The sequence below is a fragment of the Marinomonas sp. MED121 genome (assembly GCF_000153025.1).
Classification (GTDB): Bacteria; Pseudomonadota; Gammaproteobacteria; order Pseudomonadales; family Marinomonadaceae; genus Marinomonas.
Genome location: NZ_CH672432.1, coordinates 521,813 through 579,483, shown reverse-complemented (window position 1 = coordinate 579,483; position 57,671 = coordinate 521,813). Strand labels below are relative to the sequence as shown.

55 protein-coding genes (2 of these 55 running past the window's edge) are annotated in these 57,671 nt (G+C 40.0%); 38 read left to right on the top strand and 17 right to left on the bottom strand.

Annotated features, from left to right (window positions below; genetic code table 11):
- Nucleotides 1-915 carry the 3' portion of a 23S rRNA pseudouridine(2604) synthase RluF gene (gene rluF / locus MED121_RS17980; protein ID WP_009835179.1) on the top strand. The gene continues 216 nt to the left of window position 1, outside the view, so the window shows 915 of its 1,131 coding nt (coding positions 217-1,131); its start codon lies beyond the left edge, outside the window; its stop codon occupies nucleotides 913-915.
- A gap of 14 nt (nucleotides 916-929) precedes the next feature.
- Here rluF and MED121_RS17975 read toward each other — a convergent pair whose 3' ends face one another.
- Nucleotides 930-2,693, bottom strand: coding sequence for a SulP family inorganic anion transporter (locus MED121_RS17975; RefSeq protein WP_009835178.1), 1,764 nt, complete (start codon nucleotides 2,691-2,693; stop codon nucleotides 930-932).
- 123 nt (nucleotides 2,694-2,816) lie between these two features.
- Between MED121_RS17975 and MED121_RS17970 the strand changes: the two genes are divergently transcribed.
- The 11 genes from MED121_RS17970 (at nucleotide 2,817) to MED121_RS17915 (ending at nucleotide 12,755) form a co-directional block, all read left to right on the top strand.
- Complete coding sequence (locus MED121_RS17970; protein WP_009835177.1) at nucleotides 2,817-3,653, top strand: LysR family transcriptional regulator; 837 nt, start codon at nucleotides 2,817-2,819, stop codon at nucleotides 3,651-3,653.
- Between the two features lie 504 nt (nucleotides 3,654-4,157).
- Nucleotides 4,158-4,973: a toll/interleukin-1 receptor domain-containing protein gene (locus MED121_RS17965; protein ID WP_009835176.1), complete on the top strand. Its 816-nt coding sequence runs from the start codon at nucleotides 4,158-4,160 to the stop codon at nucleotides 4,971-4,973.
- Between the two features lie 159 nt (nucleotides 4,974-5,132).
- Nucleotides 5,133-5,870, top strand: coding sequence for a DUF6602 domain-containing protein (locus MED121_RS17960; RefSeq protein WP_207382836.1), 738 nt, complete (start codon nucleotides 5,133-5,135; stop codon nucleotides 5,868-5,870).
- A 242-nt stretch (nucleotides 5,871-6,112) separates the two neighbouring features.
- The gene (locus MED121_RS17955) at nucleotides 6,113-7,090 is read left to right on the top strand and encodes a transposase (RefSeq protein WP_036181015.1); all 978 of its coding nucleotides are present in this window, start codon (nucleotides 6,113-6,115) and stop codon (nucleotides 7,088-7,090) included.
- Between the two features lie 311 nt (nucleotides 7,091-7,401).
- Nucleotides 7,402-8,040, top strand: coding sequence for a DUF998 domain-containing protein (locus MED121_RS17950; RefSeq protein WP_009835172.1), 639 nt, complete (start codon nucleotides 7,402-7,404; stop codon nucleotides 8,038-8,040).
- Between the two features lie 243 nt (nucleotides 8,041-8,283).
- Nucleotides 8,284-8,820: an N-acetyltransferase gene (locus MED121_RS17945; RefSeq protein WP_009835171.1), complete on the top strand. Its 537-nt coding sequence runs from the start codon at nucleotides 8,284-8,286 to the stop codon at nucleotides 8,818-8,820.
- A 285-nt stretch (nucleotides 8,821-9,105) separates the two neighbouring features.
- A complete protein-coding gene (locus MED121_RS17940; protein ID WP_009835170.1) occupies nucleotides 9,106-9,837 on the top strand; it encodes a helix-turn-helix domain-containing protein in 732 nt (243 codons plus the stop codon).
- Nucleotides 9,838-9,887: 50 nt separating this feature from the next.
- Nucleotides 9,888-11,002, top strand: a protein-coding gene (locus MED121_RS17930; RefSeq protein WP_085987748.1) for an IS3 family transposase whose coding sequence is annotated in 2 segments (ribosomal slippage) — nucleotides 9,888-10,140 and nucleotides 10,140-11,002 — 1,116 coding nt in all. Because the reading frame shifts where the segments join, the coding sequence is not laid out codon by codon here.
- Between the two features lie 624 nt (nucleotides 11,003-11,626).
- Nucleotides 11,627-11,995 (top strand): VOC family protein, encoded by a 369-nt coding sequence (locus MED121_RS17925; RefSeq protein WP_036181159.1) that lies wholly within the window; start codon nucleotides 11,627-11,629, stop codon nucleotides 11,993-11,995.
- A gap of 215 nt (nucleotides 11,996-12,210) precedes the next feature.
- Nucleotides 12,211-12,468: a type II toxin-antitoxin system Phd/YefM family antitoxin gene (locus MED121_RS17920; protein ID WP_009835167.1), complete on the top strand. Its 258-nt coding sequence runs from the start codon at nucleotides 12,211-12,213 to the stop codon at nucleotides 12,466-12,468.
- Entirely contained in the window at nucleotides 12,456-12,755 is a 300-nt protein-coding gene (locus tag MED121_RS17915) for a type II toxin-antitoxin system RelE/ParE family toxin (RefSeq protein WP_009835166.1), read from the top strand. Before MED121_RS17920 ends, MED121_RS17915 begins: the two co-directional genes overlap by 13 nt.
- A gap of 125 nt (nucleotides 12,756-12,880) precedes the next feature.
- Here the strand turns inward: MED121_RS17915 and rarD are convergent, their stop codons facing one another.
- Nucleotides 12,881-13,789, bottom strand: coding sequence for an EamA family transporter RarD (gene rarD, locus MED121_RS17910; RefSeq protein ID WP_009835165.1), 909 nt, complete (start codon nucleotides 13,787-13,789; stop codon nucleotides 12,881-12,883).
- A gap of 312 nt (nucleotides 13,790-14,101) precedes the next feature.
- Here rarD and MED121_RS17905 point away from each other — a divergent pair, with 312 nt between their 5' ends.
- Nucleotides 14,102-14,509: a GFA family protein gene (locus MED121_RS17905; RefSeq protein WP_009835164.1), complete on the top strand. Its 408-nt coding sequence runs from the start codon at nucleotides 14,102-14,104 to the stop codon at nucleotides 14,507-14,509.
- Nucleotides 14,510-14,543: 34 nt separating this feature from the next.
- Here MED121_RS17905 and MED121_RS17900 read toward each other — a convergent pair whose 3' ends face one another.
- Both MED121_RS17900 and MED121_RS17895 read right to left on the bottom strand, forming a co-directional pair.
- The gene (locus tag MED121_RS17900) at nucleotides 14,544-15,725 is read right to left on the bottom strand and encodes an alpha/beta fold hydrolase (RefSeq protein ID WP_009835163.1); all 1,182 of its coding nucleotides are present in this window, start codon (nucleotides 15,723-15,725) and stop codon (nucleotides 14,544-14,546) included.
- A gap of 257 nt (nucleotides 15,726-15,982) precedes the next feature.
- On the bottom strand, nucleotides 15,983-16,504 hold the full coding sequence (locus MED121_RS17895; protein ID WP_009835162.1) for a nucleoside deaminase: 522 nt from the start codon (nucleotides 16,502-16,504) through the stop codon (nucleotides 15,983-15,985).
- Between the two features lie 170 nt (nucleotides 16,505-16,674).
- On the opposite strand from MED121_RS17895, the gene MED121_RS17890 reads away from it, so the two are divergent.
- The 5 genes from MED121_RS17890 (at nucleotide 16,675) to MED121_RS17870 (ending at nucleotide 21,761) form a co-directional block, all read left to right on the top strand.
- Nucleotides 16,675-17,610: a LysR family transcriptional regulator gene (locus MED121_RS17890; RefSeq protein WP_347372387.1), complete on the top strand. Its 936-nt coding sequence runs from the start codon at nucleotides 16,675-16,677 to the stop codon at nucleotides 17,608-17,610.
- A 137-nt stretch (nucleotides 17,611-17,747) separates the two neighbouring features.
- Complete coding sequence (locus MED121_RS17885; RefSeq protein WP_009835159.1) at nucleotides 17,748-18,536, top strand: GNAT family N-acetyltransferase; 789 nt, start codon at nucleotides 17,748-17,750, stop codon at nucleotides 18,534-18,536.
- Nucleotides 18,537-18,635: 99 nt separating this feature from the next.
- Nucleotides 18,636-19,685 carry a hypothetical protein gene (locus MED121_RS17880; RefSeq protein WP_009835158.1) on the top strand — a complete coding sequence of 350 codons (1,050 nt, stop codon included), beginning with the start codon at nucleotides 18,636-18,638 and terminating at the stop codon, nucleotides 19,683-19,685.
- A 100-nt stretch (nucleotides 19,686-19,785) separates the two neighbouring features.
- Nucleotides 19,786-20,307 (top strand): GNAT family N-acetyltransferase, encoded by a 522-nt coding sequence (locus tag MED121_RS17875; protein ID WP_009835157.1) that lies wholly within the window; start codon nucleotides 19,786-19,788, stop codon nucleotides 20,305-20,307.
- A gap of 452 nt (nucleotides 20,308-20,759) precedes the next feature.
- Nucleotides 20,760-21,761, top strand: a complete 1,002-nt coding sequence (locus tag MED121_RS17870) for an SPASM domain-containing protein (RefSeq protein ID WP_009835156.1) — start codon at nucleotides 20,760-20,762, stop codon at nucleotides 21,759-21,761.
- Nucleotides 21,762-21,794: 33 nt separating this feature from the next.
- Here MED121_RS17870 and MED121_RS17865 read toward each other — a convergent pair whose 3' ends face one another.
- The gene (locus MED121_RS17865; protein WP_009835155.1) at nucleotides 21,795-22,469 is read right to left on the bottom strand and encodes a pirin family protein; all 675 of its coding nucleotides are present in this window, start codon (nucleotides 22,467-22,469) and stop codon (nucleotides 21,795-21,797) included.
- Between the two features lie 415 nt (nucleotides 22,470-22,884).
- Here MED121_RS17865 and MED121_RS17860 point away from each other — a divergent pair, with 415 nt between their 5' ends.
- A complete protein-coding gene (locus MED121_RS17860) occupies nucleotides 22,885-23,214 on the top strand; it encodes a gamma-glutamylcyclotransferase family protein (protein ID WP_009835154.1) in 330 nt (109 codons plus the stop codon).
- 60 nt (nucleotides 23,215-23,274) lie between these two features.
- On the opposite strand, the gene MED121_RS17855 is transcribed toward MED121_RS17860, so the two are convergent.
- Entirely contained in the window at nucleotides 23,275-23,748 is a 474-nt protein-coding gene (locus MED121_RS17855; RefSeq protein WP_083789413.1) for a helix-turn-helix domain-containing protein, read from the bottom strand.
- Nucleotides 23,749-24,096: 348 nt separating this feature from the next.
- Here MED121_RS17855 and MED121_RS17850 point away from each other — a divergent pair, with 348 nt between their 5' ends.
- The 3 genes from MED121_RS17850 to MED121_RS17840 all read left to right on the top strand — a co-directional run bounded on the left by MED121_RS17850 (nucleotide 24,097) and on the right by MED121_RS17840 (nucleotide 26,046).
- On the top strand, nucleotides 24,097-24,390 hold the full coding sequence (locus MED121_RS17850) for a putative quinol monooxygenase (RefSeq protein ID WP_009835152.1): 294 nt from the start codon (nucleotides 24,097-24,099) through the stop codon (nucleotides 24,388-24,390).
- A 54-nt stretch (nucleotides 24,391-24,444) separates the two neighbouring features.
- On the top strand, nucleotides 24,445-25,014 hold the full coding sequence (locus tag MED121_RS17845) for a hypothetical protein (protein ID WP_009835151.1): 570 nt from the start codon (nucleotides 24,445-24,447) through the stop codon (nucleotides 25,012-25,014).
- A 108-nt stretch (nucleotides 25,015-25,122) separates the two neighbouring features.
- Nucleotides 25,123-26,046 carry a hypothetical protein gene (locus MED121_RS17840; RefSeq protein ID WP_009835150.1) on the top strand — a complete coding sequence of 308 codons (924 nt, stop codon included), beginning with the start codon at nucleotides 25,123-25,125 and terminating at the stop codon, nucleotides 26,044-26,046.
- A 799-nt stretch (nucleotides 26,047-26,845) separates the two neighbouring features.
- On the opposite strand, the gene MED121_RS17830 is transcribed toward MED121_RS17840, so the two are convergent.
- The gene (locus tag MED121_RS17830) at nucleotides 26,846-27,160 is read right to left on the bottom strand and encodes a type II toxin-antitoxin system RelE/ParE family toxin (protein ID WP_009835148.1); all 315 of its coding nucleotides are present in this window, start codon (nucleotides 27,158-27,160) and stop codon (nucleotides 26,846-26,848) included.
- Nucleotides 27,161-27,182: 22 nt separating this feature from the next.
- Complete coding sequence (locus MED121_RS17825; RefSeq protein WP_009835147.1) at nucleotides 27,183-27,425, bottom strand: type II toxin-antitoxin system Phd/YefM family antitoxin; 243 nt, start codon at nucleotides 27,423-27,425, stop codon at nucleotides 27,183-27,185.
- Nucleotides 27,426-27,653: 228 nt separating this feature from the next.
- Between MED121_RS17825 and MED121_RS17820 the strand changes: the two genes are divergently transcribed.
- Nucleotides 27,654-28,262, top strand: a complete 609-nt coding sequence (locus MED121_RS17820; protein WP_009835146.1) for an RraA family protein — start codon at nucleotides 27,654-27,656, stop codon at nucleotides 28,260-28,262.
- Nucleotides 28,263-28,514: 252 nt separating this feature from the next.
- Nucleotides 28,515-29,912: a DUF945 family protein gene (locus MED121_RS17815; protein WP_009835145.1), complete on the top strand. Its 1,398-nt coding sequence runs from the start codon at nucleotides 28,515-28,517 to the stop codon at nucleotides 29,910-29,912.
- Between the two features lie 159 nt (nucleotides 29,913-30,071).
- Here MED121_RS17815 and MED121_RS17810 read toward each other — a convergent pair whose 3' ends face one another.
- Entirely contained in the window at nucleotides 30,072-30,509 is a 438-nt protein-coding gene (locus MED121_RS17810; RefSeq protein ID WP_009835144.1) for a Spy/CpxP family protein refolding chaperone, read from the bottom strand.
- A 173-nt stretch (nucleotides 30,510-30,682) separates the two neighbouring features.
- Between MED121_RS17810 and MED121_RS17805 the strand changes: the two genes are divergently transcribed.
- Together MED121_RS17805 and MED121_RS23860 are read left to right on the top strand one after the other, a co-directional pair.
- Complete coding sequence (locus tag MED121_RS17805; protein WP_036181011.1) at nucleotides 30,683-31,408, top strand: response regulator transcription factor; 726 nt, start codon at nucleotides 30,683-30,685, stop codon at nucleotides 31,406-31,408.
- Nucleotides 31,405-32,721, top strand: a complete 1,317-nt coding sequence (locus tag MED121_RS23860) for a HAMP domain-containing sensor histidine kinase (RefSeq protein ID WP_009835142.1) — start codon at nucleotides 31,405-31,407, stop codon at nucleotides 32,719-32,721. Before MED121_RS17805 ends, MED121_RS23860 begins: the two co-directional genes overlap by 4 nt.
- A gap of 85 nt (nucleotides 32,722-32,806) precedes the next feature.
- Here the strand turns inward: MED121_RS23860 and MED121_RS23855 are convergent, their stop codons facing one another.
- Both MED121_RS23855 and MED121_RS17790 read right to left on the bottom strand, forming a co-directional pair.
- Nucleotides 32,807-34,492, bottom strand: coding sequence for a diguanylate cyclase (locus tag MED121_RS23855; protein WP_009835141.1), 1,686 nt, complete (start codon nucleotides 34,490-34,492; stop codon nucleotides 32,807-32,809).
- Nucleotides 34,485-36,008, bottom strand: a complete 1,524-nt coding sequence (locus tag MED121_RS17790) for an extracellular solute-binding protein (protein WP_009835140.1) — start codon at nucleotides 36,006-36,008, stop codon at nucleotides 34,485-34,487. The genes MED121_RS23855 and MED121_RS17790 overlap by 8 nt, the downstream gene beginning before the upstream one ends.
- A 496-nt stretch (nucleotides 36,009-36,504) precedes the next feature.
- Here MED121_RS17790 and MED121_RS17785 point away from each other — a divergent pair, with 496 nt between their 5' ends.
- Nucleotides 36,505-37,761 carry a DUF3391 domain-containing protein gene (locus tag MED121_RS17785; RefSeq protein WP_009835139.1) on the top strand — a complete coding sequence of 419 codons (1,257 nt, stop codon included), beginning with the start codon at nucleotides 36,505-36,507 and terminating at the stop codon, nucleotides 37,759-37,761.
- 2 nt (nucleotides 37,762-37,763) lie between these two features.
- Here the strand turns inward: MED121_RS17785 and MED121_RS17780 are convergent, their stop codons facing one another.
- Nucleotides 37,764-39,008 carry an iron-containing alcohol dehydrogenase gene (locus MED121_RS17780; protein ID WP_009835138.1) on the bottom strand — a complete coding sequence of 415 codons (1,245 nt, stop codon included), beginning with the start codon at nucleotides 39,006-39,008 and terminating at the stop codon, nucleotides 37,764-37,766.
- Nucleotides 39,009-39,342: 334 nt separating this feature from the next.
- Between MED121_RS17780 and MED121_RS17775 the strand changes: the two genes are divergently transcribed.
- The 5 genes from MED121_RS17775 to prpF all read left to right on the top strand — a co-directional run bounded on the left by MED121_RS17775 (nucleotide 39,343) and on the right by prpF (nucleotide 46,333).
- Entirely contained in the window at nucleotides 39,343-40,035 is a 693-nt protein-coding gene (locus MED121_RS17775; RefSeq protein WP_009835137.1) for a GntR family transcriptional regulator, read from the top strand.
- Nucleotides 40,036-40,059: 24 nt separating this feature from the next.
- Complete coding sequence (prpB, locus tag MED121_RS17770) at nucleotides 40,060-40,965, top strand: methylisocitrate lyase (RefSeq protein WP_009835136.1); 906 nt, start codon at nucleotides 40,060-40,062, stop codon at nucleotides 40,963-40,965.
- A 125-nt stretch (nucleotides 40,966-41,090) separates the two neighbouring features.
- Nucleotides 41,091-42,218: a 2-methylcitrate synthase gene (gene prpC / locus MED121_RS17765; RefSeq protein WP_347372386.1), complete on the top strand. Its 1,128-nt coding sequence runs from the start codon at nucleotides 41,091-41,093 to the stop codon at nucleotides 42,216-42,218.
- A gap of 197 nt (nucleotides 42,219-42,415) precedes the next feature.
- Nucleotides 42,416-45,019, top strand: a complete 2,604-nt coding sequence (gene acnD / locus MED121_RS17760) for a Fe/S-dependent 2-methylisocitrate dehydratase AcnD (protein ID WP_009835134.1) — start codon at nucleotides 42,416-42,418, stop codon at nucleotides 45,017-45,019.
- Nucleotides 45,020-45,154: 135 nt separating this feature from the next.
- Complete coding sequence (prpF, locus tag MED121_RS17755; RefSeq protein WP_009835133.1) at nucleotides 45,155-46,333, top strand: 2-methylaconitate cis-trans isomerase PrpF; 1,179 nt, start codon at nucleotides 45,155-45,157, stop codon at nucleotides 46,331-46,333.
- 132 nt (nucleotides 46,334-46,465) lie between these two features.
- On the opposite strand, the gene MED121_RS17750 is transcribed toward prpF, so the two are convergent.
- Both MED121_RS17750 and MED121_RS17745 read right to left on the bottom strand, forming a co-directional pair.
- Nucleotides 46,466-48,754: an EAL domain-containing protein gene (locus MED121_RS17750; RefSeq protein WP_009835132.1), complete on the bottom strand. Its 2,289-nt coding sequence runs from the start codon at nucleotides 48,752-48,754 to the stop codon at nucleotides 46,466-46,468.
- A gap of 365 nt (nucleotides 48,755-49,119) precedes the next feature.
- Nucleotides 49,120-50,280 (bottom strand): BCCT family transporter, encoded by a 1,161-nt coding sequence (locus MED121_RS17745; RefSeq protein ID WP_009835131.1) that lies wholly within the window; start codon nucleotides 50,278-50,280, stop codon nucleotides 49,120-49,122.
- Nucleotides 50,281-50,776: 496 nt separating this feature from the next.
- Here MED121_RS17745 and MED121_RS17740 point away from each other — a divergent pair, with 496 nt between their 5' ends.
- The gene (locus MED121_RS17740; protein WP_009835130.1) at nucleotides 50,777-51,034 is read left to right on the top strand and encodes a hypothetical protein; all 258 of its coding nucleotides are present in this window, start codon (nucleotides 50,777-50,779) and stop codon (nucleotides 51,032-51,034) included.
- 220 nt (nucleotides 51,035-51,254) lie between these two features.
- On the opposite strand, the gene MED121_RS17735 is transcribed toward MED121_RS17740, so the two are convergent.
- Nucleotides 51,255-51,506, bottom strand: a complete 252-nt coding sequence (locus tag MED121_RS17735) for a hypothetical protein (protein WP_009835129.1) — start codon at nucleotides 51,504-51,506, stop codon at nucleotides 51,255-51,257.
- Between the two features lie 336 nt (nucleotides 51,507-51,842).
- On the opposite strand from MED121_RS17735, the gene MED121_RS17730 reads away from it, so the two are divergent.
- Nucleotides 51,843-52,565 (top strand): c-type cytochrome, encoded by a 723-nt coding sequence (locus tag MED121_RS17730; RefSeq protein WP_165474629.1) that lies wholly within the window; start codon nucleotides 51,843-51,845, stop codon nucleotides 52,563-52,565.
- A 101-nt stretch (nucleotides 52,566-52,666) separates the two neighbouring features.
- On the opposite strand, the gene htpX is transcribed toward MED121_RS17730, so the two are convergent.
- Together htpX and MED121_RS23850 are read right to left on the bottom strand one after the other, a co-directional pair.
- Nucleotides 52,667-53,548, bottom strand: a complete 882-nt coding sequence (htpX, locus tag MED121_RS17725; RefSeq protein WP_009835127.1) for a protease HtpX — start codon at nucleotides 53,546-53,548, stop codon at nucleotides 52,667-52,669.
- 200 nt (nucleotides 53,549-53,748) lie between these two features.
- Nucleotides 53,749-54,351, bottom strand: a complete 603-nt coding sequence (locus MED121_RS23850) for a cytochrome b/b6 domain-containing protein (protein WP_009835126.1) — start codon at nucleotides 54,349-54,351, stop codon at nucleotides 53,749-53,751.
- Nucleotides 54,352-54,447: 96 nt separating this feature from the next.
- On the opposite strand from MED121_RS23850, the gene MED121_RS17715 reads away from it, so the two are divergent.
- The 4 genes from MED121_RS17715 to MED121_RS23845 all read left to right on the top strand — a co-directional run.
- Nucleotides 54,448-55,350: a LysR family transcriptional regulator gene (locus MED121_RS17715; RefSeq protein WP_036181010.1), complete on the top strand. Its 903-nt coding sequence runs from the start codon at nucleotides 54,448-54,450 to the stop codon at nucleotides 55,348-55,350.
- Between the two features lie 332 nt (nucleotides 55,351-55,682).
- A complete protein-coding gene (locus tag MED121_RS17710; RefSeq protein WP_009835124.1) occupies nucleotides 55,683-56,651 on the top strand; it encodes a hypothetical protein in 969 nt (322 codons plus the stop codon).
- A 55-nt stretch (nucleotides 56,652-56,706) separates the two neighbouring features.
- Nucleotides 56,707-57,393 carry a response regulator transcription factor gene (locus MED121_RS17705; RefSeq protein WP_036181150.1) on the top strand — a complete coding sequence of 229 codons (687 nt, stop codon included), beginning with the start codon at nucleotides 56,707-56,709 and terminating at the stop codon, nucleotides 57,391-57,393.
- On the top strand, nucleotides 57,393-57,671 hold the start of the coding sequence (locus tag MED121_RS23845; RefSeq protein WP_009835122.1) for a HAMP domain-containing sensor histidine kinase. 1,131 nt of this gene lie beyond the right edge of the window; the window shows 279 of its 1,410 coding nt (coding positions 1-279); it begins with the start codon at nucleotides 57,393-57,395; its stop codon lies beyond the right edge, outside the window. The genes MED121_RS17705 and MED121_RS23845 overlap by 1 nt, the downstream gene beginning before the upstream one ends.

Sequence of the window (57,671 nt, the reverse complement as noted above, 5' to 3'; positions counted from 1 at the left end):
AATAAGCCGGTTGGCATTGTCTCGACCACAGAGATGGAAGAGCCAGATAACATGGTGAGCTTTGTGAATCACTCATCGCGCATCTTTCCCATTGGCCGTTTAGATAAAGACTCACAAGGTCTTATCTTTTTGACCAGTAATGGTGATTTGGTAAATAAGATATTACGTGCTGGCAATAATCACGAAAAAGAATACGTGGTGACCGTTGATAAGCCTTTAACGGAAGACGCAATCAATACCATGGCAAGTGGTGTCCCTATGTTGGGGACGAAAACCAAAAAATGTAAGGTAGTACAAGAAGCACCCAATGTGTTCCGTATTTTCTTAGTACAAGGTTTAAACCGCCAAATCCGCCGTATGTGTGAGTTCTGTGGTTATCAGGTGACCGAGTTAGAACGTGTTCGCATTATGAACATCAGCTTAAAAGGCCTGCCTGTTGGTGATTGGCGTGATCTGACTGAAAAAGAAATGACCGAACTCTCGAAAATGATTGAGCATTCGTCTTCTGAAGATACAAGCAAGCAAAAACCAGCGCCAGCTAAAGCCAAAAGCAAAGGCCGATCTAACTCAAAAAGCTTTAGTAAAAGCAAAGCCCAAGCTGCTGAAAGCCGCAAAGAAAAGTCTCAATCGAGTAAACCTGCATCTAAAGGTAAGAGTGATGGCCGTTCTCGTCCAGGAGAAGGTAAAAATGAAAGCGGCAGAGGTAAGAATGAAGGAGGCCGAGGTAAAGCCCCTTTAAATCGCTCCCGTTCTGGGGAGGGCGGTAAAGGCGGTTCTCCAAAAGGCAACGGCGCTAATAAAGGTCGTCCAGCACCCGCGGGTCGCAAGCCGAGCTCTGGAAAGCCAAGTTCTGGCAAACAAGGCGGTCAAGGTAAGGGCGGCACAGGTAAAGCCCCTAAAAATAGAGGCCGTTAATCAGTATTGCCCTATTATTTAGGGCAAGTGGAATAGATGCGATTCACACACGTCTCGCATCTATTATGTTCAAGCTCTGTCATCAAGTTGGCAACCGCTTGGCTTGTATCTAAATAGATATTCTCTCTCGTCATTAAATCCAAATACCCAGACGCGTTAAGATCATCCATCAAGGTGTTTTTAAAGCCGCAAAAGACTAATCTCCCACCCAAGCTCTGAATACGTTCTATCTCTTTCACCAACATCTCCTTGCCTGCGAAATCGATAAAATTCACCCCAGAGCAAACTAAAACAAAATGTGTGTGAGCCCCTTTCTCAGGCTTTAATGCACTTATTGTGTCTTGTATATGGTCGACAGATGCAAAGTAGATGGAGCCATCTAATCGTATGGTTTTGATCTGAGGGCAGGTCTTAAGGTTGAAGCGCTCAACATTACGAAAGTTGTGATTATCTTCAATCGAAAGCGGCGCAAGCTCTATGATTTTTGGTTTACTGGTACGGCGTAAATACAAAATCAAAGAGAGAATAACACCAAAATAAATGGCGAACTCTAAAGCGATAGTTAGGGTAGAAATAAAGGTCACTAGTAAGATGGCGCTTTCTTCTTTATCAGAGAGAATATGACGAATACTGGTGATATCCACCAAGTTAAAAGCGATCAATAAAATGGCGGCAGCCATTACAGGCAAAGGCAAATACTCAGTAATTTGAGGAATGGTTAACAAAATAAGGATGAGCAAAAGGGCTGCGAAAATTGCTGCCATGGGGGTTTTTGCCCCTGAGTCGTAATTGACACCAGAGCGTGTGAACGAGCCAGAACCTGCATAACACGCGAAGAAGCTACCGACAATATTCGACAAACCTTGGCCCATAAACTCTTTATCGCCTTCAATACGTTGGCCTGAGCGAACACCGATAGCGCGGGCAATGGCCAAGGCTTCTACTAAGCCCAATATGGCAACTGCCATAGCCCCTGGCAAGAGGCTTGTCATCAAATCAAAGGAAAGAGGAGGCAGACTCATTTGAGGGATCATATTGGGTAATTCGCCCACCAAAGGCACCCTATGCTCTTTGCCATTAATCAACCAAGTAAACAGGCTGCCCACTACCATGCCCAATAACATGGCAGGTAATTTAGGGTTAAAGCGTTTAATTAGCTGGATGCTAACGAGTGTGACGAGAGCAATGCTTAAGGTATAAAAACTGGTTTCAGGAAGGTGCTGAATGAGCTGCCACCAAGAGGCAAAAAAATGAGTGTCTGATGCAAGCTCAACCCCTAATACATACTTAAATTGGCTGGTGGCGATTAGTAATGCGGCGCCTGTGGTAAAGCCCACTATCACAGTATGAGAAATAAAGTTCACTAAACTGCCCAAACGCATCAAACCAAAGAGATACTGAATGATGCCCGTGAGCAGAGTAAGAGTGAGGACAATGCCGATAAAATCACCGGACTCAATTGCCGTATTGTTAGCGATATTGTTTGCCACACTGAAGACCACGATAGAAATCGCTGCCGTAGGGCCAGAAATAAGGTGAAAAGAGGAGCCAAAAAGGGCCGCGATAATAGGCGTAATAATTGCCGTATAAAGGCCATATTCTGACGGTAAACCTGCAATTAAGGCGTAAGCTATCCCTTGAGGGAGTACAACAACGGCACCTGTTAGACCTGCCATGAAATCAGCCATTAAAGACTGCTTATTTAGACCCTTTCCCCAAATCAAAAAAGGTAAATAGCGATTAATAAAGGCCTGATGTTTTTGGCTTTTTTGACTCATATTAATGGTTCGTCTTTAAAGGTATTGAGGGTGAAATTTAAAGTGGAAGCATGATAAAAGCTTTTGAAGGTTTGATAAAACGATATATATTGGCCTTAAGCTCTAAAAAAACAGGATCTACTTTTGGACACCATATTATTAGAAACCTTTATTGAAGTGACCCACACGCGTAACTTTGCTAAAGCGTCAGACAAGCTCTGTATTTCCACCTCGACCACAAGCGCTAGAATCAAACAGCTTGAAAGCCTGTTAGGTGTTGCCTTATTTGAGCGTAAGCACCATGAAGTGTGTTTAACACCGGCAGGTGAGCGCATGGAGCGCCACGCACGCTTTATTCTCAATGCTTGGGAGCAAGCCTACGAAGATACTGCTCTTGGAGAAACAGAGAAAAAGCGCCTTGTGATTGCAGGTGTACCTGGACTTTGGGATAGCTTTTTACAAGACAAGGTGAACCGGCTTTATCAGACTCAGCCTGATCTTATTTTAAGGCTAGAGGAGAGTACACCGCTTCGCGTCGTCGAAAAGCTGGACCAAGGTTTGGTAGATATCGGCTTTGTCTACGAACAACCTAATATTAAAGGCTTAATTGTTAAAGAAGTCGCTAGCATCCCCATGAGCTTAGTCACAAGTCAGCCTAAACAAACATTAGAAGAGGCACTCGGTTTTGCCTATGTGAGAGTCGAGTGGGGCGCGCCATTTAATACTCAACACGAGCTCGCTTTCCCTCAGCGACAACTTGCCAATGTACGCGCCAACAGCGGCCGAATCGCCCTAAAACTCATACTTGCCAACGGCGGCGCAGCCTACTTACCCGACACCTTGGTACAAGAACATTTAAAAGCAGGGACGTTATACAAAGTCGACGAGGCACCCATCATCCATATGAAAGCCTATGCGGCTTATCGAATGCATAATGAGCTGAAAGATTTGTTGGAAGCGTTTGTTGGGGAGGAAGGTTAGTAGCATTCATTCAAGTATATAAAGCGTTTAATCAAATGTCTTCATTGAACGAGAAGGGCCTTTTCTGTTTTCAGACTGTAGCCTCTGACGCGCATTTCAGATCTAAGATAATTAAAAAAAGGGCTTGAGCTCATAAGGGTAACCCAAAAATTAATAAACTGTATAAATATACAGTTTATTTTGTGTTTTGCATGGTTTTAGTGAAAATTGGCACGCTTTAGCATTATAAATATCAATGATATGGCGCGCTTTATCATTGTGCCCATTTTTAAAATATGTAGAATCAATAAGTTATGAGAAGGGCACGGAAATAACCGTGCCCTACATGCAAAAATAGGAATCGAAATAACGCGCATGCGCGTTTAGCCAGGAAGGTTTTCAGTGAATAAGTGGCCTTTCCTTTTAAGAATTAATCATATGTAGCGTTTTGATTGCGGTGGATAAATCTAGCAAACCGAGCGTGCGCATTATTAAAATGTTATAAATTTTTGGAGGGAGTCATAAATGAAACATAAGTCATACTTAATTGCTCTAGATTATGGTAATCGCGCAAAGGAAAAAAAGTTTGTAGGGGATGTACTGGATAAGTTTGATAAAGATACCCTTGTTGGCGCGATGTTATATGTAAACAATAATATTTATGCATTATCTTGCCATTTATTTGTCAATTTTGAAAAGGATTCTGAAGTTTTTGAAGAGTGGTTAAATATCAATTATCCAGATAAGCATAGAATTTATAATTTGTTTTCTCATGATTTGATGAAGGCAATCGGTAACCGTAGTTGCAATGGTATGGGGCTATTGGATAGTGAGATGCTCGAATATCAAATGCCGTCAGGAACAAACGAGATATTTCTTCACCCAGATCGTCCCACTTATGATGCAACATTTCCACCGGTATTAAAAGAAATGACAAACTACTCAGTATTTCTATCTCACTCTAGTGTCGACAAAGAACTAGTAGATACGTTTTTTAACGAACTGCAAAAATCAGAAGTGGAGTCTTGGTTTGATAGGTACGAAATATCTCCTGGAGATAGCATAACCGACCGAATAAACGATGGTTTAGATAAAAGTAAGGTCGGTCTTCTGTTTCTTTCAAAAAGTTTTCTTAGTGGAAAGTCCGGTTGGACGATGAATGAAGCTAACTACTTTTTCCAGAAACGCATGAGGCAAAATGAAAAAAACTTTATAGTCGTAAATATTGATTTAGAGCATGACGAGATGCCGCCATTGTTACAAGACTATTTGTATTTAAATTATGATGATCCTGAGTGTATACCTAAAATTGTAAATGAGCTTCGTAAAATAAATTTATAACAAAGCATTTAAGAGTGATTCCCAACGCATGGCATTTTTCATTCCATCGTTGGGTTTCGTGTTTACGGTGGTATGGTTTAGTTTTGTGGTAGCGTTGCTCACACCTTAATGCGGCGTTAGGCCATAAATGAATTCGGAGCATGCATGTTAAAGAGCCATATGGACGCAATAGAGAAATCATTGATTGCGATAAGTCAGATTCCTGCGAACTCAGGGCATTCGCTTCATAAAGGAACGCCGAGAGAAGCCTTTATAAAAGAGTATCTTGAGGCACATTTACCGACTAATGTTGCTATTGGAACTGGTGAGATTATTGACGCAAATTCAAAGCCAGGGCAGCAAAGAAACCAGTATGATATTGTTATATATAAAAGATCCTATCCAAAGCTTGATTTTGGTGGAGGTATATCAGGCTTTTTAGTTGAATCTGTTATCGCCACTATTGAAGTTAAATCAACATTAAACCAAGGTGAATTTAGCACGGCTGTAAAGTCAGCGTATAACTGCAAACAACTGAAAGCTAATACAGTATCAAGTTTTCATACAGGATATATTCCACCGTCAATTCTCAATTATATCGTTGCATATAAAGGGCCCGCTAATATTAAAACCGTGCATGGTTGGGTTGCAACTGAATATCAAAAGCTTGGAATTTCACAAACAACTATTCCAGCAGACGACAATAAAAGAATTTCAACTCCTGCTAATGCGATTGATGCAGTCTTCGTTTTGGGTAAAGGTCTTATGTATTACGATAATGTCCCAATGGGATTTAGTAATGAACAGCATCGTAAAAACAACCCACAGTCGAAATGGATATTTTCAGATACCCCTGATGGCAATCTGTTGTTTTTGTTTATGATGCTGCAGGGAGCAACGGCAAACATTGAAGGGTAATGGCTTAATTCAGCTCCATATCTATCAAATTTTAGTCTTCCTAACTTACAGTGGGGAGCCTAACAAAAACAGTCAATGCGACGCCAAAAGCGGCGCGCTTGCTGTTGGCGTTAGGCATTATAAGGATTACGCATGTCAAATTGGTTTCAAGAACAAATTTAAAACAGACACCCACTATAATTTGATTGTTATTTAAACATGATCTAGCTTTATTGGATTCACTCAAGGATGAGGAATCTAATATGCCTAAACCACGTAAGACTCTAATAAGTTTGCAAGACACCACTTATTATCACTGTGTTTCCCGCTGCGTGAGACGTGCTTTACTGTGTGGTACCGATGAGGTAACTGGTCAAAGTTATGAGCACAGGCGAGGCTGGATAGAAGATAAAATCCTCTCTCTTGCTGCTATTTTTGCGATAGATATCTGTGCCTATGCCGTTATGAGCAATCACACCCATTTAGTCCTTCATGTCAATACTGAGAAAGCGAATAACTGGTCTATCAGGCAGGTACTTGAGCGTTGGCATCGTTTGCATAAAGGCACGCAATTCACCGAAAAATATTTAGAAAACAAGGGTTTGGCTGAGTTCGAATTAGCCTCTGTTTATGAAAGCTGTGAAAAATACCGTGAACGCCTTTGTGACATCAGCTGGTTTATGAGAGAGCTGAATGAGCCAATTGCTCGTATGGCCAACAATGAAGACAAATGTACAGGCCGATTTTGGGAGGGCAGGTTTAAGTCACAAGCGTTATTAGACGAGGCAGCACTTGTGTCATGCATGGCATACGTCGACTTAAACCCTGTTCGCGCCAACATGGAAAAAGCACCAGAAATCTCAAAGCATACGAGTATCAAAACTCGAATCGAAGTTGCCAAAGCGAATCAAACTCAACCAAAAACTTTATTTCCCTTTATTGGCTATGAAAGAGAAGATCAACCAGAAGGGTTACCTTTTAAACTCATAGATTACCTTGAATTAATCGATCTCACAGGCAGGATCATGAGAGAGGACAAAAGGGGGAGTATTGATGTCTCTCTAGCGCCTATTCTTCAACGAATTAACCTCACGTCAGAGCAATGGATAGAAGTAACAACCAGCTTTGAAAAGCATTTTAAAGCCGCAGTTGGCTCAGAAGCTTATTTAGCTGAGTATTGTGAACATACGCATTTGCAACGACGATCGGGGTTAGCTGCTTGTAAGCGGCTTCTTTCTTAGGTTTTGCTCACTAAATTCAGTTCTATTTTAATTAAACCTTAATATCGTTAACGCGAGGGTTGCTCGTGGCTTCAGTATGAAACTCATTGTTAATCCTTTGTGGTTGAGCTTCGATTTACATATTTTTCTTCCTTCAGATAAATAAAATACAAAAAAATGGGAAAGTGAGTTTCATTCAGCTGAAGTTGTTTCTGATCTCTTTTAAAATGGATGTCTTATTAAAATGGTGTGATACTTTTTCTGATAAGACTGAGAAGAGGTGACTTAATCGTAATTTCCTTAAAGTGTTAGGCAACCTATCTGAGGTTTGTATGTTGAATCGACAAAATTTACTTTTAGCTTTTCCAATATTGAGCCTAGTTTGGTTTGCTGGAACAATAATTATTGCAGGCTTATATTATCCTGGATATAGCCATATCACTCAGTTTATCAGTGAACTAGGAGCAACCGGTTCTCCTCATGGCGGATATGTTAATTTTTTAGGCTTTATTCCTACAGAGATCTTTATTCTTGCATTTGTATTTACTTGTTTTTTAGTCGCTCCTAAAACAAAGAAAAACTTAATAGGATTTAGCTTTATTGTTGTTTATGCTGTCACTCTTGGTATTTCTGCATTATATCCATGTGACTTTGAATGTAGGCCTGTTGAACCTACGATTTCCCACAATATTCATATGTTGTCTGCTTTTCCTGGTTATTTATGCGGGGTAATATCAATATTTATTTTGTCATCTGGCTCATCGCCCTCTGGACAGCTTAACGTTTTTAAGTTTGTTAGCTTTACCGTTGGAGGGACTTGTATTTACGCATTCTTAAATTTAGACCCTAATTCCCCCCTTGTAGGTGTTTACCAACGTTCCCTAGACTTAATGATATATTCATGGTTCATATATTTTGCTTACAGCCTGAATCAAAATGTGCCTAATAAAACTATTAAGTCTGACGCGTAATAGTTTAGCCAGCTCTGCTTCACATTTTGGTAAACTCTTATTGAGCACTTATGGTAGCGTTAGTCGTTACGAAACATAAAGGGGTTTTATCGGGACAGGCACTCCAATTTGATCTTTTTTAATCACTATTTTAAATGCCTATCTGTTCAACTCTTTTTTCTTGCAAAAACGAGGTGTTCAGCGATTTTATGTGCATGTCAGAGAAAGTGCTAACTACCTTGAAGAACACTAGGATGTATTAATATGAAGCTTTCACTATTCAGTGAATCTCAGTCTCAAGAGGTCATTGATCTTTTCAAAAATGTTTTCTCTGCATCTGAGAACGAAATAGAAGGGCAAGTAATTGCTGGTTTTGTTGAAGATCTAATTTCTACAACCAATTCACAAGACCTAATTGGCTGCGTTGCATTTGAAAAAGGTATCATTGTTGGGTGTATCTTCTTCAGCCGCTTCAGAGTACCTAGTGGCCAAGAAGCATTCATTTTATCGCCGGTTGCGGTTGCAACAGATGTTCAAGGCACTGGGATTGGTCAAAAGTTAATTCAATATGGTCTAGATTATCTTAGGCGTTTAAATGTTAGTTTGGCATTCACATACGGTGACCCAAGTTATTACGCCAAAACTGGCTTCGAGCAGATCAATGAAGGCATTGTAAAAGCGCCATGTCCTCTAAGTCAGCCAATTGGTTGGCTCGCGCAATCACTTGAAGGCAAAGAAATTCAGGCTATGGCTGGCTCTACTCGATGTGTTGAGGCATTAAATGATCCTAGTCTATGGTAGCAATTCAAATAATGCTTACTCCCCCCATTCGTTCTAAGGTTTTATCGGGACAGGCATTCCAATTTAGAACCCCCACAACATACAAGTATCAAGACTCGTATTGAAATGGCCAAAGCGAATCAAACTCAATCCAAAACCTTATTTCCCTTTATTCCTTTAATAGATAAGAAAATTAATACAGACACCCACCCCAATTTTATACGGGAATGTAATCAGCAATAAAACCTTATATAGTAGTTTTAAATTTAAACCTGAAATGTATCTCTTAGGAACAACAATCAGACTATGGATTATCAGACTTTTCAGCCCCATCCAGATTTAGCATCGTTAATCAGTTGTTATTGGACTTTGGAAGTCCCTAAAACGAAAGAGACGCAACGACAGCGAATCATTCCTGATGGCACAATTGAAATGGCGTTTATACTTGGCGATGATATAAAACGCTATACATCAGAAGATGATTTCATTATTCAGCCTCGCGCTATGGTGTTGGGCCAAACGATTGACCCTTTTTATATAGAACCTACAGGTTACGTTAATACCTTTGCCATTCGTTTTTACCCTTATGGTTTTGCTAACTTTGTCACTGCGCCTATTAGAAACTTGGCTAACAAAGAGACGCCAATAAATACCTTATTTGAAGAAGAAAGCGCAGATCAACTAGAGCAGGACATCATCCAAGCCACTGGTACAAAGCAGCGGATCGAGATAATCGAATCATTTTTTCTGAAGAAACTCAGTGATCAGGTGAGGGTTAACAGTATCGTTAAAACAACCGTAGAAACGCTTTTAGCAACCAAGGGATCTACTACTATTAGTGAGATTCTTAAAGAAGATTTATCTAAAAGAAGACAGCTTGAGAGAATGTTCGTAAAGCAAATTGGTGCTAGCCCGAAGCAATTAGGCAAATTGATTCGCTTACAAAGTGCTTTAAAGATGCTGCTTAACGAAGAAGGGGAGAGTCTTACTCATATTGCCTATCAACATGACTACTACGGTAATCCCCCCGAAAAATAATAGAGGTCAGTCGTAGAGTTTTCTAATAAGCTAATTACTAGGAGATCACGATGAAAAATAAAACCTATTCAGACAGTCAAATCATGGGCATCTTAAACCAAGCCGAGGCAGGAGTGCCCGTGGCGGAGCTGTGTCGCGAGCATGGCATTGGTAATTCGACCTTTTATAAGTGGCGAGCCAAGTACGGTGGTATGGATGCCTCTTTAATCACTCGAATGAAAGAACTCGAAGAAGAAAACCGTCGTCTTAAAAAGATGTATGCCGAAGAAAAACTCAAGGCAGAGATCATACAGGAAGCCATGGCAAAAAAGTGGTGAAGGCCGCTGACCGCAAGCCGATGGCCAAACAGGCTGTGGTGACTTATCACCTCAGTATTGCATCTGCCTGTCGGACGTTTAAGATCAGCGAGACCTGCTACCGTTATCAGCCTAAACTTAATGATGAGAATCAGTTGATTGTTGAGCAATTAATCGGGCTGACTCAAAATCAGCGTAACTGGGGCTTTGGGCTATGTTTTCTCTACTTCAGAAATGTCTGTGGTTATCCATGGAACCATAAGCGTGTTTACCGTATTTATCGTGAGCTACAGCTCAACATGCGCATCAAACCTCATAAACGCTTAGTCCGTGAAAAGCCTGAACCCTTAGCGGTGCCAGAACAAATCAATGAATGTTGGTCAATGGATTTTATGCATGATCAACTCTCAGATGGTCGACGTTGCCGTTTGTTTAACGTGATTGATGACTTTAATCGAGAAGGGTTAACTATTGATGCGGACCTATCCTTACCAGCAGAACGTGTTATACGCGCACTCAATCAGATTATTGAGTGGCGAGGTAAACCTAAAGCGATACGGTGTGATAATGGCCCTGAGTATATCAGTGAGAAGCTGGCAAGTTGGGCACAAGAAAACAGCATTGAGCTCAGTTTTATCCAACCTGGCAAACCACAGCAAAACGCTTATATAGAGCGATTTAACCGTACAGTGAGATATGATTGGCTGAGTCATTACTTGTACGAAGATATTAAAGCGCTTCAAGATAAAGCAACGCACTGGTTATGGACTTACAATAACGAGCGACCTAACATGGGCATTGGTGGCATTACACCGATACAAAAAAGGCGTTTAACGCAAACTTTAAAGTCTACACCTGAACTCCATTAAAAATGGGGGGATTACCCTACGACCAAGCGCATTTCATCAAAGACTTTAAGGCCTTCACCGGTGTCGCGCCAAAAGACTTTTTAGGAAATGAAAATATGGCTCTCTCTTCCGCTTTTTACAAGTAATTTAAATCTGTCGCATTTTTACAATTCTGTTTCCCTCCATAAGTTTAGTTTTGTTTATACATTTTAATTAGTCCATGTGAGGCCTCATGATAAATGTAATTATTAGGGAAGCTGCGAATAAGTCCTCCCGCCTCAGCGTGTGGATAAAAGCCGCTAGATTTATGGCGAGGAGCGTAACTTAATAGTTATTCTATTGATAAGGTCCTCAACATAGAGATAGGGCTTTTAAACCACGCCCTTCGGGTCCTTCAGAAAAAGTAACACCCTGTGTTGTTACTTCTCGAAAGGTACCTACATTACGTCAAAGTAACGCCTTGTGTGATACTTTTTCCCATATACCTTAGAAGAGCAGACTGAGAAGAGGTGACTTAATCGTAGTTTCCCTAGACTTAGCCTGACCTTAGCAATGTGTATATTTAGCTATTCTGCTTTTAGTGCAGATGATGCTGAAATGGAAAGGCAAAAGAGCGGAACAAACATTAATAAAAGTGGAGCAGATATGAATAGTTATATTTCAATTTTCGAAATTCCAGCAACAGATATTTCACGAGCAATTGAGTTCTATCAAGCCATCTTAGACATGAATATTGAGAAAGTGGAAATGCCAGGAATAGAAATGGGCATACTCCCCTATGAAGAGCAAGCGGTTACTGGCGTCATCTTGAAGGAAGAAGGTTTACGACCTTCAACAGATGGTGTGACAATATATCTCAATGGTGGCGAAAACCTTCAAATCATTCTTGATAGAGTTGAAAAGAATGGCGGTAAAATTCTCATTCCCAAAACAGCCCATGCGGATGATATGGGGTATTTCGCTATTTTCCTTGATTCAGAGGGTAATAAAATGGGTCTACACTCACCAAATTAAGTGTAGAAAAAGCGTATATCAAATGAAAAGACCTGTTGGTTACATCAGACAGGGTTAGGCTCGTTTGTTTTAATAGGACGTATATGGACGTTCATATATGTCTTATTTAAAGCAATTTTTTAAGCTTCTTACAGAGGCTTCAGCAGTTTCGTTGTAAGCTTGAACGAATGTGATACTATAGTGATACATTATTTAAGGTTTATATAGGCTTTATTATGAAAGTTGAACTTGTTACAACACTCAAACGGCAAGCGACTAAAATTCTAGCTGACTTACATACATCAAAAGAACCTGTATTAATTACTGAGCATGGCCAACCATCTGCTTACTTAGTTGATGTGGAGGATTATGAGTTTATGCAACAAAGAATGGCAATTCTTGAAGGTGTTGCACGAGGTGAGCAAGCAATTAAAAATGGTGACACCTTTTCAAATCAAGAAGCAAAAGAGAAAATGAGTAAATGGCTGAAGTAATATGGACATCACCAGCCCTTGATGACTTAAATGAGATAGCTGAATACATTGCTTTAAGTAATTTTCCTGCTGCGAGGAAGTTAACTCAAAAAATATTTGATAAAATATCTAGATTAGAAAATCATCCAGAATCAAGTAAAAAACCACTGGAACTAGCGAACTTAAATTACCGTGAAGTCACTTTTAATCCTTGTCGTATATTCTATAAAGTGGATAGTGACAAAGTTTATATTCTTCATGTTATGCGCCAAGAACGTGATCTACTTAGATTTCTATTAAAAAGTTAAACACGACTAATAAAACTTTAATAAGACTGTTTTTTTATTTCTTTTCTGATTATGTAGCAGCAACCTATAACAGTTTACGAATTACCACCCATAACACTCATCTAGCCGCTCCCTCATCATGCCCACTAACGATTTCGCTTATCTCTATCGATAGCAATTAATAACAAGGCAAGCATAATCGCGCCATAGATTGGCCATTGGATTAGCTCGATACGTTCACCCAGTATTAGACCAAGACAAAAAACCAATGTGGGTTCTATATAAGTGAGTAATCCGAACAGGCTGAGTGGAAGTTTTTGTGAGGCGAATAAAAATAAAAGCATGGGTAAAGTGCCTATTAGCCCTAACCCTAGGAAATAAGCCCAAGACCAAAGCTCAATGTGTGGCCATTCATGAAAAGGGTGTAAATAGACCATGGCAAGCAGTGCCATTGGCAATATAAAAAGGTTGTCTAAGGTAAATACTATGTCGCTAGCGATTGAGAAACGTCGGCGATTCATAAAGTACAGTGGATAGCCTAGGGCAATGACTAATACAATCCACGAGATACCATCAGCAATCACATAGGCATAAATGACACCAGAAGCTGCAATCATGCATGCCAGCCATTGTGCGCGAGTTAATTGCTCGCCATACACAAAATAGCCAACGGCAACCAAGGTGAGAGGCAGTGCAAAATAGCCTAACGCCACAGAAAGTATTTCACCTTGTAATGGCGCCCAGACAAAAATCCAAAATTGTGGTGCAATCAAACAGGCAGAAAGAAAAAAGCTAGGCCATAACCGCCATTGTTTTAATTGTTCCCACAATGCTGATATTCGTCCAAGGATGGCTAATCCCAATAACATAATGACAGAGCTCCACAACACTCTTTGGCCCGTTAACCAATGGCCCGCTTCCGAAGCATTTAGTTCTGATAAACTTGGTTGAAACTGTACATACAGGGGGAGCATAGCAAATAAACAAGACGCGATTATCGATGCCAATACGCCTTTCTTGCGTGCTGAAAAATGTACGGTTTTATTCTTAAACATGGAGAAGGGCATAAGTTATCAATTTAAACTAATTAGACAATATTAGATAATGAGAGCTCGGGCGAGGATGATAGCATGACCTTAACGCTTAGTAGGTAAAGATCTTGGATAACAGAATAAAAAACTAAGGCGTATAGTTGTCAGTTAGAGTTGCTTTGAACAAGTTAGGTTATTGCTATTAGATTAAGTAGCAGAATTGATCAGAGGTTTGATACTAATATAGAAAATGGAAATGCCATTTGGATTGAAGTGTTTATCAGGTTCTCTCCTACAGCTAGTATTTAATCTGCATGCCCATAAAAGGCGTTAAGTGTGGCTATTAATCTAAAAAGCGTTGATGGTGTTGTTGTTCAAGAAAGGCATAAAGGCTCATGTCATTGTGGCTCTGTCGAGTTTGAACTTGATTTACCCGATGGTCTTCTTGATGTTAGGCGTTGTGATTGTTCTTTGTGTCGACGACGTGGGGCGATTGCGGCATCGGTTCCTTTATCTGGAATTCATATCATTAAAGGGCAAGAATTTTTAACCTTGTATCAGTTTAATACCAAGACAGCTAAACACTTTTTCTGTGCTAACTGTGGTATTTATACTCACCATCAACGTCGATCAAACCCCACTCAATATGGTTTTAATGTCGCCTGTTTGGAAGGGATTAATCCGTTAAAAATTCCTGATATTCCAACCTATGATGGGGTGAATCATCCCGCTGATAGGCTCTGATAAAGTTATTCCAATACGGGCTGATGCTTTCTAGTTAATTAGCTAATGCTGTCTCATTTCCCATCACTTGATCTAACAAGGCCATGGATTCTTTGAAATAAGGGTTATAGGTGAGGCGAGCGTGGTTTTTGTTTGCTTCTCTATAGCCCCAAGCGGAAAACCACACATCATCACCCTTCATACAGGCGACTTCTTGATCTTGTGTTTGACCATTGCTGCAAATACGGCTTGTTCCTTTTACCCCATAATTTGGGTTATTAGGGGCAAAAAGTAAGCCCATGTGCGAGCCGTTGGAAATACGCTGTTCAGGTAATCTCATCGATAGAGTGGTGGACCTTGGCTCTGCTAATGCCTTTTCTCCTTGCCAGATTAAGCGGTTATTGGGGTGATTAAACTGTTGCGTGAATACATTAATCGCAAATTGAGTGTCTATGACTTTATCGCCTTCACTCATTAACATGAAAACCGGCTTATCATATTGGATGTCTTCTAGCTGGCCTCTGACTTCGACAGAGGTTTCATAATAAACAGCCGCTGCACTCATGGGCAGAGAGTTATACCTAAGCGGGTTATCCTCTGGGTCTTGATCGGCCCAGGTCATAAAGTAGCTGGCAAGCCCTGCATATTTGACCGAAGAGGAATTTGGTTGAAAGGCAGGGGAAAAAAGGAGTATTCCATTAATAGACTCGTCTTGGATGGCAAGATCTGTGACTAGGTTTGCCCCCGTAGAGTAGCCGCCAACCCAGATAGACGCTACATTCGTTTTTAATAGCTTAGTGTGATGATCAACGATGCCTTGCCAATCTTCCAGCGAAGGAAGCTGCAAATCACCCACTTTACTGGCATGACCAGACAGTAAAACAGTGCGTACCAAATAGCCTTTATCTGCTAAATGCTCTGCAACGTTAATAAAAGAGTAGGGGGTGTCACCCAAACCATGCACAAGCAGTACACCTTGACCATTAGGGTGTTGCGGCTTGTATTCTCTGGGTAAAACGTCGAGTAATTCAGACTCTTTATCTTGCGTCATAAACACGCGGTTCGTTTCTAACCATTGCTTAGTCTCAGCGACATAGGCAGAAAAAGTGGTTTGATCATACTTAGGAAGCGTTTTAGCCGCTTGAAATGCCGGGTCTTGGGGCTGAGTAGAGCACGCCATTAACGCGATTGAAATGGTAGCTATCATGCTTAAGGCAGAGATGTTTTTTCGACTCATAATGGGTATTTGCTATTAATAGTTAGGGCTAGCGTTAGGCTTGCTTAGCCCTAATGAATCAAGTTTTTAAGGTGAATACATTATCTTCAAATCATTATCCTCAAATAACAGGTTGGTGATCAAGTCTGACCCATCTGATTTTTGTGTAACTAGTTCGCAAATGTGTAACAGTTTTGAAACCTTTATAAAGCGTTTTCGAATACGTTGTTTTTTGAGTGCTTAGTCTTTGAATCGCCTTAGTCTTTGAATCCCTTAACCTAAAGGCATGACCAATCTTCAATCCAATATTTTTTATGTTGCTCACAAGCTTGCTCAATAAGGGATTGTGATTGAGTGGATCTGACACTCGGTGGATTAACTGCTCCCAAAAACACCTCTTCACTATGACAAATTAAGCTTTTGCCAGCTATCTCGTTTAATTCACTGCCGCTACAGGCATAGACCACTTGCTTGATGCCAGACCAATAAATGGCTCCGGCACACATGGCGCAGGGTTCTGTTGAGGTATAAAGAACCGCTTCTTTGCGTTGGCTTTCGCTAAGGTTTTGACAAGCTTGACTAACCAAGTTCATCTCAGCATGGCGGGTCGCATCATTGTAGGTATTAACTGTGTTCTCAGCTTCTAACGCTAACCTGTTATCAATTACCAATAAAGCGCCAAAAGGATGGTTGCCAGCATCGACCGCAGCTTGAGAGAGATTTAGTGTTTGCTTAAGCCAATGGTTATCTTGCTCTGCTTGTTTCATCTTAGTGCCTTCATTAATGTGTGAGTTTTGCATTCTCTGTTCGATCTTATCTGTTAAGCCATATCGCTTTAAGTCATGCGGTTAAGCGTAGGAGAAGCGATTTGAGGAATGGCGACATTCTATTTTATGCAATGCCTAATAAGAACTATAATGATTGTTAAAATGTGTTCTAAAAATTAGCACGCTAAAGCTTTTTAAAGGAGATAATTATTACAGCATTTTCAAAAGAGCTGATTTCTTTCATCGAGATAGCGAACGAAGGATCAGTAAGAAGGGCTGCCAATAAGTTGAATATTTCAGCGTCTGCGCTAAGCCGACAAATGCGCATTCTAGAGGAAGACTATGGCTCTAAACTAATCATACGTTTGCCTCGGGGGATTGAGGTGACTGAGTCTGGTCGCGAGTTGCTGAATAAAGCTGAGTTTTGGCGTAAGCAAGACAAGCATTTACGGCTTGAAATGCAACGAATCAATAAAGAAAGCCTAGTCGTATTGAAACTTGGGATTATGGAATGTTTAAGTCAAACCTTACCTCAGCAAATTGAGCAAGGTTTGGCGCATATCCTAGGGCAATATCGATTGGATATTAAAGTCGGCAATACCCATGCCTTATTGTCTCAATTAGAGTCAGGTGAGCTAGATGTGATTATTGCCTTTAATGTACAAGATAACCGCCAAGTTCGTCTTTTTAGTCACATTGACTGCCCCATTGGCCTGATTTACTCGCCAAATTTAAACCTCACTGCAAGTTTAAACCTCACTGAATCAGAATTAACTGCAAACACTCCGGTTCCTTTAGCCGATTGTCTACAATGGCCATTGTGTTTAGCGGATGATGAGCTGTCTTTTCAGCCTAGAATTTACGCCGAAATCATGCGCCAGAAAAAAGCCCATACCTTGTGTGCTACGAGTAACTCGGTCAATGTGCTCAAACAGTGGGTGATAGCAGGGCGAGGGGTGACCTTTCTCACTCAGTTTGATGTGGCAAAAGAGCTTATTAATAATGAACTTTGCTTTCATCCATTAAAAGAAAAGCGCTTAAGTGAAAAGCTTTGTTTGTGTCTCTCGACGAATACACCAATGAATCAGCAGATGAGGGCGATACTGGTGCAGCTTGATAAGATCATTCAAGGACACTGAATTTTAATAGGCGCATTTTTCTTAATTTGTTATTCTCAAAGGGTTTTTAGGAGTACAAGGATGACTATGCCATGAAAATTCAGCACCTCTCGGTTAATTCTCAAAACTCTAAACTCTCTTCCTACAAGGACAATTGATTGAACTCTGAATACCTTTTAAAGGCGTATAACCAGTTTGAAAGAATTGGCTTGACTCAAGCGGGGTGTCAAAAAGTTGCTAGCCCTGACTTAGTGAAGTTTGTCTCCAAGACAGAGGTTGGTAGTTGTGTTGTGTATTCTGACATTCGAGCGGATGTGCTGGATGAAAAAATAAAGGCAGAAATTGAGTATTTTAAGCAGCTTAAACTCTCATTTAAATGGCATACCTTAAGCACGGATACCCCTAATAACTTGGGTGAAAGCCTGCTAGTGCATGGTTTTAAAGCTGAAGAGCCGGCGGCCTTGATGGTGCTTGATCTTAACTCTGTGCAATCTGAAGATACAAAGCTGATTGATACAAGTATCTGTATTTCAGTTTCAGATAAACAGGGGATTAAAGATGCCATTTCTGTCCAAAAGAAAGTATGGGGTGGCGATTGTTTAGCGCAAGAAGCCCATTTAATTCGATTAAAAGAAGAGTCACCCGAGCAGATTCATATTTATGTGATTTATCAGGATAACCAGCCTGTTTCATCCGCCTGGTTAATGTGTCATCCAAATAGTCCTTTTGGCAGTATCTGGGCGGGTAATACCTTGGCTGACTATCGTGGACGTGGCTTTTACTCAGCGTTGTTATTGAAACGTATACAAGACGCTAAAGCGAAAGGGCTTAAATATCTTTGTATTCATGCCTCTAAAATGAGCCAACCAATTGTCGCTAAACAGGGATTTGAATTTATTGCAGAATCTAGGTCTTATTTATATACACCAGCGGTTGCGCTGCTTTAACCTAATCGTTTGTCTCTTTAACCTAATCGTTTGACTCTTTAAAGTGCGATAAGAGCGTCACCCAGGGAAGAAATTTAATCACAAGGAAAGTTAGACCTTATGACCATCATTAATGCTAAATCGTTTGAAGAAGCTCGCGCCACACATCTTGATTCAAAAGCGGGTAAAAATCTGGCTGAACACAAATCAGAACAGGGCCTATTAAATAGGGCCTTATATGCCAGTGCCAGTATTCATCAACCCCACGGGTTAAAAGCATTTTTAGCTGCTCAAAGCTTGGCAGTTTATTTTGATGAGATGGCTTTATCTGAAGTTGAGCAAAGGTTGCTCTCTCAGCAAACGTTGCAGGATTCAAATATTTGGCAGCACACCTCTGACTTAATAGGAAAAAGCGAAATACAGGTGGAGGGGTTAATGACCCCAAAGGTGTTAGCATCAGATTTTTCTGAATTTCGTATTAAAAAAGTACTGGATCTTGCTATTTATCCTGCGACTTATCAGGCAATGTATCAGTGGTATCAGCATAAAGGCTTTGCGGATATTTTTGCTCATTATCTAGGCATTGCTACAAGCAATAATGAGTACTTGTCCCATAATGTGACCATTTTACTGGCATTTAACCGACTTTATCCGCAACTTGATGCAAGGCAAGTTATGCCTTTTTTAGAGCGTTTTACCGAATTTGTAACATCAAGCTTTGCTGGTAAAAGGCAAGTTTCTCTTGCCATGAACGAGACGCATCAAGTAAGCCAAACATATGATTTTAAGGCTTTATTGAAGGTATGTTTACAACAGCCCAGCTTTTTTGGCCATAATTTGATAACACTGTCTTGGATAATGCGATCTAAAGCAGAGTTTAATGGGGCTCAGCTGGAGGGGGTGACCAAAAACCTTTATCAGCAAGCAACTAACCCGTTAGATGACCCAGAAGACGAATTAGATAAAGGACTCTTTGCTATGAGCCTTAGTAGCGAAAGCCAAGAGATTTTTGAGCTAAGTCTTAAGCATCTGGTTTTTAAACAATGTCATAACTTGCATCAGGTGACTCTTGCCGATGCATTGGCTTTTTTGTTTCTCTCCTTTCCACAAGAAAAGGCGGGTATTAGCCGTATCGCTGACTATTATGTGCGAGTATTTGCATCTGTATAAGGTTGAGTATCAAGGGTGTAGGAAAGCTTATTAGGAAAGCTTATATAGTTAACGAACTTAATCGAAAGTTTAACTTAGCTAATCCTCTTTATAGGTGTTTATGACGACAAATATGATCACGACAGAGCGTTTAATTTTAAGATCCGTTAACGAGTCAGATTTTGAACCTCTCTATCAAATGGCTTTTTCCGACCCTGATGCCATGCAACATGCTTTTGAAGCTAAGGTCCTGAGCCGTGAGGAGGCTATGGCTTTCTTCTTAAAAGATTTTGATTTAGAAGCATCGGGTAAAAAAGCAGGGGTAATCGTCGAAAAAAGTACAGGGGCCACAATTGGTTTCGGTGGATTGATTGCAAGTGCTGTGTTTGGCGAAGAAGACTACGAAATAGGTTTTGTATTTGCTAAAGATTCTTGGGGTAAAGGCTATGCGACTGAGATTGGTAAGGCGCAAATTGCTTATGGGCTTCACTCTCTTGGTTATGAACGTATGCTCGCCTTTGTTGCCCCTAAAAATTTAGCCTCTGTGGCAGTACTTAAAAAGATTGGCATGTCTCATTTCAAAACGATCGAGACCCAAACGCGCGGCCCTCGTGAAGTTTATGCGACGTTCAAAAGCGACTGAGTCGCTACTTTCAAGAACCTGAACGTTCTCATTCCCCTAGCGGTTCAGCTTTTTAACAAAGTATAAAAAGCTGAATTTCAATTAAAAGTGATACTCTTTCATAATTTAATTAATGGGGCGATCAAAGAATAAGAGCGAATATTTATCAGGAGATAAGTATTCGCATATCACCGCATAGTAAATGAAATTTCATTGTTAAGTGGCTAATGCACTGTTATTTATATCGTTTCTTCTCTCTTTGTTTGTTCGAGTCAATTAATTTTTATTGGGAATGAGATTCATTCCTTTTATTTTATAACAATAAGACTCAATCCTTGCTTCTTCCTCTATACTATAAATGCACTCAATTGTTATGAGATGTAAGCGCTTTATCTTGTGCTTAGATCCAAATTTAAGTCCTGCATAAAGCGTTTTAACGGAAGATTAATTAAAACTTTTCAAGGATGTAATCTATGGCCCCGCTTGCAGAGAATCTAGTCAAAACTCAAATCAAAGACAAACAGGATGCTGTTCAACAAGACATTATTCATCAGGAGGCGGGCGATCAAGCTCACTTGGCTTCTGTATTAAATGATGTGGATTGTATTGAAATAGGCACTACAAATGTCTGTAATCGTAAGTGTGTTTCTTGTCCTGTTGGGACAAGTGAGATTGCTGATAAGTTAACCGCGACAAGTGTGAGTGAGACGCACTTTAATAAAATCCTTACTAACCTGTCTGCTTTTGCCGACAAACGCTTTTCACTGAGTTTGCATGAATATAACGAACCTTTAAAAGACAAGGATATTCTCAATAAATACTTGATGGCAGGGCGAGCTTTTCCAAAGGCTGAACTGACTCTGTTTACCAATGGTGATTTAATTCATCAAACCAAGAAAGGGTTTTACGCTCTTGAGCAATTGTTTGGAGTAGGCATTCGACATATTCGTATTTCAATTTATGATGCGAACCCAGAAAAATCGAAGGTATTTGAACGTTTAGGGATAGCGAAAAGCGCCTTTAATTTATATCAAAATAACATTAAAAAACGTACGGAGTTTTCCCATTATCGTCAGTTTCAAGGACAAGAGGTGCTCGTTAGGGTGCTGTTTTTATCAACCCAAAAATTAAGTAATCGAGGCGGCATCATCGTGACAGATAAGCAGCAAATCAGACAAGGTATTTGCTCCTTACCAAGGCGGACCTTATCCATTGATTACAAAGGGAATTTGAAGATGTGTTGTAATGTTCACCATATGGAAGAAGGGGCAGGCACTTGGATGCATGGCTCACTGTTAGAGAGCAAAATAGGAGACCTATTAATGAGTGATACTTATGCCAAAATGCGTCATCAAACGTCCATTGGGGATTACTCATCATTAGCGAAGTGTCAGGTGTGTGATTTTTACCAAAAAAGTTCAGACAGGCTAGTCGGCCGCATGGTGAAAACCTCGAGTGAAAAGGTTAGTGCCTAATTCAGTAGATAAAAGTTAGCCTATTTACTCAGCTTAGGCTGAGTAAATAATTATCACCTGTACATGAGTATTTGCCTTAAAGTTAATTGTTTCATCCCTCACCAAGGTTCTTGCTTGTATGGTTTTGCCATTAATGATGCCTTCCCCTTTACTCAGAAAAAGCATGGCATCTCCTGTGTGTTCCAAACTTTGACCGGCGTCTAGATTGGCGACATCTATCGCGGTCCGACTATAAAACCTGTCTTTTTGTGATTTATCCCCACCATATATCTGTACTCTTTTTCCAATCGCGGGTTCAAATACTTGATAACCTGCAGGTTCGCCCGCCTTATCAGGTAACACCCAAAGTTGAATCATATGGTTTTGAGTTGAGTCAGGGTTAATTTCGTTATGACGAAAGCCTTCTCCTCCGGCTCTTTGGATCTGAGACATACCTGGTGTTAGGCTTTGCCCGTGCTCTAGAGAACCTGCGTGGCTAATATTGCCTTCAACCATAACAGAGATAACATCGACTTCCTTATGACCATGCATACCCGTGGCGCCCTTAGGCTGAAAATTAGCATCAGCAAGGTAGACAAAATTTTCTAAGCCATTAAACGCGACAGGGTGCTTGTGTGTTCCAAAGACTCTTTGGTCGGTAACAAATTGGCGTTCTAATAAACCTGCAAACCCACCTTGTGGTAAATCATCGTATTTTAAAATTTGCATCTTGGTACTCCCATTTTAACTTGCCTTCTAATTCGGATTAGCTAGCTAATCTTCATTTGCTTTAATGACTATAGTTGTTGATTAAATTTAGATATATAAGGCTAAATAGAACTAATCGTTGCAATTTTGATAACAGGTGGATTCTAGTTTGCTGTTTTACTTATGCTTCCCATGTGTCTGCGTTAACCATTAATTCATACCACTTGCTTAGTCATTCATTTATATGAATAAAAACCTTAAATCAAAGGTATTTATGCGATTTAGTGCTGAGTTTTAACGTGACAATAAGCGTAAAATACTTGACTTAAAGGTGTAGCAATCATGCATTTTCGGTGGATTTTGATCTTGAGGGCAAAAAGGCTTTGTATCTTTATGTTAAAGTTACCTCAGAAAAATTACAGAAATAGGTTTAGTCATGGAAAAAATATTTTCATATGGCACGTTACAAATGGATTCAGTACAAATTGCCACTTTCGGTAGGGAATTAGTCGGAACGAAAGATAAGTTGGTGGGTTGGTTGCTCACGACAGATAATAGTGCGAGCTTACAGCAAGCCAGTCTTAAATATACAGGACAAGAGACGGATGTCGTGGAGGGAACCTTGTTTGAAGTATCTCCTTCTGAGCTGTGTAAGGCCGATGACTATTCCGTTGTGGACGATTGTATCCGTGTACGTGAAGATGTGATTTCAGGCAACAGGGCTTGGGTCTATGTTTGGGCGGATGCCGATGTGTTTCTAGTCTAGTTGTTTTGGTTTTAGTATCCCCTGATCAATGTTATCAGGGGAATGATGACTCACTGTAAGTTACTTGTTCTGTTTAATCTCTCTTAGGTATTTAAACACAGTCGCACGTCCCATATTGAGTACACTGGCAACATAGTTTTGTGTACTTTTCCCTTCGAATGCGCCTTCTTCATACAAGGCTTCCACTAAACCCCGCTTATGCTTATGGCTCAGACTATTCATACTTAATCTATTCTCGTTTAACCAGTGATAGATAAAGGAATTGATTCTTTCTTGCCAATCATCGTGAAAAAGCTTATCTGGCTGAGGCACTAATTGAGCGCCAGACAAAAAAGTATCCAATAGGGTTTTCGCCGCTTCAAAGCTGGCAATATTCATATTGATACAGAGCATGCCGATTTGCTGATTATCATCACCTCTTAATACTATGCTGGTGGAACGGATATTTACCCCGTCCCAATTGAGCTTTTCATAAGGCCCAATGAGATTCTCACTTTCGTCAAACTCAACTTCATCTAAGGCGGCATCATTAATTTATCAGGACATCCACTTCAATTTCGACTGTCTTTGGCTGTAGTTAGCTTAGAATTTGCTGTGTTTTGTCATTGTGTGAAGCCTAAAAGTATGTAAAATCAGCTGGTTATCTCAGCAACACACAGCTGCACAAAATAATGTCTAATCGGTGTTAATAGACGTTGAGATGACGCGTATGGTATTTAATTTGAATGCTTTGTTATAGATGAGGTTCTTATATTTACCTTGCAAAGATACAAAGCGAATACTGTGTTTCGATACACATGGATCAATTGAACATTCGTTTTTATCAAATATTAGTTGTTTAATCCAACCAATCATACCTCACTTTTTATAAAGGGAATTAATATGAACACACTGACGTGTATCGCCAAAATTACTGCGAAAGAAGCCCATAGAAATATCGTATTTTCTGAGTTAACTAAAATTGTATTACCTACTTTAAAAGAGCAAGGTTGTATTAATTACGATTTACATACAGACAACGAGAATGGAAATGTTTTCATGTTTCATGAAAATTGGGAATCAGAACAAGATTTAAACAATCACCTTGAATCAGCCCATATCAAAGAATGCTTTTCTGTGATTGGTGAGATGCTAGAGTCTGTCGAAATTACCAAGCTTTCAAAAGTTAATGTATAAAATAGCGGTGCTATTTTATATAAAACGCTAATTTTAAAAGAGTTCCTATTAAATATGGAAAGCAAAATAATATCAGGTGTAGTGGTTTTTATACTGCTAACGCTATGCAGCACGTCGACCCTAGCTAATGTTACGAATTATGAAACTGAAGGCAATCTAGAATCTCCAAAGCCTGCTGGATGCATTAGTGTAAGTGAGCTAACTAATGAGCAAAATCCAGTTGATATATTTACAGGTTTAAATACTTGCTTGATCAATCATGATTACAAGAATGCTGCAGAGTTATATTTTGCAGGTATGTCTTATGGTCTTTTTGATGCTAAGCGTGTTTCAGATAACACTGCGCACCAAGCAATCATAGTTTTACGTATGAACGTGTTTTCATCTCAATCACAGGATGTTATGGAAAAGCTGCAAACAGAGCTTACTAAGATCACATCTGAAAATACTGAAATTTGCAGAAGCCTTATAAATTTGGGGGCACCTGTCTATTATCCAAATTATATGGTTCAACATGGTATTAGAGCATTTACGGATCAAGGAAAGACTGATGGTCTGATTGAACATTTTGATTCAGGCTCTGCTTGGAAAGAGGTTTTATCTGCTAGCGTAAAGTGCGCTTAGTTAAGAGGGTGAAACTTCTAATTATACTAAGTTATGCAGAAAACTAATCGCTTCACTTCGTTGAAAGCACCTAACAAACTACGCCTTATAAATGTAATGGAGTCATAATTGAAGCTTGTCCAAAAAATTTCCATATTTTTATGTTTAACCACATCTCTTGTCAAAGCGGATAATTTCCCCGAATCTTATTTTGAGAAAGAGCTAAAAAATATCAATCAAACCGTCACTATAGATTTAAAGGATATTAAACCGGGTGAGACATTAGAGGTAAACGCATTAGGAAGAAGTGTTCTTATATATAGACGAACAGCCAAGGATTTAAGATACCTTTCTAACCATTATGGTGACGATGTTGTTGACCCACTTAATAAAAATTGGAAGAAAGCAGTAGATTACCGTCCATCAACCTTAGACTCTGTTTGGAAAAAAGTGCTTTCGGATACACAAGAACAATATGAATTGAAGCATGATAGGTCTCTGTTGAAAGACTACATGATAGTTTTGGGGCATTCTCCTTTTTCTAGTTGTGCTATTTATGCAACGCCAAAACCTACACATAAACATGCTATTTTTTATGATGTATGTAAGAGAACAGAATATGATTCGTCAGGGAGAGTGTTAAAGAATATTGGCTACAGTAAATCAGATACTTTTAATCTTCACATCCCACCTTACAAAGTGATTGATTCTACAAAGATAGAATTAGGGCTCAAAACCCCAAGTAAGCATGACCAAGCTGAGCAGATTGATAAAATTGATTACTCAGGTTTAACCCCGCAAGAAACATTGTGGTTGGCTGCTCACAATAATGATTTTGAAACAATCAAGAAGTCGATCCAGCAAGGGGCCAGCCCAAATAAAATGCAATATAGAGGGAGTGCGCTTGATTACGCCATAACAGGCAGTAGTTATGAGGTTGTTACTTATTTACTGGCTAAAGGTGCAAAGCCAACAGCAGTAACCAATGACATGATAGAAATTGTTGGTAGAAATGATATCTATAAATTGTTGGAATCACTAAAAAATCAATAAAGATAGTCTTTATTACGTGTTGGGCTTGGCGCTAATTCTATAGGATTCATATGAAATTCTTACTCTTGGCTTTTATACTTTTTACCTTGCTATCTAGTGCCGGTAATTTTGAAGACGTTAAGAATGCATAAGGTATCTCAGAATATCTAAAGTTTGGCGAACAGGTTGAAATTGAAAAGCTGGGAGTGCTTAAAAATAAGTATATTATCTATAACTATACTTCAATTTTGGGGCAAGCTAAGCGAGCGAGTATTAGGCTAATCATTCTGAATAGACACCATCAAATGTTAGGTATGTATGATATTAAAGAATGGGCAATATCAATTGAAGATAGCTGTATTGTGTTTCCGTTTGATACTGAGGTAGGAAATAAGATATGCCTAATCGATAACAAGTTGCCAAGGACAGTATGGCTAGATGGTGAAAACCCCACATTGTTTAAATAAACACTTTATCATGAGAAACATTTAAAACTTTAAAGTTAAGTCACTCGCTTTGTTTTATGTATGAGTTCGACTTATCACCTTCAAAGCTAGGGAAACTGCGATTAAGTCTCCTATTCTCAGTCTTATCAGAAAAAGTAACAAGCAAGGCGTCGCTTTGAAGTAATGTAGGTACCTTTCGAGAAGTGACAACGCAGGGTGTTATTTTTTCTGAAAGGCCCGAAGGGCGTGCTTTAAAAGCCCTATCTTTACGTTAAGGACCTTATCAATAGAATAACTATTAAGTTGCGTTCCTTGCCATAAATCTAGGCACTTTTATCCACACGCTGAGGAGGGAGGACTTTAGAGTATAAATATTACTTCAAATGATTCTGGGGTAATTGTGATTGACTGAGAATGGCGACAATCAGGATAAAGTCATCTTCTTTGGTGAAGTAGGCGGTATGCTTACCAATAGGGAAGTAAAAAGCATTTTGGTGCAGCTCATCACAGCCACTTCCTACCGCAGGGTTGTCTGCAAGCATTTGAAAAGCGATAAGGAGTTTGTCTCTGTAATTGTTCCATTGCTGCTCTGAAAAGTTCGAAACCCTGTAGTTTTTGATTTTTCGCAAATGGTCTTGTGCCATTGAACTTAGTTTAAAGGCACTTGGTTTATATTTGCTCTTTGACATACTTTTTCTGCATTTTTAAAGGCTACAAACTATTTAAGAAGGTTTTACCATCAATTAGCTTGTCTTCTTCTAGATCTTTTTGTGCGGATGCAAAGCAATATTTAATGTAATCAGCTTTCATCGCCTCAAGCTCTTCATAATCCTTAATGGACATCACAACCACAGCATCTTTGTTGTTTTTGCTTATTTTTACGGGCTCTCGTTGAGCGCTTAGAAGCAATTCACCAAAATTACGTTTAGCGTCATTTGCGGTTAAAGTATTCATCTCTAGTCTCCAAACCTCGGTTATCAGTATGATATAAGTCTTCATAAAAAATGTTCAATTTAATTAAATCGTGCGATTTGTGCGAAATCAAATTTAGATAATTTATCTCCAGCTTTATCTTGAACTTTTACCTTATGAAGCCGCTAGTTTGGCTTTCATGTATCATATCTTTTATCCTTTACTCTCTAAATTTTCTAACAAAAGCCAGCCAATTCAAAAGAGGTGTATATGGAGATCAACTTTAATCAATTAGCCGTGACTGACTATGGCAGTGTGTTGGGGCGTGAGCATTTTATGGATTATAAAATTAAACCCCTTTGGCCAAATATGCCGGCGATTTATGGGCCTGCTTATACGGTGCAGCTAGCTTCTGGCGATAATTTGATGCTACATGCTGCGATATATGACGCGCCGAAGGGAAGCATTATAGTGGTGGATGGGGTTGATGATCTTGCTGCAGTGGCGGGTGGTAATGTGTGCGCGGTTGCCAAAGAGCGTGGCATTAAAGGCTTTATTATTGACGGCGTTATTCGTGATTTGGGTGAGATTATCCAACTGCAATTTCCTGTTTATGCCAAAGGTGTTTTCCCTGTGCCGGGCGCTAAATCTGTCTATTTTGAGCCTGCTCAGCCGATTGTTTGTGGTGGTGTGAAGGTGAAAACGGGGGACATGATAGTCGCGGATATGGAAGGCATTGCTGTTTTACCTCAAGATAATTTAAACGCCATCTATGAGAAGGCGTTTGCAAAAGCAGATAAAGAAGCGCAAATGGGCTTGGCTAAATGGCGTGACAATCATCAAGCGAAAATAGAGCAAGCCTTGTTAAAGGCGAAATAGACACTTAAAAATGAATGCTTTTGTTTTCACATTAGCATTCTTCTTTGCTTTTAATTGTCATCTAGCCTTCTTTCATCTAACTTTCATTTAACTTTATTCCATCTAACTCTCATTTAACTTTATTCCATCTAACTCTCATTTAACTTTCTTTTATCTACTTTAGCTCTCTTTCGCCTCTTTTATTCGCAAGTTACTGATAAATAATGTTGTTTAAAGTAAAGTACAGCAACAATCAATATATGGACTTATGACATGAATAAACTTGTTCCTATTTCTGCCTCTGTGGTTATCCTTGGTGCCTTGATTACGCCTAAAATTGTGGGTACTCAGGTTGAGGCTAAGTTAAACGAATCGATCGCTGCGCTTAATGCCATGCCAGGTTACAAGGTTGAAGTGATTGAACAAGACCTTGGTTGGTTTTCTTCAAGTTCGAAACTGGCGTTCTCTTTTGATACGGCTATGGGTGCTGCTGGGCTTGCTGGTGAAGTGATTGAGACGAAAGCGAATTTTGATGCTGTTTATGGCCCTGTTTTAATGGGTGAGAGCACATCTCTTGGTTTAGTCGGTTGGCAACTAAGTGTGCTTGCAGATGAGTTGAGAGAGGCTTTGGTATGGCCAAAAGATGTGGCGTTTTATCACGTTACGGGCACCAGTGATTTCTTTTTGAATGGACATTATCAAGATGCAATCACACAATTTAGCTCACCTAAAGTATCAAATACTCAGTTTGAGTTTTCAGGTTATCAAGGTGTGGGCTCTTATACTGGCGAATTATTTAGCTATCAGGGTAGTGCTGACAGCTTTACCGCAGAAAATACAGAGGGCGTGTTTAAGTCAAATAATCTGTTATTAAAGATGGATATTAAAGGCACGATTGAGCAGGTTTTCAGTAGCGGATTTTATGATTCAGACTCAAAATTTTCGTTAGCTGATATTAGCTATCAATCGCACTTTACCGATGAAGTTCTGGATATTAAAAATACCTATATCACCGCTTCATCTGACATTGATGATGGATCTCAAAATATCGCGTTTGATGTGGTTTACGGGGTTGATTCTGTTTCTATGAATGAATTTGAAGGCTCTGACTTTGCTCTGGGGATTCAATTAAATCATTTAAGTAAGGTCTTTTTTGATCAGTACAAAGCACTATTAGAAAACTCTTCAACCTTTGATGAAAATGCATCTTTGGAAGATAGGATGGCGAGCTTAAGCGAGTTTCTTTTACCTTTAGTCTCTGCGAATCCAGAATTTAATATTACCCAGTTGGGCGGGACTATTCCTGAAGGCTCGTTTGAGTCTCATTTAAACACCAGTCTGGTTGGTGTTACAAGCTTGCCACAGCCTATAGATGATGTGGCTTTTTGGCTATCGCATTTGTTAATGGATGGTCAAATTAGGGGCGATAAAGAGGTTGTAGAGCTAGCCGCTAAAATGTTTATGGTGATGCAATTACAAACCAATCCTCAAACACAGGGCATGGGTAAGGCGCAATTGGAACAAATTGCGGCATCACAAGTGCCTCTGCTATTACAAACCTTTGTACAGCAGGGGTTGATTGTCGGTGATGACACAGGCTATCAAACAGCGTTAAGTTTTAAAGACAAGGTTTTTAAAGTGAACGATACACAAGTGCCATTACCTTTCTAACAAGGGCAAGGGTTAGAACAGGCTATTTGTATAGTGCTGTGCTAAATACAAAGCCCAAGATAGGCATATCTTGGGCTTTGTAGGTTTTAGCTTAGATTAAAAGGCGCTAACTAATCGGTTAATAAAGACCTTTATTGGCGAATTAAAGGCATATTAAGTTTAGTGTCCATCCCTTCTGTGCTTTGAGATGAAGGCAATCACTTTCTCTTTTTGTTCTTCATCTAAGCTTGCGTGAAAGGCAATAAAACTTGGCATAATACGCTTGATGTTTTGATGAAGAAGCGTGATGTTTTGACCTGTTAATTCTTCAAGCTCTGTTTGCTCTATGCTATTCAAACTCATTAAATTAATAAAATCTTTATGCATCACATCCTTACTGCCTTGTAAATCAATGCTGGCTTTAAGGGCTGTTTCTTTTAAGGTGTTTAACAGGGCTTCTTGTGATTCATTAAGGTCTAATTTACTGCTGATGCGGGCGGCAAATTTGTCTGCTCTTTCTTCTGGTGTGCGGTCACAACCACTTAGGCCAACTAACATAGACATGGCAAGTGTGATTAACATCAGCTTTTTAATTGCTTTAACGGTGAAATGCTTCATCCTCGACTCCTAAGTCATCATTGAATATGTCTCAATGATACTGGGTGAGGTGTTAAAGACTTTTCAGGCGGGTTTCCACTTGTATCAATCTGTAACAAAACCCATTGAGGTCATATCGTATCTTGAGCGATTCCGATAGGCTCATAAATATAAAAGTGTGAAGGTAATTGGATGTGAAAATATTATTAATTGATGACGATGAATCCTTGGCCGATTTACTTAAACAATATCTTGCTCGATATGATATGCAGTTGGTTAGCGCTAATTGTCCGTCTTTGGGATATCAGTTATTAGAAAAAGAACAGCCTCAAGCCATTATTTTAGATGTCATGTTGCCAGAAGAAGATGGCTTTGAGGTGTGTAAACATGTCCGTAGGAAGAGTGATATTCCTATTATTATGTTGACTGCCCGTGGTGATGTGATGGACAGGGTGATCGGGCTTGAGATTGGCGCAGATGATTATTTAGGTAAGCCATTTGAGCCAAGGGAGCTGGTTGCTAGGTTGCAAACCATATTAAGGCGCCTTGAAAAGCAAAGCCAAAAAGAAAATCAAACAGACGCATCATCTGCAGAGCATATCCTTACCTTTAAAGGAATGGGGATAAATACTGAAAGACAGCAAGTTAAATTATTTGATCAAAGATTAGATCTCACCACCACTGAGTATCGATTGTTATTACTCATGGCAAAATCACCTCAAACAGTATTTTCTCGGGATGATATTTTAAATCATTTAAAAGGGGTTGAAATTGAGCTCTTCTCGCGCTCGGTCGATATTGCGATTAGTCGCTTAAGGCAAAAGTTTAAAGCGGCAACACCAGATGATCATCATGTCAGCGTGGACTTTATTAAAACCGTTTGGGGTGCAGGCTATTGCTTTGTGGGTGAGCATATATGAAATGGTTAGCCCGTTTAAATAGCATGCCTTTAATGTTACGACTATTAGGCATTTTTCTTAGTACGTGTCTTATTTTGGTGATGATTTTAGTGTCTGGTATACATTGTATTGCCGACAATAATCGCGATAACTTGGATGGTTTTGAAAACCTCTTTGCTGATTATGGCAAGGTGTTATCAAGCCGTATTGGTAGTCCACCAGATTATGAGAAAGCGCAAGCACTGGCCAACGAATTTATGTTAAATATTAGTGTGGATGGCCCAACAGAAAATTGGCACAGCCAACCATATAGTCGAAAGCATGATATGGATAGGTTGATTGCGCTGGAATATGACGAAAGCAGTATTCAAAATGCCAGTTTTGCTAAGACAAGGGGTAATTATTACGTTCGAGTTCTAGTCGAAGAAAAGCAAGAAAAGTACGTATTTTATATCAGTAAACGGCGTGACTTTATTGACTTTAAAATACCCGCTAGCGCCTTATTTATTTTCTTACTCATGCCTTTGGTTCTTTATATTAGCTATCGAATCACGAAAAGAATGTTTGCGCCGATTAAAACATTACAGGCGGCGAGCCTTGAGTATGCAAAAGGTAATTTATCCCATCAGGTAGAGATTAAACGTGACGATGAGCTTGGTTCTTTAACGCGTGTGATGAATGATATGGCGAGGCAAATTGATAAAATGCTGCAAGCCAAAAGGCAAATGTTATTGGCTATCAGTCATGAGTTAAGGACACCGTTAACACGGCTTAAATTGGCCACCGAATTACTTGATACAACCTCTGAGCAATCTTCATTACGTCGAGATATCCTTGAAATGGAAAATCTGATTAATGAGATTTTAGAGTCTGAAAGGCTGAATTCGAATCATAAGGTATTGAACTTCGAAAGCTTAGATTTAGGCGATTTAATACAAGGGGTCGTGAATGAGCTTAATCCTAACTTTGATCAGCGTGTTTATTTTGACCTAAGTCCTTTAAAACCTATGTTACTTGATCTGGCGAGAATGCGCCTTCTAATGAGGAACTTGATTGTGAATGCGTTGCAGCATTCTAAAACACCCGTAGAGGTTAGGTTGGCGCAACAAGATGATGAGGTATTGATTGAAGTCCTCGATAAAGGAGAGGGGATTTTGCAAGAGCACATTCCGCACCTTACTCAAGCCTTTTATCGTATCGATGATGCAAGACAGCGTAAAACCGGTGGTTTTGGTTTAGGTCTTTATTTGTGTCAGCTGATTGTTGATGCCCATATGGGAGAGCTTAATATTGAGAGTGAAGTCAGCCGAGGGACGAAAGTCAGCATTGTTTAAAGCACTATCGTTAAATGCTTAATAGCTAAATACTTGAGAGTCAAAGCTGAATTGGGTGAGCTTGTGTGTCATTAACGTTAACGCGTTAATTAATGAGCACACAATTTCGCCCATTATTTTTAGCCTGGTATAAGGCTTGGTCGGCGAGGTTAATAAGCTGATTCGCATCTTCTAATGCGTCAATGTTAACGTTAGCCGCCCCGACGCTCACAGTTACCACATCAGCACAATCTGAGTTTATATGGGGTATTAAAGCCTTGCTAGTTTCATTGCAAATCAACTGGGCCAGAGATTCTGCATAATGAGCGGATTTATCTAAGATAATGATGGCAAACTCTTCACCACCATAGCGACAAACATGATCGGATGTTTTGTCGCTTAACCTTTTTAAAATTTTGGCGAAAAACTTAAGACAATCATCCCCTTGTTGGTGGCCATAATAGTCGTTATAAGGTTTGAAATGATCCAGATCGCACATTAATAAACTAATATGCTGAATCTCACTTTTTTCTTTGATTGTTTGCGTCAGTAATTTATCGAAATAACGGCGATTATAGAGGTCTGTTAGGCTGTCTCTATCCGCCATATTATTCACTTTTATCACGTATTGTTGTAACACCTTTAGGGATTGCAGCATCTTTTTAACTTCTTTGTCGTCACTGGTCGGTAAAGGAATTCGGGTTTCCCCTTGTGCTAATAGCTGCATAGATTGACTGGTTTCAATAAAGGGACGGATAATTCTTTGACTCACAAACAGCCAAATAATTAAAAAGACGCAAATAATACAAATAATGGTTAAGGCGATGAGTAGCTTGTTGGCAAAAGCCACATCTTGAGTTAATTGGTGAGAACTTTGAATAATCGCGTTTTTTAAAAAAATTGCGTTTTGGTTACTGGAAGTGTTGAGGTCATCAATTGTGCTGATGTGTTCTTCTATATGTGTATTGAGAATTCTTTTTAATCTGATTTTTTGTTTGCCTTGTTGAAAAATAGATATTGAGCTGGCCACATAAGGTCTTATGTGATTAATCCAATTTAAGGTGTGCTCTTGGATATATTGATTTGTTTCTAGGTTAAGTTGTTCGATCTCTCTCAATTTTTTGAGCGATTTACGTGCTAGCAATGAGAGTTCTTGGTTGCTTTTCGTATTGAGTGCTTCTAGTAAGAAAGCATTGATCTGGTTAATTCTGCGTTCTAAGTCCGTTAAACGGTTTAACTCTTCTGATACAAGCTGATTACTTTCTACATGTTGAATAATACGTATCTTATCGATTTCAGCACTATACCTATCAAGTAAGTTTTGCTGCTCCTTAAAAATATCATCATGGATAATATCACTTTGTCTGGTGTGCTTATTAAGCAAGCTAGTGATGGTGGTAAAGGTTGGCAGGCTTGCAAGTAGCAGGTCTATTGCATCAGGTTGATCAGCATACAGTTTCATTAAACTTGGGTTTAGGGACTTTATGGTATTTAAATCCTTTTTAATGTGGTGCCATTGAGTATTAATTTCATCGATTGAAATTAACGCCAAACTAAGGTCATTGGTACCCCTGATGCGTTCAAGGTCTATTCGGATCACTTGCAGATCTTCAATGACATGAGCCGCTATGATGAGGGGTTCACCTTGAGTTTTAGATAAAAAAGCGAGTTTAGATTGATAAAGCTGAAATAAATAAATAGCGGTACCCGATGAAACTAAAGTGAAACTCGCAATAGTGCAGAAGGCTATAATCAACTTTGCTCTTAAGGTTAATCGTTTGAGCCTATTCATGGGCTTCCTTCGTTTTGTTAAAGGCAGCAGCCTCGCCATGATAGTTTTGCAGTTCAAATATTTTTTGTTGAAGCTGATCAAGCGCATCTTCGGGTGACGCTTGTCGTGACCTGATAAGGTAGCTTGTGCGCATTAATTCAGGATAGATCTTTCCCATTGCCGTACTGGTAAAATGCCCCAGTTTTAAGACTTGGTCACCCCATGCCAAATTATCAAGATGATTTTGCTGAAAAGAGCCACTCACAGCAAAGGCGCTTTTCGTATTAAATTCATCTAGCAAGGCAACATCAGCCCGACTCGGGTTGCCGCCACCTTTTGCGTAGGCCCTTTGCCCTTCAAAGGAGGTAATGTATTTAAGTAGCCAATAGGCTGCTTCTGGGTTTTTACTATCATAAGCGACGGCTAGGGCGTAGGCGCCGGTATAAGGTTTGCCTAAAGGGGTGGTGCTAATGCCCAGTTTGGCGCCTGGAAAATTCTTTTCAACTTGAGCTGAGACAGCCCAAAGGTTGTTATAAGCAAACGGATACATCGCCGCTTGGCTATTAGCGATAGCATTTGCCGATTCTAAAAAGGCATGATGCTTAGTGGCTGGAACAGCAAACTCTAATAGCTGTAAATAACTTCTCGCCACGTAAAGGGCTTCTTTCGAATTTGCTTCCACATTAAAAAGGGCTATGTCCCCAGTCTCATTATAAATGGGCCTTAGCCAGGCTCCGCCAACACCCCAAAGCAATGAAGAAAACTCATCATTAATATGAGGTCGATTGCCTGACATTAGGGTTAACCCATAAAAGTCCCTTGTTAAGCGTTTACCCGCAAGAAATTCACCTTTTTTTCGTGTGAAGAAGCGAGAAACATCAATCAGACTTTTGATACTGTTGGGCGGGGCTAAGCTATAACCATATTGGTTTTGAAAGGCGATTTTCTCTTCTGAATGCTCAAATAGGTCCAAACGGTAATGGTTACCCATAGTGTAATTATTGTAGGGAATAGAGTGATATTGTCCTTGATAGGAGAGAATATGTAATAAGTTCTTATAAAAAGGAGCGAGATGCATTTTCATCCCTTGCTCCCCTTGGTAATCATATTGCTTTGCTAGGCTATTTAATGGCAGGGTAAAGCCATTACTGGCCCATTCTTTAGACCAACCAGCCTCCATTGATAACAGGTCGAATTTCCCTTCACCATTGATCAGGGCTTTATTTTGTTTGTCATACATATCATCAAGTGGCATTGGCATTAGGTTGACCTTAACGCCGGTATGTTCACTAAAACGAGGTAATAGACTTGTTCTTAAATGCTCAGATAGAAAACCTTGTTCTGCCACAATACTGATAGGTTTTTTATTGTCGAGGGCAGGGATCTGACTAAGTTGGAAGGTGTTGAGCTTTGAGCTGTTTGTTAAGTTTTGTGCCATAAGCAGGTTTGGTACTAGCAAACTCATTGACAATGTTAACTGAAAAAAATGTCTAAATAACATAATACAGCCTTGTTTTACTTTATAAATTGTCAACATAGGGGATTTACCTTAACCAAACTAACAAGGTTAAATTTAAGTTTAATGAAGTGACTAAAGTTTAGCTTAAGAATGTAAAAATTTACTAGTGCTAGAGTGAAGAATGTAAATTTATGTGGCTTTTGTGAGCGATATTCTATTTTTATTGAGCCTTTACATAAAGCTTAATGAAGAAAAGTCGAGTGTGTCTGGCATAGACGCTGATATTTGTTAATAAGTGGCGAGATACTAATAAGTCTCAGTTAGGGTTAGTGTATGAAAAATAAGATAAATTCAAGGTTTAAATGCATTGTTAAAAATATTTAATTTTTGCTTCAAGGGATAAAAGTCTTTAGCTTTTTCAGGGTTTACAATGATAAACTTTACACAAATCTGAACTATTCTATAGAAATCAGATGCTGGTGCTTATACTAATAATGTCTATAACGCATAACATGACGTCGATTATAATTAGTTAACCTTGTTTAAACTCTGTTCTAAGGTGTGACATTATTTTATGAAGGGAATAAAGGTTGCTGTTGAGCAATTACAACCAGGCATATATGTGCAATTACCCTTAAAGTGGTATCAACATCCTTTTGTGCTCAATCGCTTTAAAATTAAGACACTGGATCAAATAAAAGTCATTAAAAGTCTCGGCGTTAGGCATGTTATTGCTGTTCCTGGCAAGAGTGATGCTCGACCTATTCCTTTATCCGAATTAGCTGCTCAAGATCAGGATGATGAAGTTGAAGAGCTAAAAGATGAAATGGCTTTGATCAAAGAAGCACGCATGCAAAAACTTAAGTCCTTTAAAACGGATTTAGGTCGTACCGAAAAGTGCTTTCAAAACTCCATGACCCATGTTCGAAATATTATGAAGGACATGCGTAATAAGCCGATTCAGGCAATTGACCAAGCGAATGCACTGATTGATGAGATTACCGATCAATTGCTTAATAAGGGCGATGCGGTTCTGCATTTGATGAATGAAAGTAAAGAGGACGAAAGTCTTTACTATCATGCGTTAAATGTTGCAATTCTGGCGATGTTATTAGGCAAAAAGAAAGGGCTTAAAAAAGATGAGCTCACAATTCTTGGCTTAGCGGGTTTATTTCATGATGTGGGGAAAATTAAAATTCCTTCTCAGATTGTTAGAAAAACCGAGGCTTTAAATGCAGCAGAGCAAAACTTTCTAAAGCTACACCCAAAATACAGTGTTGAATTACTGGCTTCCTCTACTGATTTTAATGATAGAGCGCTCAAGCTGATAGAAGAGCACCATGAATTCGTTGATGGCAGTGGCCATCCTTTAGGCTTAAAAGGAAAGGATCTCGATCCTTTGTCTCACATACTTTCTGTGGTGAATAACTATGATAGTTTATGTCACCCGATGAATATTAAACAGGCTAAAACCCCTTACGCGGCACTTGCTCATCAGTTTAAAACGGATAAGGCGAAGTATGATGATAGCTCAATGGGATTGCTGGTTAAGTTATTGGGTATTTATCCGCCAGGTACTGTCGTACAGCTTGATACTGGGCAGTTTGCCTTGGTTATCTCAGTAAATATCAATAAATTATTAGCCCCGAATGTGTTGATTTATGACTCAAGTATCCCTAAGGAGCAGGCTGTTATCTTGGATCTAAATGAAAATCCTGAGCTTAAAATAGTTAAGGCGCTTCATCCTGCTCAATTAACGGAAGAAATGTTTAAGTATTTAAATCCTAGAGCAAGAGTTAGCTACTATTTTGATCACTCAGAAAAACACTAAATTTAAAGACATTTGAGAATCACCTCTTTGATCTGAGCGTGAGACAATTCAACAGGATTATTTCGATTGCTAGATGCTTTAACTAGGGCATCTAGTTCATCCGCCCTTAAACCATATTGGTAGAACTTAGGGATGTTAAGCGCTTTTTGCCAAGCAAAGAGGGTATCAACCAGTATTTGACAATAATCTAATTCTGAAAGGGTGTTGACTGATAGGGCTCTTTCTTGCGCACAAAGACGACCAATTTTTGCCATCTTATAAATGGCATTCGTCCTTTTTTGTGACAAGTCTTCAGGGTTGTGTTTTGAATCATCTTCTTTACTTAAAGCATTGAGTGTTGCTTGGTTGGCTTCAGCAATAAGGCCAGCACAGGCAACCCCATGGGGAATCTCATAAAAGCCGCCCATAGGGCCTGCAATTCCATGCACTATACCAAGGCCTGCATTGGCCAAACAGCTACCAGATAGCATGGCTGCTATGGCAAGCTCACCCCTTACATCAGGGTCATCAGCTTTATTCGTGCAGGCTGGGATGAGGTTTTTAATAATTAGCTCAAGCCCTTTTTCAGCGAGTGTATCTGTAATAAGGCTGCTTTTAGTAGAAAGGTAAGACTCAAGTAATTGGGTAAAGGCATCTAATCCACAGCATGCTGTTTGAAGAGGCGGACAGGACATAGTTAGGCGTGAATCAAGCCAAATCTCTGTTGGGATTAACTTGTCATGTCGAATCGATTTTTTAAAGCCTTTGTCTCCCACCTGGCTAAACACGGCATTAGACGTCATTTCACTGCCTGTACCTGATGTTGTTGGAATCGCAATGAAAGGAAGAATCTGATCTGGCAGAGGTAAACCCTTACCAACCCCTTCTAAATAATCCAATAAACTGTGTTCTGTCATGAGCATGGCAGCTAGGGCTTTTCCCGCATCGAGTACTGAACCGCCACCTATCGCAATGACTTTAGTAATGTGAGTTTGATGTTGGGTATTTTGGAAGCGGCGAGTGATGGCATCGATATCACAAGGGCTAGGCTCTGCGCCAATTTGAACAATATGATCCGCTTGTATTTCAATGCCAGAGAGTTTGATGAAAAGTTTAAAATAAGAGGAGTAGTAGCCACTTTTACCACCTGTTACCCATAACACAGTGTCTAGGTCGCTTAACTCTGCTTTTAAGTTTTGAGTAATGCCCTCGCCATAGTGAATTTTTGGCCACTGAGCAAATTCAAAACGCTTTAATAAAGCTGTCATATCCCACCTTAAATTTTCGTTGTTGTTTGTTTTGTTTTCGATTTACAACATTTGAGTGGATTCTATCTGAATTTTATTGTTTAAACCAACTTACCCATGAATCACTCTGCCTTGTTTAACTGGGATTTAAAGATGTCATACAAATGTCTAAAAAAGTGACTGCTTTTAGGGGAATGCTAGTAAAAGTGTCTGACAATTTGGCGTTTAATAAGGTTTATTGTCTCTAATGGGCAATTATTGAACTATAATTGTCGACAATTATGCGTTAGTAGGATTGACTTATTCTCAATATTCTTTAGTATGCTCATAAATCAAACAAATTGTAGACAATATTATGCCTCTTGATAATCCAACAAAAACCTTAGCAGTGACCACTGCAGACAAAGTCTTTGAACAGATTCAGCATGCTATTGTTGAGGGCGACATTTTAGCTGGTAGTAAAATCAGTGAGCCTGAGTTAGCTAAACAATATCAAGTAAGTCGCTCTACTTTGCGTGAAGCCTTGAATCGCCTAGAAAAATGCCACCTTATTGAGCGTAAGCCAAATGTAGGCTCTCGTGTTGTAGAATGTAGTATTAAAGGTTTGTTAGAGCTTTATATTACTCGTGAGGCTTTAGAAGGTATGGCCTGTCGTCAAGCGGCTGAAAATATGACGGGTGAAGAGATTGTCGACATGAAGGCCATGTTGTCACAACATTCAACGGCACAAGATTTACAAGATGGTGTGGCTTACTACCAAGAAAAGGGTGATTTAGATTTTCACTATAAAGTGATTCTAGGTAGCCACAATGCTCAACTTATTAATCTTATCTGCGGACAGTTGTATCACCTTGTCCGTATGTACCGTTGTCAGTTTGGTATGAATAGCCCAAGGGCGAGTCGTGCTTTCTCTGAACACGCCAGAATTATCGAAGCCATAAGTGATAGAGACGGCGAGCTTGCTGAGCTTCTTATGCGTCGTCACATTGCGGCTTCTCGCAAAAATATCGAAAACAAAATCGCTGAGCAAAATAAGCTCAACCAATAATCAATAGGTAAGGGGACACATATCATGTCACAAGATTCGTCACAAACAAGGTTATCACCTGGTGCTAAGTTTCGATTAGCCCTTAAAAATAACGCGCCATTACAGATTGTCGGCACTATCAATGCGTACTGCGCCATGATGGCAGAACAGTTAGGCCATCAAGCAATTTACTTGTCTGGTGGTGGTGTGGCGAATGCCTCTTATGGTTTGCCTGATTTGGGCATGACATCACTTAACGATGTGATCGTTGATGTTCAGCGTATTACGTCTGCTTCAAGTCTACCTTTATTAGTGGATATTGATACAGGTTGGGGTGGAGCCTTCAACATCGCTAAAACCATTCGTGATATGGAAAAAGCAGGCGCTGCTGCGGTTCATATTGAAGATCAGGTGGCGCAAAAACGTTGTGGCCACAGACCGAATAAAGAAATTGTTTCTGTTGAAGAAATGACTGACAGAATCAAAGCGGCTGTTGACGCACGTATTGATCCTGATTTCTTTATTATGGCGCGTACTGACTCTTTCGCTCAAGAAGGATTGGAAGCGGCAATTGCTAGAGCAAAAGCTTACGTTGCTGCTGGCGCTGATGGCATTTTCGCTGAAGCGGTTAAAACAGAAGAGCATTACCGAGCATTCTCTGAAGCCTTGGACGTGCCGATTTTGGCTAACATTACTGAGTTTGGTCAGACTGAACTATGGAACAAGAAAGAACTCGGTGACTGGGGGGCTGCTATGGTGCTTTATCCTCTTTCTGCTTTTAGAGCCATGAATAAAGCGGCTGAAAATGTGTATCAAACCCTATTAGCTGACGGTGATCAAAAAGCGGCGATTGATAATATGCAAACCCGCATGGAGCTGTATGATTATCTTGGTTACCACGATTATGAGCAAAAGCTTGATCAGCTATTTTCTCAAGGTAAGAACAAATAACTTGATGGTTAAAAAATAACAAAAACGTAAATCAAATTATCAGCATTGCTTTTTGGTAAGTCTGTCTTTATCGAGATGACTTATAAAGGATTGTTTCAAAAGGCTTTGCTATAGGAAAAGGTGTAATTATGACAGCTAAAAAATTAACAGGTGCAGGACTTCGTGGACAAAGTGCGGGCGAAACAGCGCTTTGTACCGTTGGTAAATCGGGCAGTGGCTTAACTTATTGTGGTTATGATGTGTCAGATCTTGCGGATAACGCTAGCTTTGAAGAAGTCGCCTATTTGCTTTTTAACGGTGAATTACCTAATCAAGCTCAGCTTGATGCCTATAAAACTCAGTTAAGGGGAATGCGTAATTTACCCCAGGCGTTAAAAGAAGTCTTACAACGTATTCCTGCTGATGCGCATCCAATGGATGTGATGCGTACCGGTGCTTCTTTCTTGGGTAACCTTGAGCCAGAAGTAGATTTTAATGACCAAGACAAAGCGGCCAATCGCCTTCTTGGCGCTTTCCCTGCGATCATGTGTTACTGGTACCGTTTCTCTCATGAGGGTGTCGAGATTGACTGTAATACAGATGAAGATTCTATTGGTGGTCATTTACTGAAACTCATGAGCGGCAAAACCCCTTCTGATCAGCATCGCCGTGTAATGGATGTGTCTTTAATTCTTTATGCTGAGCATGAGTTTAATGCGTCTACTTTCACCGCTCGTGTTTGTGCCTCTACCTTGTCAGATATGTACTCTTGTGTCACAGGTGCGATTGGTTCATTGCGTGGTCCTTTGCATGGTGGTGCCAATGAAGCGGCGATGGACATGATTGAGAAGTTCAGTTCGCCAGAAGATGCCAAAGTACAAATGGCAGGCATGCTTGAGCGTAAAGAGAAAATCATGGGCTTTGGTCATGCTATCTATAGCACCTCAGATCCACGTAATGTCATCATCAAAAAATGGTCTGAGAAATTGGCTCATGAGAATGGTGATACTTCTTTATATGACATTTCAGTGGCTTGTGAAGAGTTTATGTGGGATACCAAAAAGCTATTTTGTAATGCTGATTTCTTCCATGCATCGGCTTATCACTTTATGGGCATTCCGACAAAACTCTTTACGCCAATCTTTGTGTGTTCACGTCTAACTGGCTGGGCTGCCCATGTAATGGAGCAAAGAGCGAATAACCGTATTATTCGCCCAAGTGCTGACTATACAGGCTCTGAACCTCGTACTGTTAAGCCGATTAGCGAACGCTAAAAAGCCGGATGAGGTTGAGTCAAAAGACTTGGCCTCATCATAATTATCAATTCAATGAATACGCTATAAAACATGTCTAAAAAGCGCTTAGTAAAGCTTTTTTTAGAGTGTTTTGTTGCCTGAAATAACGCTTAAACCTTTATTTAGACAGGCTTGTTTATTCACTGCTTGTCTCTTGATACTGCTGGATAGCTATTATGAATACTTTATATCGCAAACCTTTGGCGAACACTGGCCTAGATTTTTACGACACTCGCGCTGCGGTGGAAGCCATTAAACCAGGCTCATATGCCTCCTTACCTTACACCTCAAAAGTATTAGCGGAAAACTTGGTTCGCCGTTGTGCGCCAGAAGAGCTAACAGCGGCTTTAACGCAAATTATCGAACGTAAGCGAGATTTAGATTTTCCTTGGTTCCCAGCACGTGTTGTTTGTCACGATATTCTTGGACAAACTGCATTAGTTGATTTAGCGGGCCTTCGTGATGCCATTGCTGACCAAGGTGGTGACCCTGCGAAAGTAAACCCAGTGGTACCAACTCAGTTAATCGTTGACCACTCTTTGGCTGTAGAAGCACCGGGCTTTGATAAAGATGCGTTTGAGAAGAATAGAGCGATTGAAGACAGACGTAATGAAGACAGATTCCACTTTATAGAATGGACAAAAACAGCCTTTGAAAATGTCGATGTGATTCCTGCGGGTAATGGCATCATGCACCAGATCAACTTAGAAAAAATGTCGCCAGTGATTCAAGCAAGAGAAGGGGTTGCCTTCCCGGATACCTGTGTGGGGACAGACAGTCACACCCCCCATGTTGACGCATTGGGTGTGATTGCAATCGGTGTGGGCGGCTTAGAAGCCGAAACCGTGATGTTAGGTCGTCCTTCTATGATGCGTCTACCTAATATCATTGGGGTGAAGTTAACCGGTAAGCGCCAGCCTGGTATTACGGCAACCGACATTGTTTTGGCCATTACTGAGTTTTTGAGAAACCAGAAAGTAGTGTCTTCTTACTTAGAGTTCTTTGGTGACGGTGCCAGCAAGCTGACCATAGGTGACCGTGCCACTATTTCTAATATGACACCTGAGTTTGGTGCGTCTGCCGGTATGTTCTATATCGATGAGCAAACGATAGATTACCTTAAACTAACAGGCCGTGAACCAGAGCAAGTAGCACTAGTAGAAGCCTATGCAAAACAAACAGGCCTTTGGGCAGATGATCTTGTTGACGCTCAATATGAAAGAGTACTTGAATTTGATCTATCTAGTGTGTGCCGCAATATGGCGGGCCCTTCTAACCCTCACCGTCGTTTACCCACCACAGAACTAGAATCACGTGGCATTGCAGTAGGGCTTGATGCTGCTAAAGCACAAGAAGCGGATGGGCAGATGCCTGATGGGGCTGTGATTATCGCGGCAATTACCTCTTGTACTAACACTTCAAATCCTAGAAACGTTGTTGCTGCGGCGCTTGTGGCTAAAAAAGCCAATGAGCTGGGTTTAGTGCGTAAGCCTTGGGTGAAAACCTCGTTTGCACCCGGCTCTAAAGTTGCCAAACTCTATTTAGAAGAAGCAGGCTTATTGCCTGAACTTGAAAAATTAGGTTTTGGTATCGTGGCGTATGCCTGTACGACTTGTAATGGTATGAGTGGTGCACTTGATCCTAAAATACAGAAAGAAGTGATCGACAGAGATTTATACGCAACAGCTGTGTTATCAGGTAATCGTAACTTTGATGGCCGTATTCACCCTTATGCTAAGCAAGCTTTCCTTGCTTCTCCGCCTTTGGTTGTGGCTTATGCTATTGCAGGAACAATGCGTTTTGATATTGAAAAAGACATTCTAGGACAGGATCAAGATGGCAATGATATTAGCCTGAAAGATATTTGGCCAAGTGATGAAGAGATAGATGCAATCGTTGCTAAAGCGGTTAAACCTGAGCAATTCAAGCAAATTTATATTCCTATGTTTGATCTTGGCACCATTAAAAAAGCGCCAAGCCCTCTTTATGACTGGCGAGCACAAAGTACTTATATTCGCCGTCCTCCTTATTGGGAAGGGGCGCTTGCCGGTGAGCGTACCATGAAAGGTATGCGTCCGCTGGCAGTATTGGGTGACAATATCACCACTGACCATTTATCCCCTTCTAATGCCATTATGCTTAACAGTGCTGCGGGTGCTTATTTAGATAAAATGGGTCTGCCAGAAGAAGACTTTAACTCTTATGCGACACACCGTGGTGATCACTTAACGGCGCAAAGAGCGACTTTTGCTAATCCTAAACTGCTTAATGAAATGTGCCGTGATGAGCTGGGCGACATCAAACAAGGATCACTCGCACGTATTGAGCCAGAAGGCCAAGAAAGTCGCATGTGGGAAGCGATTGAAACCTATATGGATCGCAAACAACCTTTGATTATTGTTGCTGGCGCAGATTACGGGCAAGGTTCATCTCGCGACTGGGCGGCCAAAGGTGTGCGTCTGGCTGGTGTTGAAGTGATTGTGGCGGAAGGCTTTGAGCGTATTCATAGAACAAACCTAGTTGGTATGGGTGTATTACCGCTTGAGTTTAAAGCAGGTGAGAATCGTCATACTTATCAAATTGATGGCACAGAAACCTATGATGTTATTGGTGATAGAACGCCAGGTGCGACATTAACCCTGATTATTGAACGTAAAAATGGCGAACGTGTTGAAGTGCCTGTGACTTGTCGTCTTGATACTGCAGAAGAAGTGTCTGTATATGAAGCTGGTGGTGTATTACAGCGCTTTGCTCAAGACTTTTTAGCCAATAACGCTTAATTGCACTTTTGTTTAAGTTTAAGTTTAAGTTTAAGTTTATGAGTGGGCTCGCAGCTTTTCTGCCTATTTTCTTGCGGGTCCCACTCGCCCTTTTTATTGCTTTGATTAAAGCATGCCTAATAGAGGTAACTTGGTATGGCACATTTACCACAAGTTAAAATTCCTGCGACTTATATGCGCGGTGGCACCAGTAAAGGTGTATTTTTTAGTCTACAAGATTTACCCGAAGCGGCGCGAGTCCCTGGAAAGGTAAGAGATGATTTATTGCTTCGTGTGATAGGTAGCCCTGATCCTTATGGTAAGCAAACAGATGGTATGGGTGGTGCAACCTCAAGTACCAGTAAGACCGTCATCATTTCTAAATCTGACAAAGCTGATCATGATGTGAACTATTTATTTGGTCAGGTAGCGATTGATAAAGCCTTTGTTGATTGGAGTGGTAACTGTGGCAATTTAACCGCTGCTGTTGGGGCTTTTGCCATTTCTAGTGGCTTGGTTGATGCGGATAAATTACCTGAAAATGGCTTAGCGACCATTAATATCTGGCAAGCGAATATCGAAAAAACCATTATTGCACATGTTCCTATGACTAATGGCGAAGTGCAAGAAACCGGTGATTTTGAACTTGATGGCGTGACTTTTCCTGCGGCTGAAGTCGAAGTGGAATTTGTAGACCCTGCCGACGGTGAGGGCGCCATGTTCCCAACTGGCAACTTGGTAGATCAGCTTGATGTGGCCGAGTATGGTTCTTTTCAGGCAACTTTGATCAATGCGGGTATTCCGACCATTTTCTTAAACGCAGATGAGCTTGGTTATACAGGCACTGAGCTTCAAGATGCAATCAATGGTGATGCAAAAGCATTAGCTAAGTTTGAATCTATCCGTGCTCATGGGGCGCTAAAAATGGGATTGATTCAATCCCTTGATCAAGCAGAACAACGCCAACACACTCCTAAGGTTGCTTTTGTTGCACCGGCTAAAGATTATCAGGCTTCAAGCGGTTCACATGTGAGTGCAAATGATATTGATGTCTGTGTCAGGGCCTTATCTATGGGGAAATTACACCATGCCATGATGGGCACAGCGGCCGTTGCAATTGGAACCGCTGCTGCCATTCCAGGCACCTTAGTGAATCTGGCTGCTGGTGGCACTGAAAGGGAATCAGTGACCTTTGGGCATCCTTCAGGCACATTGCGTGTCGGAGCCAAAGCCAGTGAGACAGAGGGTGAGTGGTCGGTAGATCGTGCGATTATGAGTCGAAGTGCTAGAGTTTTAATGGAAGGTTGGGTGCGGGTGCCCCAGGATGCATTTTAGCTAAATGGCTTTCTACTAAACAAGCGCAAAGCGGCGCCTTATTTGACACCTTTTCCTCATATACCTTTAAGAGCAGACTGAGAAGAGGTGACTTAATCGCAATGCCCCAAGGAATTGGAAGAAGAGATACTACTAAAGGGCGACTTTTCGGGGCAAAAGAGCATCAATCTCTTTTGCACTCGCAGGTTTGCTAAATAGAAACCCCTGAATAATATTTACCCCAAATTGTTTTAACATGGCAAACTGAGCGTCATTTTCCACCCCTTCTAAAACGATTTCATACCCTAGTTTTTGGCCCATTTCTATCATGGCTTTAATCAGGCGAGTTGATTTCTCATCATTTACCATATCATCCACAAAATATTTATCGATTTTTAGCACATCAATAGAAAGGTGTTTTAAAGAAGCAAAAGAGGAATAGCCGGTACCAAAGTCATCTATGGCTATCATTACGCCTAACGCTTTTAGCTTTTTAAACATGGAGAGGTTAGCTTTATTTGTTTGTACTGCACTTTCTGTGACCTCTAACGTAAGCTTACTTACATCAATTCCCGTGGACTTTATGGTCTCAATGATAACTTGATCAAAATCGCTTTCTAAAAAGTGACTAGGAGAAATGTTAACTGCCATGCGTAAGTCTTGTACGCCAGATCGACGCCAATCGACCGCCTGCTGACAAGCCGTTTTAAGGACCCATTGGGTTAAGGGTCTGATCATGCCAATTCTTTCGGCAATAGGAATAAACTCTGTGGGAGGGACATGACCGAGTTGAGGGTGGAACCAGCGAGCAAGGGCTTCAACGCCGAGTATTTTACCCGTCTCAACCGAGGTTTGGGCTTGATATTCAAGGCTTAATGTTTCCGTTTCTATGGCCTCTCTTAATGCTTGCTCCACTTTGAAAGAGTATTCAGCTTGTTGGGTGTATTCAACTTGATAAAAAGCATAGACATTTTTACCTCTATCCTTTGCCGCATATAAGGCTGTGTCAGCGGCTTTAAGCAGGCTGGGTAAGTCTTCGCCATCCGTTGGATATTTTGCAATGCCTAAACTGCAGGTGGGAATAAATCTTCGACTACTTAAAAAGACAGGCTGAGAAATGCCTTCTAAACAAGCGTGGGCAAACTTTATTATTCCTGCTTTTGCTTGCTCTTGAGTGTCTAAAATAATGCAGAACTCATCTCCCCCAAGGCGAGCAATTGTGTGGGTATGACTGGTAATATTAATAAGGCGAGTTGCTATCATTTGTAAGAGCGTATCACCTGCATCATGTCCTAGGCTGTCGTTAATATTTTTAAAATTATCAAGGTCTAAATAGATGAGAGTAAAGTGCTCATTACTCTCTTTTGCTGACTTAATACGCTTTTCTAAGCTGAGATATAATTGAGCACGGCTTGATAGGCCAGTTAATTCATCGGTATAGGCAAGCTCTTTAATGCGCTTTAAATTTTGTTCTCTATCCATGATAATACTGACCAATCTAACGGCAGACACTAAATCATTGAGCTCTTCCTCATTTGGTAAGCCTGGATAGTCATAATACATACCAAAGGCCCCTAAAACTTTTCCGGCAGCATTTTTAACAGGTTCAGACCAACAAGACCTCATGCCATGTGGAAGTGCTAGGTGCTTAACGCTGGCCCATTTAGGGTCTGTGTCTATATCTTCGGTTAGGACTCTTTCTCCGGTATAGCTTGCTGAACCACAGGAGCCGACATTAGGACCAATAGTAGCCCCATGAATTGCCTCGCAATAAGCTTTGGGAAGGCTAGGTGCGCCGCCATACAAAAGCGTGTCTCCTTCAAGGATCAGCATACAGCAGCGCATGCCAGGGTGCCTTTCTTCATACATATAGGCAATTTCATCGTATATTTTTGACGCCGGGTGACCTTTAGCTATCATGGCTAAAATTTTTGTGTTTCTAGCACTGAAAAGTTCGGTTTTTTTGCGTTTGGTGATATCAACATGGGTGCCAATAAGCCTAATGGGAGTATTTTCGGTTTCGTCTAGGACTTTAAAGGCACGGGAGCGAATATAAAGGTAGGAGCCATTTTTATGGCGCATGCGCATTTCGACTTCAAATGCATCTGCTTTATTTGATAGGTAATCTTGCACACGGGTTAGTACAAAGTCTTTATCTTTAGTATGAACCATTGAAGCCCAAGTATTTAGCGAACGATCAAGCTCATGCTCTTCATAGCCCAACATGCTTTTCCAGCGAGGCGAATAATAGACTTTGTCTGTGCTTAAATCCCAATCCCATAAGCCATCACTGGCACCGCGCATTGCAAGTGTAAATCGCTCTTCACTTTTGAGGAGCTCAATTGATTGTTCTTCTTTAGTTAAATTAACATGAGCTAATTCATGGCGTAGTTGGGTTATTTCTGCAATTAATTGAGGTTTGGTTTTTGTGTCATCATTCATTCGATTCCAACCTAGAGCACATAGGGCCTGTTGTGTCTGTTAATCCCTAACCTGAACTATATTTAATGTCTTTATTTGAGCAAGCGATTATTCTTCTTAAGTATTTAATCAATGATTACAGGGTAAGTCATAAAATATGAACTTATATCCATAATTTGTTAATAAGATTAAATTTTAGCAGATAGTTTGTTCGGGAGGATTTGCGGTGGCAGTATTTTTTCTAACGACCTTAACCATTATTGAAATGCAGAATATTAGATAGGGAAGAATTAAGAAGCCATGACCCTTTTTGGCCATGGCTAACGAAATCAGAAAATAGCTACTTTATACTGATTTAGATTGATTAAAGTTTAACTTTTTTCTTCTTATGAGTGAGGAATTGACAATACTTCTTTACGCTTTTTCAAAATGATATAAGTAAAGCAGCAGAAGTATAAAATGATAACCAAAGCACCAACCCACTGAATCTGCAAGAAGTCTAATTTGAAGAGCATGGTTAAAGCGCTCAAGGCAATTAGGTTTCCTAAGATATATGTTGCTTTACCCAGACGCTTGGGTGTTAGCTTCATATTATCACTGTATAAGCGTATCAAGGAGTCTAGTGAGTTAATAACGAAAGTAATGCCCACGACAACCATAGATATTCCTACAAAACCTGAGCTATCTAATCCATTTTCATGATAGAAAAACAGCACGCTGAACCAAACTCCTAAAGGAATAGATGGGAAAATTAATAAGGCTGCTAGTACTTGCCATGTCCTTAGCCCACCAACAAAGCGTGAGGTGAATTGCCCAATCATGATACTCCAAGCAAACCACCAGAAAAGGTAAAACTCATGGTAGTCATTGAGGGGGAGTACGAATTTATGGATATTAACGAAATAATTGCCGATGAGGTTTGCTGCATCAAGCATTTCGCTTGGCCCCATTGCTGCAAGGAACCACATGACAGCAATCAAGGCTAAAAATAACCAGGTTGAGGCGAGACTCAGTATGCGTACATATTTGATGTCTGTGCTGGAAAAGACGGCAGCAATGATTACAGCGAAAACAATGACGTAAAAAGTGGTCACTATACTGCCTTCTTCGCTTAACTCAGGTAAATACCAAGGTAGGTTGGTAAGAAGTAGGTAAGCTGTGAAAGCGCAGGTGCCAATAATCACCACATTATTGATCCACTTTATTAATGGAATTTCAAAAAATTTAACCTTAGGCTCGATGACACAAAAATAGAAGCTGGTTAAGAAATAAAACCCCCAAATGAGGAATCCCCAATAGGCGAACTCGATCGCTAAAGGGTTACTAAAAGCATACTCAGGGCTGGCGGTATGATCTGCATAGCCTGCGAATTCAGTCAGGGGGAACATGATAAGTCCAACATCAAGACCTGATGTGAACAGGATAGCGATAAAGGTAAAGGTTTTGACTGGGGTAACCCCAACACATTTTAAATTACCCCAACGATAGAGGCAAAAGACGATTGCGAGCAGAGTAAAGATTATCCCTGCACTCAATAAGGTGTTCATAAACACTCCTAGCAGTTAAGAAACTTGGTTACTCAGCGCTTACATTAATCAAGATAGAAACGATTTCATTCTAAGCAACTGATTGAATTTTAGTTGTTTTTTTATTGAATTGGTTTTTAATTAAATGATCATTTAATATAAAAATCGCATTGAGCTAATTTAATGTCAATAAAGAGACGTGTGATATGGCTCATACGTCGTTTTTAGTAAGTGTAGAGGGGGGAATCAGCATGCTTCCTTCAAAAGAGGCGTAATGATAAAGCAAAGAGGGCATTAATCAAGACGTGGCTTGGTTGTGTGAGTAATGTTAAAAAAGCCTATCAATCTTAATCTATTGTTTAACGTGTCGCGATTTAAATCGAGTTGATCCAGTTTAATTAGCAATGGTTAATATAGGTGCTATGCCGTATTATCACAGCCTCATTTAAAACCTTTAACCTTGGTTTTCATCTATATCCTTTTATACTTCACTTTTCTAAATAGAGAGATTTAAAACATGTTTCGTATTGGCCTTATTTCTATGTGTTTACTAGTAACAACAAGTGCTGTCACAGGCTTTGAGCTTGATTTAAAAACGGCTAAAAAAGGGCTAGAAAAAGCAAAAGAGTTGGACCTTGATGGAGATAATCAAATTAACCTGTATGAATTTAAAAAAGCGGGTGGAAAAGAAAAGTATTTCAACAAGGCTGATAGTGACAAAGATGGCTTTATTAGCATTAAAGATGCGAAAAAGCAGTTAAAACGGTTTTACTAATTCGCACCCTTAGTCTTGTTTCAACTTTAGAAGGTAAAACCGATATTTCGAACTTGTTAATAATGCCGAGTAGGCATGTCAGAAAAACTAACACACTGCGTTGCCCCTTCTCGCAAGGTACCTAGATTAGGTCAAAGTGGCACCTTGCTTGATACTTTTTCTAATAATACAAAAAAGTAGACTGAGAAGAGGTAACTTATTGGCAGATTTCCTAAGCTTTTTACCTTAAGCCCATCAAGTTTGCCATGACGATATCTTCTTTGTGCCTGTCTTCATACGCCATTTTATGGGCGATATCCTGATCAGACTGACAACAAGGCTTTAGAGACTCTTCCCATTCAGTTTTAGTTATGGCGACAACTTCAACTAATAAGTGCTCAATTTGCTTGGTTAACTGTGCCTGACTAATATCCTTTTCAAACTCTTCCATTAGATTGACAGCCGTCTTTTGGGCAAGTGACTTTATAGACATCCTATCCTCCTTAAAATTTTAAAAATGATAATTTGGGTTTAGACCTAAACTTATTATAGTCAATGAATCTCTTATCATGGGGCCTCTTGGTTGTACTTTTATAAGGGATCAATTTTTAAAGAAATTGATCTAGGTTCGTCTACTAACGGCTTGGTTAATTAAAACTTTGTATTAGTGAAAAGGCTTGTATAAATTGATGGCTGATACAGCCCTATGATCAAGCTAAAGCCTTGTTTAGGGTGCCTTATTAGGCTAATTTTAGGTTTTATTCAGCATGAGGATAATCAGATGGTCATACTGTTCAAGCATTACAAGTGCTTAAGCGGATCAGCGCTAATGCTTTTGCTATTAAACATATTAATCATTAACCATGTTAGCGCCAATCAAACTTCAGCATCAATAAAGGCGACTGGTATTACTAACAAGCAGGTATCGTCTTTGATTAATCGCAAAGATGCTAATGGCCTTACTTGTGTGCAATGCCATGGTTTATCAGGCCATCCTGATATTTCTGAAACCAGTCTCAATCAAGTACCTAACTTAGCAGGACAGGACATGAGCTATCTTTATGACCAGTTGATTAATTTTAAGCTTGGGTATCGAATGGCAACGGAAAAGAAAGGCTTAATGAATTTGTACACGGATAATGAGTTACAGTTAATTGCTCATTACTATGCTGGGCAATCCATTGCTAGGCATAACGATATTGATGTTAGTCTCGATCCTTTACGACATAGTCAAGAAGAGGATGATGCTTGGGCAAAGTTAGGTGCTGTGCTCTATTTAGAGGGAGACGAAAAGAGAGGGATTGAAGCCTGTCAAAATTGTCATGGTGTATATGGTGAAGGACGAATTATTGGGTTAGATAAAACACCTAAAATTACCGGACAGCATGCTCGTTATATTAGGATGACTTTAGAAGGTTATGCAAAAGGCAAACGCACAACGGATGCCTTATATGATAACCAAATGCAAATAATAAGCCGCCTGTTAAATGAACAAGATAGGCGTCATTTAGGTGCTTATATCCAACGATTAACTCCGCCAGTATCGAATTAATGTGAATATAATCTAAATCATAGACACATTCATAGACATATAAAAAAAACGTCCACTCAAAGAGGGACGTTTTAGTTTGTTATTTATTTGCTGATTTAGGCTTAACGATTGGCTAACGCTTTGATCCTGTCATCTAAAGGTGGGTGGCTTGCAAGTAATTCACCAAGAGTAGGGCGTTTACCTGCATTGATACCAAATGCCATCATGGTTTCAGGCATATGAGATACTTCACTCTCTTTTTTGATACGAATCAGTGCCGCCATCATGTCAGACTTGCTGACGAGTTGGGCACCTGCGATATCTGCCTTGTATTCACGGTAGCGAGAGAACCACATCACTATCATAGAAGCCAAAATACCGAATAGGATTTCGAAGATAATAGTGGCAATATAATATCCCCAGCCGACACCACCTTCCCCTTCATCATCTTTACGCAAGAACTGATCAACGGCATAACCTGCAATTCGAGCAAAGAACATGACAAAGGTATTTACCACACCTTGTAATAGGGTCAGAGTCACCATGTCGCCATTAGCAACATGGCCAATCTCATGTCCTAATACCGCTTCAATTTCATTAGGCGGAAATCTATCCATCATACCTTGAGAGACAGCAACCAGTGCGTCGTTTTTATTCCAACCGGTTGCAAAGGCATTCGCATCATGGCTTGGGAAAATGGCCACTTCTGGTGTTTTAATGCCAGCTTTATGGGCGAGTTGTGCGACAGTGTCTAATAGCCACTTTTCCTTGTGGTTGGATGGTGTGCCTATTACCTGTGCTCTGGCACTCATCTTTGCCATTTTTTTAGAAAGCAGGAGAGAAATAATACTGCCGGTAAAACCAAACACAGCACAAAATGCGAGCAGTGAGCCAAGGTTAAGGCCATCACTGGAAATATATCTATCTACGCCTAAGACACTCAATACTATGCTAGCGACTATCATCACAGCGATGTTAGTGGCTAGAAATAATAAAATACGCATTACAATTGCTCCAAAAATTAATCATGGCGACTACGCCCGTTGTGCTTATCATAGGGTCTTAACGTCTTATTTCAAGCCTAAGAATCACCATTAGAATCAGATTCATATTTTTGACACTAAGTTGACACACACCTTGCTGCGAACTCAATTGAATTTGCAGGGGAAACTCGTCATTTTAATTGATAAAACAATCATTTGATTTATTTGCCAGGCGTCATGCTCGACATAACACCATCTTTACGAATGAATTTATGAAATAAGGCGCCACCAATATGAAGCACTAATAACGCCATAAGTAAGTTAATAAAACTTTCATGAAGGCCTCTAATCAATGCAAAGTCAGCCTGGTTATAGCCAGAAGTTGAAACCATGCTTAAATCTATCAAGGTAAAAGGCATCACAGGAAGTTGGTGCATAGTGGCGGTTAAATAGCCTGTTAATGGGATCATAACCAGGCAAAGGTAAAGCGCACCGTGAACCAAGCTAGATACCTTTTTCTGCCAGCTTGGCATGTTATGAGTGGGTCTTTCGCTGCGAATAATAAAGCGCTTTATTAACCTCATCATAATAAAGAGGGTGAGAATTGACCCTATGCTTGAATGACCAATTAACATAGTTATTTTATCTTCTTGGCTAATGGCGCTAGCAAAGCCAAACTTTGCTAATAACATAAGTAGAATAAGGCCGGCGACCAACCAATGCAGTAGCTTATAAACCCTATCGTAGCGATCAACTTTATTTTGTTTAAGCGGGTGTCTTGTGGTTGCGATTTGGTCTGATTTTGGCAAAGTATTAGTTTGCATAATAGGCTCCAATATAGGTTTAAATTGAATAGTTGATTTATTATGACTGTTATTGGAATATTGATAATTAGTCTAATTATGAAAAGATTGTTTTTTATGTCGAACAATGACCTTAACCAAATCCGCATTTTTACCCATGTTGCTCAATTGGCGAGTTTTACAAAGGCCGCTGAGGTGCTTGGTATCGAAAAGTCAACGGTGAGTGCGAAAGTGAGCCAGCTTGAGGCGAGTTTAGGCATACGTTTGTTAGAAAGGACAACTCGATCTGTTAGATTAACGGAAGCGGGTCGAGACTATCTGGCTTATTGTGAGCAAGCCTTGAATACCTTGCAACAAGGTGATGATTATATTCATTCTTTAAGTGGCGAGCCGTCAGGCACCATTCGTTTTTGTGCACCGCATAATTTAATCGATTTTATTTTAAGTTCTGTCATAGAGCCCTTTTTAACGTGTTATCCAAAGGTGAACCTTGAAATTCATCAAGTGAATGGGGATGAGGGGTTTCTAAGTGGCAATTATGATTTGGCGATTCGTAATCACAGGGGGGAAATAAAAGATACCAGCTTAATATGCAGGCCTTTATTTGAAAGCCAATGGGTATTTGTCATCAGTCCTAAACAGCTTGATGAGTTTGGTTATCCAGAGACGCCAGAGCATTTACTATCACAACCTAGTATCGGTTTAAAGAATGCCTCTACAAATAAAACCTATGATCCTCACTTAATTTGGCAAGATCAAAAACTCAATTTTAGGCATCGTTTCGCTGTTGATAATATGCGGACTGTGATTGCCTCTATAAAGCTTGGCTTAGGGTTTGGTATGGTGCCCAAAAATATGGTTAAAGAGGAATTAGCCCAAGGGGAATTGGTGGAAATTATTAAGGATATTGTGATTCCACCAACATCTCTTTATCTGATTTACCCATCCAGAGTGGGGCAACCTGCTAAGTTAATTAAATTTATAGATGCGTTAATGCAATGGTCCAAAATGAATAAATAAAGGTAGTAAAGCAGAGGGTAAGCGATTTAGTTATGATTTATCTTTAGGTCAAGCAGGTGATCACTGCCAAGTATGCTTTTCATCCATTGATGTTTACACAAAATCTCAACCCGAGTCGGTGTGTATTCAACTTGGCATAAAGGGCAATTTACCTCGATATGATGAATAGCCTGATGAATCACTATTGAAAGAAGAATAAAAATGCCAGTCTAAACTAAATCTAAACCATTAGGCCTTGACGCTTTGTTAGGATTTGATCCTATCCTTCCTTAACTAACTTGTAAGGTCTTTAATAACGGTATTTTATGAACGTATTAACAAGGAATAAGCCCATGAAACTACTTGCCATCAGTCTTACTATGTTAGCCATAGCTGGCTGTTCTAAAAGCAATTTACCGGTTACATCAAGCTCACTCTCTGATTATCAAGGTTCTGGCTTTATCAGCCAGGGGCCAGCCAAAACCATCGTCAAAAGTTTATATGAATGTGAACGAGGGAGAGCGCGAATTGCAGGCGTTGGTGAGGTCGACGATGTTAAAGGAAATACCTGGACTGTCCCTAGTGTAAACCACTTTGAATCGGCACCCATAAGTACCGACTTACACAATGAATGTACTGGCTTTCGTCCTGATAACTTATCTCAAGTTAATTTAGGCGCGGTTCCGGTTGTTGAAGTGGATGCTGACGGGGATGTCATTACGGGTTACATCTTTGCGGATAATTATTTTGAGCTTTATATCAATGGCGTAATGGTAGGGGTGGATTCTGTTCCTTTTACTCAGTTTAATTCGAGTGTGGTGAAATTTAAGGTGAAAAAGCCTTATAGCATTGCTGTTAGAGTGATTGATTGGGAAGAAAACCTAGGCCTTGGAACAGAAAGTAATCGAGGCAGTGATTATCACCCAGGAGATGGGGGTTTTATCGCAAGTTTTAGTGATGGCACAATAACGAATGCTGATTGGCAGGCGCAAACCTATTATACCGCACCCGTATATGATTTGGCCTGTTTGAAGGAATCAGGACAAGTTCGACAGTCAAGCGCTTGTACAACTAAAGGCCAAGATAACGGTTTAAGTGCCTATGCTATCCATTGGAAAACCCCAAATAATTGGCAAGCAGAATCTTTTGATTCAAGCAACTGGCCAGCAGCGACGACTTATACTGAGTCAGTCATTGGTGTCGATAATAAAAATGCTTATATGAATTTTAGAGAAAAATTCGCAGGCGCTGGCGCTGAATTTATTTGGTCAACGAATGTCGTGCTGGATAACCAAGTATTATTAAGATATCAAGTCAAATAACCTAAACATGAAAGGCTTCATCCAAGAAGCCTTTTTCGTTTTAACTGGAAGTGAAATGAGCGAAACCATCTTAGTTGTGGATGATAAAAGCAATGTACAACAGCTGCTGAGTGAATTTTTAACCGGCCATGGGTATCAGGTTAGATTGGCATCAAATGGTAAAGCAGCCCTTTTAGCATTAGAAGAAAGGGTTCCTGATCTTATTTTATTAGACATTATGATGCCTGAAATGGACGGCTATGGTTTTATTCATACTATGCGTCAAACCCATGATCTTCCGGTTATTATGGTCACGGCAAAGCAGCATGAAGGTGATTTGATTAAGGGCTTTGAATTAGGCGCTGATGATTATTTAATCAAACCGTTTAAGCTAAGTGAATTGCTCGTTAGGATAAAGGCCGTACTGAGGCGTTGTATAAAACATGAGACGCTGACAACGCATCTTTCTTTTGCGGAGTTAGAGCTGGATAAACATCGCCATGATGCGATTTATAAAGGGCAGCTGATTCCTTTAACCAGCAGTGAATTTTGTTTGTTAAGCCTATTGTTACAGTATGCTGAGCAAACGGTTAATAAAGCTGAGTTATGCCGTTATCTAATCGAAAATGGCAATACAGGGCTTGAATCCACTCTCAAAATACATATTCGAAATTTACGCATTAAGCTAAAGCAAAATACGAACAAGGCATTTGAAATTGACAGTGTGTTTGGCGTTGGCTATCGACTTAGTGCTATCAACTAATGAAAATATCACTAAGAGCAAAACTTATTTTAAGCTACTTTGCCTTAACAAGTTTTACCGGCATTCTGATTTTTTTGCTGATTTATTTAACCTCAGATCAAAGATTAAAAAGTTTGGTAAATCAAGAGCAACAAGCCGAAATTATTGCTGAGGTACTTAGTTGGTACCAGATTGAAAGGTCTTGGCAAGGATTTGAAGAATACTATGCCAACCTACACCCCAAAAAGCCTAATGCTTCTAAATTAACTGAGCGAAAGGGCAAAAAAACACCTCCTAAA

Coding starts and splice junctions, on each gene's coding strand:
- MED121_RS17975 (WP_009835178.1), bottom strand. CDS start 2,693: ATGAGTCAAAAAAGCCAAAAACATCAGGCCTTTATTAATCGCTATTTA.
- MED121_RS17965 (WP_009835176.1), top strand. CDS start 4,158: ATGAAACATAAGTCATACTTAATTGCTCTAGATTATGGTAATCGCGCA.
- MED121_RS17960 (WP_207382836.1), top strand. CDS start 5,133: ATGGACGCAATAGAGAAATCATTGATTGCGATAAGTCAGATTCCTGCG.
- MED121_RS17955 (WP_036181015.1), top strand. CDS start 6,113: ATGCCTAAACCACGTAAGACTCTAATAAGTTTGCAAGACACCACTTAT.
- MED121_RS17950 (WP_009835172.1), top strand. CDS start 7,402: ATGTTGAATCGACAAAATTTACTTTTAGCTTTTCCAATATTGAGCCTA.
- MED121_RS17945 (WP_009835171.1), top strand. CDS start 8,284: ATGAAGCTTTCACTATTCAGTGAATCTCAGTCTCAAGAGGTCATTGAT.
- MED121_RS17940 (WP_009835170.1), top strand. CDS start 9,106: ATGGATTATCAGACTTTTCAGCCCCATCCAGATTTAGCATCGTTAATC.
- MED121_RS17925 (WP_036181159.1), top strand. CDS start 11,627: ATGAATAGTTATATTTCAATTTTCGAAATTCCAGCAACAGATATTTCA.
- MED121_RS17920 (WP_009835167.1), top strand. CDS start 12,211: ATGAAAGTTGAACTTGTTACAACACTCAAACGGCAAGCGACTAAAATT.
- MED121_RS17915 (WP_009835166.1), top strand. CDS start 12,456: ATGGCTGAAGTAATATGGACATCACCAGCCCTTGATGACTTAAATGAG.
- rarD (WP_009835165.1), bottom strand. CDS start 13,789: ATGTTTAAGAATAAAACCGTACATTTTTCAGCACGCAAGAAAGGCGTA.
- MED121_RS17900 (WP_009835163.1), bottom strand. CDS start 15,725: ATGAGTCGAAAAAACATCTCTGCCTTAAGCATGATAGCTACCATTTCA.
- MED121_RS17895 (WP_009835162.1), bottom strand. CDS start 16,504: ATGCAAAACTCACACATTAATGAAGGCACTAAGATGAAACAAGCAGAG.
- MED121_RS17880 (WP_009835158.1), top strand. CDS start 18,636: ATGACCATCATTAATGCTAAATCGTTTGAAGAAGCTCGCGCCACACAT.
- MED121_RS17875 (WP_009835157.1), top strand. CDS start 19,786: ATGACGACAAATATGATCACGACAGAGCGTTTAATTTTAAGATCCGTT.
- MED121_RS17870 (WP_009835156.1), top strand. CDS start 20,760: ATGGCCCCGCTTGCAGAGAATCTAGTCAAAACTCAAATCAAAGACAAA.
- MED121_RS17865 (WP_009835155.1), bottom strand. CDS start 22,469: ATGCAAATTTTAAAATACGATGATTTACCACAAGGTGGGTTTGCAGGT.
- MED121_RS17860 (WP_009835154.1), top strand. CDS start 22,885: ATGGAAAAAATATTTTCATATGGCACGTTACAAATGGATTCAGTACAA.
- MED121_RS17850 (WP_009835152.1), top strand. CDS start 24,097: ATGAACACACTGACGTGTATCGCCAAAATTACTGCGAAAGAAGCCCAT.
- MED121_RS17845 (WP_009835151.1), top strand. CDS start 24,445: ATGGAAAGCAAAATAATATCAGGTGTAGTGGTTTTTATACTGCTAACG.
- MED121_RS17830 (WP_009835148.1), bottom strand. CDS start 27,160: ATGTCAAAGAGCAAATATAAACCAAGTGCCTTTAAACTAAGTTCAATG.
- MED121_RS17825 (WP_009835147.1), bottom strand. CDS start 27,425: ATGAATACTTTAACCGCAAATGACGCTAAACGTAATTTTGGTGAATTG.
- MED121_RS17820 (WP_009835146.1), top strand. CDS start 27,654: ATGGAGATCAACTTTAATCAATTAGCCGTGACTGACTATGGCAGTGTG.
- MED121_RS17815 (WP_009835145.1), top strand. CDS start 28,515: ATGAATAAACTTGTTCCTATTTCTGCCTCTGTGGTTATCCTTGGTGCC.
- MED121_RS17810 (WP_009835144.1), bottom strand. CDS start 30,509: ATGAAGCATTTCACCGTTAAAGCAATTAAAAAGCTGATGTTAATCACA.
- MED121_RS23860 (WP_009835142.1), top strand. CDS start 31,405: ATGAAATGGTTAGCCCGTTTAAATAGCATGCCTTTAATGTTACGACTA.
- MED121_RS23855 (WP_009835141.1), bottom strand. CDS start 34,492: ATGAATAGGCTCAAACGATTAACCTTAAGAGCAAAGTTGATTATAGCC.
- MED121_RS17790 (WP_009835140.1), bottom strand. CDS start 36,008: ATGTTGACAATTTATAAAGTAAAACAAGGCTGTATTATGTTATTTAGA.
- MED121_RS17785 (WP_009835139.1), top strand. CDS start 36,505: ATGAAGGGAATAAAGGTTGCTGTTGAGCAATTACAACCAGGCATATAT.
- MED121_RS17780 (WP_009835138.1), bottom strand. CDS start 39,008: ATGACAGCTTTATTAAAGCGTTTTGAATTTGCTCAGTGGCCAAAAATT.
- MED121_RS17775 (WP_009835137.1), top strand. CDS start 39,343: ATGCCTCTTGATAATCCAACAAAAACCTTAGCAGTGACCACTGCAGAC.
- prpB (WP_009835136.1), top strand. CDS start 40,060: ATGTCACAAGATTCGTCACAAACAAGGTTATCACCTGGTGCTAAGTTT.
- acnD (WP_009835134.1), top strand. CDS start 42,416: ATGAATACTTTATATCGCAAACCTTTGGCGAACACTGGCCTAGATTTT.
- prpF (WP_009835133.1), top strand. CDS start 45,155: ATGGCACATTTACCACAAGTTAAAATTCCTGCGACTTATATGCGCGGT.
- MED121_RS17750 (WP_009835132.1), bottom strand. CDS start 48,754: ATGAATGATGACACAAAAACCAAACCTCAATTAATTGCAGAAATAACC.
- MED121_RS17745 (WP_009835131.1), bottom strand. CDS start 50,280: ATGAACACCTTATTGAGTGCAGGGATAATCTTTACTCTGCTCGCAATC.
- MED121_RS17740 (WP_009835130.1), top strand. CDS start 50,777: ATGTTTCGTATTGGCCTTATTTCTATGTGTTTACTAGTAACAACAAGT.
- MED121_RS17735 (WP_009835129.1), bottom strand. CDS start 51,506: ATGTCTATAAAGTCACTTGCCCAAAAGACGGCTGTCAATCTAATGGAA.
- MED121_RS17730 (WP_165474629.1), top strand. CDS start 51,843: ATGCTTTTGCTATTAAACATATTAATCATTAACCATGTTAGCGCCAAT.
- htpX (WP_009835127.1), bottom strand. CDS start 53,548: ATGCGTATTTTATTATTTCTAGCCACTAACATCGCTGTGATGATAGTC.
- MED121_RS23850 (WP_009835126.1), bottom strand. CDS start 54,351: ATGCAAACTAATACTTTGCCAAAATCAGACCAAATCGCAACCACAAGA.
- MED121_RS17715 (WP_036181010.1), top strand. CDS start 54,448: ATGTCGAACAATGACCTTAACCAAATCCGCATTTTTACCCATGTTGCT.
- MED121_RS17710 (WP_009835124.1), top strand. CDS start 55,683: ATGAAACTACTTGCCATCAGTCTTACTATGTTAGCCATAGCTGGCTGT.
- MED121_RS17705 (WP_036181150.1), top strand. CDS start 56,707: ATGAGCGAAACCATCTTAGTTGTGGATGATAAAAGCAATGTACAACAG.